The sequence below is a fragment of the Listeria marthii genome (genome assembly GCF_014227425.1).
Taxonomy (GTDB): Bacteria; Bacillota; Bacilli; order Lactobacillales; family Listeriaceae; genus Listeria; species Listeria marthii.
Window position 1 is genome coordinate 461,371 of the sequence record NZ_JAASWB010000001.1, and the last position, 57,671, is coordinate 519,041.

Genomic DNA, 57,671 nt, shown 5'->3' on the forward strand with positions numbered 1-57,671 from the left:
ATGGTTTTAGTTTTTATGAAGACTTCGTACCAATGGCCAAATTCGCGCCAGACCATACGATTACGTTCGGTAGCATGTCTAAAAATTTCGCGATGACCGGCTGGCGTCTAGGTTATATGGTTGCCCCTGCTTATTTAAATGAAGCCGCAAAAATTATAAACGAAGGAATTACTTATTCAGCACCATCACCGTCCCAGCGAGCTGCTATATACGCGTTGAATCATTCTGAGACACTCATTCCTTTAGTAACAGAAACCTTCCAAAAACGCCTAGAATACATCGCAAAACGGGTGGAAGAAATCCCATATCTTTCTTTACATCCACTTAAAGGCTCGATTTACGCCTTTATTAATATTTCTAAAACTGGTATGGACTCCGTTTCCTTCACAGAGTATGTTTTAAAAGAAACTCAAGTCCTTGTTATTCCCGGGCTAGCTTTCGGTGAGTCTGGTGATAGTTATGTTCGCCTAGCCGCTACGCAAGACATCAGCGTACTCGAAGAAGCATTTAACCGCCTAGCCAAATTAACCTTTTAATCAAAAGAGCAAACTCGCTTCATTAGCAAGTTTGCTCTTTTTTATTTTAATTTAATTTCTGCAAACGAAGAAACAACCGTCGCTTCTTTTGGAAAAGTGATATTTTTTGTTGCTTCATTTGGTACGATATACACTTTTAATCCAGCCTGCATTGCTGACAGCGCACCATTTTTCGAGTCTTCTATCGCAATTGCTTCTTCCGGCTTCACACCAAGAGCTTCCACCGCTTGCAAATAAAGTGCCGGATGTGGCTTGATTTCATCCACATGATCCGCAGTTTGAATCGTCTCAAAGTCCGCTAGAATCCCAAGTCGTTCCAGCGTATGTTTAATCCAAGCATAACCCGAACTTGTAGCAAGGCCAATTTTATAATCATTCGCTTTTACTTGTTCAAAAAAATCTTTAAAGCCATCACGAAAGCCAAGTGATTGTTGGCCAAGATGACAAGCATCCGCCACGGTAGTTAAAAAAGCTTCTTTATCAAAAGCCCCGTTCGTTGCTTCCATCATATAGCTAATAATTGGTTCTTCACTTGTACCGATAATTTGCTGATAAATTTCATCTGGTAAATCAATATCGTACGTGTCTTTCAAGTAGTTCATTGTCTCCGTATACCATAAATTCTCCGTATCAAGCATGGTGCCATCAAAATCAAAAACAACCGCCTTCACATGCATCCTCCTAGTATAAATGATACTTTCATTGTAACATAGATAAACTATTTAAGAAATCTTCGAAAAAGGGTTGCTTTTTTAGTAAAAAACGAATAATATTGAAGTTGTGGTTTTTAATGTTCGTTATTTACCATTAAGCATGATTTTAAAAAAGGAGTGAAACACACGCATGTTTCAATTAAAAGCAAACGGTACAGATGTTAAAACGGAAGTCATCTCTGGTTTTACTACATTCCTAACGATGGTATATATCGTAGTAGTTAACCCAGCTATTCTCTCCGCAGCAGGTGTTCCATTCAATACTGTCTTTATGGCAACAATCATTTCAGCAGTAATCGGTACATTATGGATGGCGATTTTCGCTAACTATCCAATCGCGATTGCGCCAGGACTTGGTATGAACGCTTACTTCGTCACAGTAGTTACAACACAAAAACTAGATTATTCGGTCGCATTCGCTGCGGTCTTTGTAGCAGGTATTATTTTCTTATTACTATCTTTAACACCGCTTCGTGAAAAAATCATTGAAGCCATTCCACATAATTTAAAAGCCGGGATTACAGCTGGTATTGGTTTATTTATCGCTTTCCTAGGTTTTCGTATGACAGGCATTATCGTTTCAAACGACTCAAACTTAGTCGGTTTAGGTGATTTACATTCTAAAGAAGCTATTTTAGCTATTGTTGGTCTTTTAATCACTTTAATCTTACTTGCTTTGAACGTTAAAGGTGCTTTATTTATTGGGATGATTGCAACTGGTATTATCGCATTTATCACTGGTGAGCTTAAATTTACAGATGGTATTGTTAAACTTCCGCCAATGCCAGAATTCGTTTTCACTAATCCACTTAACGCTTTTGGTGACGTGATGAGTTACGGGCTTTACGCCGTCGTCTTGTCCTTCTTGCTCATAACGATTTTTGATACAACTGGAACAATGATCGGTGTTGCTAAAAAAGCCGGCCTAATGAAAGGCGAATCATTACCAAACGCTAAACAAGCACTTATGGCTGATGCCGTTGCAACAAGTGTTGGTTCGATGTTCGGTACAACACCAACAAGTGCTTATATCGAATCATCTGCTGGTGTTGCAACTGGTGGCCGTACTGGTCTAACAACACTGACAGTAGCAATTTTATTCATGATTTCCGCATTCTTTGCTCCACTTGTTGGTGCTGTATCCGGAATTTCCGCTATCACTGCACCAGCTCTTATCATTGTTGGTAGCATGATGATTGGCGCTGTTAAAGAAATCGACTGGGATACACTAGACGAAGCATTCCCTGCTTTCTTAGTTATTCTAGCTATGCCACTTACTTCAAGTATCGCAATCGGTCTAGCATTCGGTTTCATTTCTTATCCAGTACTAAAAGTATTCACTGGTAAATGGCGTGAACTTAACTGGTTCCTAATCGTCATCGCCGTATTATTCTTCATTCTCGTGGCATTTTTACCACATTAATAACGAACTAGCGCCCGCCGAACTCGGTAGGCGCTTTTTTATTGGACAAAAACCCAGTCTTTTGCTATAAAGAAGAGAGAAACTAATTAGAAATGAGTTGAACTTGTTGTGTTTTTAAAATCACTGCTCGCCGGTGTCGCACTTGCTGTTGCTGTTTTTCTAGCAAGCTTTTTGATACCTGACTACACTGTATCCACTTTATATTCCATCGTTACGACTATTATTGTTTTTGCATCCATTATTCTATCCGCATTCGTTTCCTTTGGCGGCCGTAGTGGAAACCCTAGCCGAAAAAGCCAATTACGCTGGAGTATCCTGCTTTTAGTTGCAGCAATTCCTAGTTTCATCGGCTTTATCGTTACTTTTTACTTTTAAACTAAAAAGAAGCATCCTCAATTTGAGGAATGCTTCTTTTTTTAATCTTCTAAAGCGGAAATGAACGCTGGTAAATATTCTGGTAGGTCTGGTGGGCGACGACTCGAGATAATGTGTCCGTCTGTTACAACCGGCTCATTATGCCAAATAGCTCCCGCATTCGTCATATCATCTTTAATTCCTGGCGTACTCGTCACATTCACGCCTTCTAAAATCCCGGCAGAAACAAGTACCCATCCAGCGTGGCAAATTTGGCCGATTGGCTTTTTCGCTTTATCGAAAGCACGAACCAAATTCAGTACGCTATCAAAACGGCGTAACTTATCTGGGGACCAGCCACCTGGAACTAAAATTCCATCATAATCTTCCGCGCGAACAGAATCAAAATCATAGTCAGAAGTAACAGGGACTCCGTACTTACCGTGATAAACTTTTTTCGCTTCCTCTGCCACTAAATGCACCGAAGCACCAGCCTCGCGCAATCTAAGCACTGGATACCAAAGCTCTAAATCCTCAAAGTCTTCACTGACAAGCGCAATAACTTTTTTACCTTTTAAAGTCATATAAATCTCCTCCTATCCTCTCCTACAGTATAACAATAACTAGTTTGTTATTAAATTATTCCGCCTATAAAAGAAGACAAAAAAAGACGCTCGAAATAAACATTTCCAGCGTTGCCATCATGTTCGGGCGCCTATGCATAACGGGATGAGGCATAGACATGAACTACACGGCCAATGAGATGAATGAAAACAAATAATGATTTTGGTGTCTAAACAGATGTCTGACTAGTTGCCATTCTATTGGAAGATGGATACACCAAAAGTCATTATAACCATGATAGGGTCTTATCCCCATGAAAATCACATTAGTAAAAATGAAACTTTCATCGAGGTAAAACTCTATCCTATAACTTATTTTACTATTGTTCTTGAAAAAAGCAAGTAAATAAATATAGAATTTTTGTGACGAAGCTAAAAAAGGTAAGAAAAACCTTACTATTATCTCCTGTTTCTGTATAGAAATGGTAATATTAGGAGTAAAAAAGAAACCATTGCAGGTCCCTTTTAACTAAAAATTTCTACAATCATCCAAGAAACAATCGCGACTAATGGAATTAAGACCCATACATTATGGCCAAGTAAACTAGAACGAGTAGCTGGTTTATCTTCAAGCAGTTGAATTCTAGCACGTAAATCATGCACTTCAAGCTCTAGGTCTTGTACTTTGTCTTCTAGTTCATATAAACGTTCTTCCATTTAAATCCCTCCACACCTTTTCTATTGTCTATTATACGCCACACGAAATGAAACGCATCATTCCATAGGCTGATTTATTGCTAATTTATTGTCATATCGTTCAGGCATTTGCTACAATAAAAGAAAACAATCAACTGTTGGGGTGGAAAAATGGAAATTCAAGTAGAAGAAGCTGTTGTAAAACTTATTTTGCATGGCGGAAACACACGAAAAGAAGCATATAAAGCAATTGATTATGCAGAAAAGTATCAGTTCGACAAAGCGGATGAACATCTCCAAATCGCACAAGATCAATTTCAAGAAGGCCATATTTGGCAAACAAAATTAGTATCTATTCGCGACTCAGAAACAATAGCCCACCCGTCATTTTTATTAATTCACGGGCAAGACCACTTAATGACCGCACAAGCAGAATTACAACTCGCTAAAAGAATTATTGAACAATACAAGCATCAACAGCGCTTGGAAGAGCGTCTGACAAAACTTGAAAATCAAGCGTGAGATGTAGCTGGAAATAAGAAATAAGGCTCACTTGTAAGTATATTCGGCCGTACAAACAACATATCTTCTGTTTCAATGATATGTGCCGCATCAATGTATTTACTTTTTTCTGGTGTAAACAGCAGATGAATCGTTTCAATTTTTTTAGCAGGCAGATAACTTAGAACTTCCACCACATCTAGTTTTTTCGTACTAAGGATATCAAGTACATATAAATCAGCATCTTCCTGCTCCATCAGAACGATAGTATCTATTTCTTCAATATAATAAAGTTCATTTTTTAATGCGATTAATACATAAAACATCAGTAAATCTTCACTTTCTTTGACATCTAATATGTTAGAAAGTGGAGTTTTTTCGGATACAATACGACTTATTAGCTGAAAATCGGTATTATTATCGGGATTCAGTTTTTTTAACTGAGCAGTCTTTCGTTTCAAACTGCTTGCATCGACAGTAAAACTACTTTCCTCGACACGCTCAAAGCCAAATTTTGGATAGAAATCTAATACAGAGTCATTGGCAAATAGATACAAAAAATCATATTGTGCTTCATATTTGGCTATTACATGCCCTAATAATTTCTTAGCAAGTCCCTGACCACGGTAATCCGGATGAGTCATCACTGTCCCAATCTGTAACGCAGTATAATCCTCACCTTGATAAATTAAGCTCATTTTATTAATGGAAACATTCGCGATAATCTCCTTATCATCAATATAAGAATAACAGACGTATTTATCATTCCAAAAACCTTTATTGAACCATTCTTCAAAATTAATATCAAAGGTACTTTCAGCAAGTCTATTAAAACTGTCGCGATATAATTTATTATCTTTGTAGTCACTTATCATTTCATAATTCATTATTCTTTCCCTCTACTCATTTCTATAAAAATAACAGGTACAACGCAAAATACGTTCTACCTGCTCATTTTTATTTAATTAGCGTATCCCCAGCGCTATTTTTGCATAGCGTGACATACGATCTTTAGTCCACGGTGGATTCCAAACAAGGTTTACATTTGTATCCTTCACTTCCGGAATATCACTTAATGCCATTTGTACTTGCTCAGTCAAAATACCAGCAAGCGGACATCCCATTGTTGTAAGCGTCATTGATACTGTGCAAAGCCCGTCATCATCTAACTCAACATCATATACAAGCCCAATGTTCACAATATCAATTCCAAGTTCTGGATCGATAACTTGTTCTAGTGCGCCCATTAGGTTTTCTTTCAGTTGCTCATCCATGAAGCATATGCCTCCTTTTTGCAATTTTGTACATTTATTGTATCATATATGAGAATGATTTTCATTATAAGAATTTCTCGAAAAAACTAACCCCTTGCAGCATTCCTTCGACAGAAACTTTATGTTTCGCATTATCGTCAATGATAAATTGCACATTGTCCGCCAAGCTTTCTTCCACAAGTGTTTGGTAAAGTTTTTCACTATAAGCAAAAGGCACAACATCGTCTTTTTTCCCGTGCCAAAGCAGCAATGGACGGTTGTTTATTTTAGTAATATTTTGAGTCAGATCATATTTTTGTAAGGATAAGATTCGCTCATCAACATCATATGGAAATGTTAGTCCTTGTGCCAAAGCATATTTAGATAATTCCTTAGCAAAATCAACATAGTAGGCGCTACCCATTAAGCTAACTGCCACTTTAATATCTTCATGTTGCCCAAGAAGCCCAAGCGAAGTGATAGCTCCCATCGAAACTCCCCCAACACCAATGCGATTCGGATCCGTTTTCCCAGCTTTCATTAGTTCAGCTGTAATTAACGGAAATTCCTTGATATTCGTTTCTATCACATCCCAAAAGAACGTAGCTTGATCTTCCGGATTAGCCCCTTGAAGACGTTCCCCGTGTAACTTCGCATCTGGTAAAATCACTCGAAAGCCGCGCTGTGCAAGTAAATAACCGTAATGTAAATACAGTTCTTTCTGAGAAGTAAAACCATGATAAAAAATGATCGTTGGTAACATTTTATCAGCATTTTCGCTGTTGCTAATATGTAAAACTGGTATTCCCGCAATTTGTTCATTTTCTACTTGAATCATTGTGAAGCCTCATTTCTATAAGGTTTATTAAGCTATTGTAAAGGTCGGAATCATTTACAAATTTGTGATAAACGTCTATCATTAATGTGTGCCCTTATTTTAGCATGAAGGGGCAGTTTTGAACCAACCATATGAATTAAAGGAGCAAACTATGTCTAAAAAATTAATCGTACTAGACCTTGACGGCACAACCCTTAGAGATGATCTAACTATCTCCTCGCATACAAAAAACACTTTAGAAAAAGCACGCATGGCAGGTCATGAAGTAATGATCGCAACTGGCCGTCCATACCGAATTAGCGGTTCTTACTATCACGAACTTGGATTAACCACACCGATTGTTAATTTCAACGGCGCTGTTTATCATCATCCTAGGCTTACTACATTTGCTGAAGGATACCATCATGCCATTGATTTACACGTTGTTCACGAGTTACTTGATTTCTCCAACGGTTTTGCATTAGATAATATCGCAGCCGAAGTACAGGACAATGTCTTTTTGAAAGAACACAACAATAGTGTCCCTGAAACCTTCCATTTAGGTACAGAAAATATCGTATTCGGAAACATCCGTGATGCTATTCAATCCGATGCTACTTCCTTATTATTTTTCGGAAAAATGGATCAACTAGATTTAATCAGCAAACATTTAGATGAATCACTTTCTGGCGTTATTTCCCACCATACATGGGGAGCATCCGCTTGGCCTGCAGTGGAAATTATTAAATTTGGTATCCACAAAGCAATCGGTGTTCAAGCTGCTGCCAAAACACTAGGCTTTGATCGTAAAGATATCATTGCATTCGGTGATGAGACGAACGACTTACAAATGCTCGATTATGCAGGTGTTGGCGTTGCAATGGGCAATGCGGCTGAATCTGTTAAAAACGTAGCAAACATAGTAACTGCCTCTAACCAAGATGATGGCATCGCTCTATATTTAGAAGAAAATTTAAACTTATAATAAAAAGCTGCAAGTATGGTCTTACAAAAGTTAGGAGTTCTAATTTTTGGTTCAAGAGCCATTACCTTGCAGCTTTTTTTACATCATTTTATTTTTATACATTGCCATTGCTAATTTTTGGTCCGCTTCTGAACGAAAATCACCGAACACGCTAGACGTCTCCATAACATTAATAAAGGCTTTAGGGTCAAATTCTCCAACAATATGCGTAATATCATATAATTCATAACGCGTGATCACCATAATTAACATCGCCACATCTTCTTTTGAGTAACCGCCCATCGCATCTACAACTGTAATACCTCGCACCATGTTCTCATGAATTGCTTTAATAACAGTTTCGGAGTGTTGCGTCATAATCATCACTGTTAATTTCTGATGTCTCGTATGAATAATATCAATTACTCTACTTTGAACATACAAAGAAATGAGCGTATAGAGCGCGAATGTCCAATCATACGCAAATCCTGCCACAATTATAATAACCCCATTTAGGAGCAAGAAATACTTTCCGAAAGAACGCCCTGTCTTAATTGTTATGTACATTGCTACGATATCTAGTCCGCCAGTAGAAATACCGAATTTCAAAGCCAAACCAATACCTACAGAAGCAATTAACGCCCCAAAAATCGCATTAAGCAAAATATCGTTGGACACTTGCACTTCTGGAATAACAATCAAGAAAAAAGACATAAAAGCAACTGTCAAAAAGCTGAAAACAGTAAAGGATTTCCCTACTTTTAACCAGCCTAAAATTGCCACTGGAATATTTAATAACAGAACAAGCAGCCCTGTCGAAATTGAAATATTCATTGAATCACGTAACATGTCTGAACCTAGTTGTGCAACCCCATTTAATCCAGCAGCATAAACTTGTGCTGGTATTAAAAAGAAGTTCATGCCAATTGCATTTAAAAGTGCTGCTATAATCGCAATGGCGGTTTTTTTAGCATATTCTCTATATACTATTTTTGAACTCATTTTCTTCTCTCCTTTTTTGGCCCTAACATAACATACCAACTTTCCAGAGAAAAGAGAAGTCTTTTTCATTATTTTTTTGATTTTTAGTCAAATAATGGATATCCCCCTGATAAATAGAAGCCCAGCGATACCGTAATCACTACAACAATAACAAAAATCATTAAAAACATGCCAGTTGGTTTTTGTTGTTTTCGATAACTAAGCAGCATCTCTACAACGCCAATCACAATAATGCCCATTAGAATTTTAAATATCGCTAGAATCCAACTTTGTTCCACGCTGTACTGCACCATCATAATTCCACTTAGTATAACGAGAATATAAAAAACTCGATTAATCATTTGTAACATCGTAAAGCTTTTTGCTGATTTAGAATAAATGAGTAAAGCTGTAACCGTCAATACAACAATGGCTACCCAAGAAATTAAATGAATATAACCCCACATACTATTTCCTTCTTCCTTTTTAAGATTTTCTCACTTGATTAGTTAACGTACCAATTTTATCGATAGTAATTTCAACAATATCCCCATCCTGTAGAAAAGTTGGCGGGTTCATCCCCTTACCTACACCACTTGGAGTTCCCGTAGCTATTATATCACCTGGAATTAGCATATGTCCTTTTGATAGATCCGAAATAATTCGAGCCAAGTTAAATATAAACTTATCTGTAGAGTCCGATTGCCTCACGTCACCATTTACTCTCGTCTCAATATGGAAAGTAAGTTCTTCGCCTAGATTATTTTCGAGTACATACGGACCAATCGGACAACTTGCATCAAGGCTTTTTCCAATATAAAATTGTTTATGTTTTTTCTGAAGGTCTCGAGCTGTAACATCATTTAAAATAGTAAAGCCAAAAATAGCAGATAACGCTTCTTTTTCGGATATATCTCTGACTTCTTTCCCTATAATAACTGCGAGTTCCCCTTCATAATCGAGTTGTTCGGTTATATTTTGATGAAGCTCAATCTGACCGTTGTGAGGTAATAAGCTGTTAGCACTCTTTGTAAATACAAGAACGTGCTCCGGAACATCTTCTTTACTTCCCATTTCCAATACATGATTATAATAATTTTTCCCGATAGCGATAATATTATTTGGCGGTGTAAAAGGAATTTGAATCTCCACATCAGCCAAATCAATATTTCCTTCGATCCCTTGTAATTCAGGAAGTGCTGGTTTTTCTTTGATAAAATCCAATAGAGTTGCTGGCGGATTTGAAAAAATTGTTTTTGCAGGGATAATTTTATTTTCAGATGTTAGCACGCCGTAATCAAAATGCTCCTGATACAGATAACTCAACCATTTCATTTAAAGACCTTCCTTTGTGTTTATTTGGCATATATGTTGTCCATCGAAGAAATATAGATATGCTTTAGTGACTTTTTTCCCGCTAATAGCTTGGATAGCTTCCGCGTAGAGTTTAATCTGAATTTGATATCGTTCTTTCATTACCTTTTCAGCAGCTTCCCAATCCGCGTATCGTCCTTCTATTTTGTCTGTTTTATAGTCAATTAAAATAATGGATTCTTCCTCTTCAATCATACTATCAACAACACCTTGAATGAGCACACGTTCGTCTATATCGGCTTGTTTATATAGTTCGGATACAGGAAGCAAATAACTGAACGGCACTTCTCGCTTCACTAAATCTTTTTTCTGTAGCACCGTTTTCCCTAAAGGCGATTCAAAGAAACCAATTATTTGTTGTACATTGATCGCTTTAAGTTGCGCCTCTGTTAAGATATCTTTTTCATACATTGTTTGTAAAAGTTGCGCTAAATCTTCCTCGGTTGGTTGACGCTCTAGCGAAACTGCTTGCATAAGAGTATGCATCGCTGTACCAATTTCTGTGGCAGATAGCTTATTTTGTTGCAAAAACTTAGGTCTATCTAGTGATACTTTTTGGAATTCTTTTAGTAAAGTGGTATCACTCCAGCTATCCTGCAATGAGAATTGTCGTTTAAGCTCTGTTACAGACTGCTTAGCACGAATTTCCGTGGCCGCCTCATTTGCATACTCATAGTTCATATATCGCTGAATTTCGTCCTTATAGGGGCTTTGAACAGGTACTGGTTGATGTTCTTTTATATTTTCCAACCAATTATCCGCTTCTGTTCGTTCTAAGTCATTTGCTAAAAACATTTCTTTCGTTTTGATTTCAATTTGAAGTTTCATATTTGTCGGAAGCGTATGAATCATTTCTTCACACAACAAATCTTTAAAACTTTCATGTCTAATAGTCGCGTTTCCTACCCAGTCCAAATAACACTTTGCTTTCGCTCTTGTTGCTGCTGGTAGAATAGTTTCTTTCTCTTTGGCTACTTGCAACCAGTTCTTACTTGTCTTTTCAAAATCTGGTACAGTAGCTGTCAGAATCAATTTTTCTTCCGCACGAGTAAGAGCAACGTATAAAACACGCATTTCTTCGGCAATCATTTCACGAGATTTTTTTTGTTTAATTGCCTGTTGCATGATAGTCGGATAAACAATCATTTTCTCGATATCTCGATAATTAGATGCAAAGCCGTAATCTTTGTCTAGCAGCGTTTTACTGTAAATATCGCGCATATTAAATTTCCTGCTTAATCCAGACACAATTACTACAGGAAACTCTAATCCTTTACTTGCATGGATAGTCATCATCCGAACGACATCTTCTTTTTCACCAAGTGTTTTTGCTGTACCCAGGTCGTCACCACGAACTTCCAAACGCTCGACAAAGCGGACGAAACGGAACAATCCACGGAAAGAAGTTTTTTCATATTGATTAGCGCGATCATATAGAGCTCGTAAATTAGCTTGACGTTGTTTACCACCAGGTAATCCACCAACAAATTCATAAAAATTCGTTTCTTGGTAGATTTGCCAAATTAATGATGTTAGATTTTCTCGGATAGATAATTCGCGCCAAGTGTTTAATTGCTGAATAAAGTCACTTATCTTATCGGCTGTTTCTGAAACGGTTATATCCTTATACGCTAATAATGCATCAAAGAAATAACCATTTTTCTTCGCCATGCGTACTTGTCCTAATTCTTCTTCATTTAAACCAATTATTGGCGATCGTAGCACAGCCGCTAACGGAATATCTTGATACGGATTGTCGATTACTTTCATAAGCGCAATCATCGTGGCTACTTCTGTCGTTTCAAAATAACCAGAATTATTATTAGCATAAAATGGAATATCTTGAACTTTCATCGCTTCTTCCATATCCGGAGCACTCGTCATCCCTCGCGCTAAAATAACTATATCTCGGTATTGAATAGGTCTGTTCTGCTTTAGTTTTTTATCATAAATGGGAAACTTATTATCTATCATTTCTCTAATTTTCGCGGCAATTGCGCGTGATTCTACTTGGTTTTTCTGCAATTCTTGTGGTGATAATTCATCTTCTGTTTCTTTTTCTTCTGATTTCATATCAATCAATAAAAGTTCCGTTGCCATTTCATTTGTTTCTGGAAAACTTGCGCCTAAAGTCAACTCTGCCGCTGTATCATAGTCAATTTCCGCAATATGCCTATCCATCAATTGATGGAAGATAAAATTAGTTGCATCTAACACTTCTTTTCTACTTCTGAAATTTTGCGACAAATCAATACGTATCCCAGAACCATTACCATCTTGCTGATATGCTTGATACTTCGTCATAAATAAAGTTGGCTCGGCTAAACGGAACCGGTAAATAGACTGCTTTACATCTCCAACCATAAATAAATTCCCTTGTTCTTCATCGGAATTAGTTACTAGGCGTAATATAGTTTCTTGAACCATATTAGTATCTTGGTATTCATCGATTAATACTTCTTTAAATTGCTTTTGATAACTATGGGCCACTTCCGACGCTTCATTGTCTTTTAATAAAATCTTTAACGCTAAGTGCTCTAAATCATTAAAATCCAGTACACCTCGTTGTTGTTTTTCTTCAAAGAAATTCTTGGCGAAGCTTTTTACTAGTTCACTCAAAGTTTGAATGTCTGGTTTCATTTTTTCTAAATCCGCTAAATAGTTGGCTTCCTCTCTCGAAAACCAGTCTATCGCGATATTTTTAATTTCTTTTTTGGCAGCCTCACGAAATTTTTTCGTTTCTTCAACATATGCTTCATCGTAATCACTTTTATTTTTGAGTGTTGGGATCCGTTTGAAATCGACGCTTCCAGTGGCTAACTTTAGATTCTCCCAGCTAGCCCAACTGACTTCTGATAGTGCATTGATTTGAGCTAAATCATTTTCTAAAGTAGGTAAATAAGGTGCTGGACCGCCATTTTCATTTGCATAGTCTATCGCATTCAACAAATAATTCTTAGCCTGATTAACTCTTAATTCAATATCTTCCTTAATGATTGGAAAATAGGATAATTCTGTAATTGAAGTTATTTCTTCGGTACTATAGAAGTCTACCATTGTTTCTAACCATGCATTTGGGTCTGGATTCGCTCTAGAGAAATCATAGAGTTTAGATATTAGCATGTGCACTTCTGCATCGGATCGATCTCCTGTGAAAGATTCTACCAAGTGAAAAAAAGCCTTATTATTTTCAACACTATATTCTTTTTCCAGCAATTCCTCCAAAACTTCATCTCGAATCATGCTACTTTCAATCGGTTCAATTAAGCGAAAACTTGGATCAATATCCGCTTCAAAATAATACTTTCGAATAATTTCTAAACAAAAGGAATGGAGCGTGGAAATAGAGGCATAGTTAAGTAAAGCCACTTGTCTTTTCAAATGGGCAGAATCTGGATTTTGCGCTAATGCTTCCTCTAGTCCTTTGCCTATCCTAAACTTCATTTCTGCAGCAGATGCATTTGTAAAGGTCACAATGAGTAACTCGTCTACATTTAAGTTCTCTGACTCATCTATTAACCTTTCAATGATTCTAGTAACTAAAACAGCTGTTTTCCCTGATCCCGCAGCAGCAGCTACAAGCACATTATTTCCTTTCGCTTGAATGGCTTTCCACTGATCATCCGTCCATAAAGAATCGTTTGGTTTCGTTGGTATATCTAAGCTCATGCTACTGCGTCCCTCCTTCAAGATCCATTTTTGTTAAAATTGTTTCTGACTTCTCATTTGTTAAATGTCTATATTGATTGCTTGTTAATGATGGGTCAAATCCACAAAAAGAACGGAAACTACAAAATTGGCAAGGTGTTCTTTCTTTTAGCTTGTAAGGATTAATCGCGACTGCACCATCAAGTATTTTATTGCCAGCTTCTTGGTATTTATGCCGCACAAATTGGCGCATTTTATCAAATTCTGCTTTTGTTGCCGTCCTTGACCTCGCACTTAAATCGCCATTTTGCTTTATTTCTGCTGGAATAATATTGGATGATTTTCCTTTTTCAAGCGTTGTATCCATTAATGACACAGCGACTGGATCTGATAAAATCAATCCCTTCATTTTGGAACCTTTTTGTAATTCTTTTGCGATAGCTTCATCACTTAGTTCCTTCTCCGCTTGCACATATTGATTGTGCATGTGGAAGTACAATACACCAGCTGGTTCCGCAGTTTTCCCAATCATTTTTTGAGCATTCGTTACTACAATGTCTAAATACGTAAGCATTTGTAGTGCTAAGCCATAATAGACCTCGGTAAGTGCCAAATCATGCGAACTAGATTTATAATCAATGATTCGTAGGAATGTTCGATCATCTTGTTCTGCCATATCAATTCTATCAATTCGGCCTTGTAAAAGAAGTTCACTGTCTGATTGTAACGGGATTTTTAGTGGTGGAATATCCCCTTTCAGACCAAAATCCACCTCTAATCCCACTGGACGAAATGCGCTACTTTTGGCTTGTTCATTTAAAACAGTAGTCGCTCTCGTTATAATTTGGAGTAACTTATATTGAATGTATTCCATTCGTTTAGAGCTTAGCAAAATCTCATGCTGAATCTTCGGCGCTAAAAATGTCATTGCTTGTTTCGCCATTTGTCGACATTCTTCCTCTGTTAAATTGCCCCAGTCTAAATTATTTCGTTTTAATTCAGCCGAGATCCACTCCATAGCCCCATGGAAAATCTCTCCCATGTCTACAGCTTGCAACTGAAAATGGCCTCGTTCTTCTAGTTTTAACCCGTATTGGGCAAAATGTTGGAATTCACAGCTGAAAAATTTCTCCATTCGAGAAACACTTGCATGGATAGTTTCTCCAAATAAATTCTTGGCTGTTATTTCTTGTAAAGGCTTTGTTTTATTTTCATAATATAAACTAGACAATACTTGTTTCGCCATTCTTGATTCTTTCGCATCTTCAAAATAGCTATTATAGGCATCCCACCATACATTAGATAGCGGATAACCTCGTTTATACATTTGTAATTGACTCGTCAATAATCCTAAAGTTGCTTGCTTGGAGCGAATGTAATTACTTTGTTCTTCATCGCTTAATAAACTCGGGTCTGTTAAATAAACCGATTCGTTTAATTCTTTAAACTGTCCTTTTATTTTTCTTAGATAATTTGACTCACTAAGAACTTTGCCTTCTTCATCAGCGGCTGGATAACTAAGAAATAACTTATCGCTTGGTAAACTAATGATCTTATAAGCTAATAAATCTTCTTCGCCAATATTATTTTTAGCAGATGGCTTTAAGTTACTATCTTCTGCACGTAAAGCATCTCGATCTTGATCCGACAGAATCCCCTTATCTTTTTGGCGAAGTGGCATAACACCATCATTCATTCCAATTGCAAAAATAACTTTCATATCTAGCAACTTTGCATTTTCCATATCAGCTAAAACTACTTGATCTAAGGAAGGTGGTAAAAGGGCAAATTCAAGTGCGTCTAAGCCAGTTGCAATAATTTCCGTAAAGCTAATTAAATCTAACGTTTCCTCCCCTAGAACTTCTACAAATTCATCCAAAAGGGCAGAAATAGAACTCCACGCTTGTTCATGTTCCCTAGCAAGTTCTAAATAACCTTGCTCTTCTGCTCGTTGTCTCCATGATTCCAATCGTTCTACAGCTTTTACTTGTTCTAAATAATGATAGAGAGCTAGCGCGAATTCCATCCCAGTATTTGCTTTTCGTAAATTATTTTCCAATGTTGAAAGAGGCGCTAGTATCATGTTTCTCATCTCGTTAATAATCGATTGCGTATGGATTTCCTCATCCGTTTGCGGCAATACATTGGTAGAGAGTCCCCGAATTTTCCGGTACACCCAATCGCCTTCTTTTTCCCATTTCCATTTATTTTGAATACCATTTTCTAATACATAGTTTTCCAAAATATCCGATTTACGTCGTAGAGCACTTGAATTTTCAGTGATATCAAAGAAAAATTCTGTTTTAACTGCTTGAAAAATAGGTTCATACTTCCAATTAAATAAAATTGCATCTAAGCTGGAACGAATAAACTCAATGAACGGGTGTTTAGCCATGGCTCTTTTTTTATCAATAAAGATTGGAATATCATATGATTCCATCACTGTTTCACATAAAATATCATAATCTCCAAGATTTCTTGTCAAAATGGCCATATCTCGGTATCTATATCCACTCAATGTAAGTTGTCTGATTTCGCGCGCTATCCCTTCGATTTCTGCACGTCTGTTATTTGCTTGATGAATTTTTAAATTGCTCGGCTCTCCTTTGAAAGCCATAAATTTATTATGCCCCCAAGCATTTGCTAGAAACTCTAATGAGTCTGTTTTTGCTCGTTTGTTTGCTAAGAAAAATTTATCTTGCTCTACTTGAATTCCGCTTAATTTAGCCAAATCTAATAAAGCATAGTAAGCGTCTGTACTTGCTTTAAACATACTGTATTCATCTAAACCATGTTGGATTTCAGGAACATTTAAAGTTAGCGAAACTGTCACTTTATCACATTTTCGCATTAATTCACCAATGACTGTGAGTTCTTGTTTTGAAAAAGAAGTAAAGCCATCAATTACTATTTCAGTCTGATTTAGATAATCGCTTTCTACAATTTTCTCTGCAAGCAATCTCAAATAGTCTTCATTTTCGAGAAATTTATCCGCTAAAAGTTGTTCATACTTTTGATAAATCAACGAAATATCATGGACTTTACTGTTCACACTTGTGGATAGATTGGTAGCACTGTTAACCATATCTTCTATAGAAACTTCTTCTTGTTTCATTTCTTTAAATAAATTTGCTAACTCCGAATAAAAACCCTTTCTAGAAGTAGCTTTAGAAAAAATCTTTAACTCGTCTTTTTGATCGAGGGCAGCTTTTCGGACCACCATTTCGATTCCTGTTTGACTTAGAAAAGTCTTAGATAATCCTCCTGTTTCCTGAAGGATTTTCCATGCCAAACGGCTAAAGCTAAATATTTGTGTCCCAAGCATACCAGCTAAATTTTCTTTATTTAAAAAGCTCGTCTCCATCTGAAAGGTCATTTGATCTGGAACGATAAAGATGTATGTCTTGGAATTTTGTTTGATTTTCGTTCCAACTTCATCCATTAAATGAGTTGTTTTACCAGTTCCTGCTCTACCAGCAACTATTTGAAGTGTCATACCCTCACCACCGAACATATGTTTTTATTTAGTTTACCATATTTGAGCAATCTGTCCAGAACTTTTTTCGAGACTTTTTTTGCTTGAAAATCTATAAAACAGCTCAAAAAAACTAAGATAGCTCTCACTATCTTAGTTTTTCATATATTCTACTCAAAAGCCAGCATTTCCTGTTGAATTTTATTCATTTTTTCTGTTAGATGCATAAACTCAGCTTTGTTCCTATTATCGAGAGCTTTATCAATTTCAGCTCTAAGTTGTTCTAATTTTCTCTCTTCTAGGAGCATCGTCAGGAAGCATTCAATAAAAACGTTTGTTAATTCTTTTTCTCCTTTAAGGACACCCACCTGATTCATCAATGAATTAGAAAAATCACGCATTTCCACGACTACCACTCCTTCACCCATATTTATTACAATCTTGAAAAATTGTAATATGCCAAGAAAAAACAGAAAACAGCTTGAAAATACAACTTTACGGAAATCTAATGACTTGTAAATTCCCATGTGCTATAATGACACAAAATAACTCATATCTTACTTTGGCGCTTAGTCGTTATTTGGAATTCTTGCGCATTAGGCAATAATTCTAGGTTTCTTCTTAGACATAAATACAAACATAGAGGAGTTGAATGAAATGAAAAAAGAACAAATCAGTACTCAGTTTTATGAAGTAAACCCGCACACAATGATTATTTTTCCGAAAAAATCTGGAAGTATAGTCTATTCAGAAATTTATGAAGTTGATTCTCATTATACTTCTAAATTTACCCCGTTTGAGCTAATTAAAACCAGCTGTAACTTTTTCGGATCAAGCTATGAGGGTCGTAAGGAGGGCACCAAACATTTAATAGGTGTAACTCACAAGCCACCTATTATTATTGATCCTGTTACTTCCACGTATGTATTTCCAACTGTAGCACCAAGTTCAGTAGACTGTATTTGGATTTTCCCGCAACATATTAAAGACTATCATGCAATTGGATTTAACCACACTTTAATCACATTTTCTAATATGGAAACTTTTGAAATTGATATGTCTTTAGCATCTTTTAATAATCAGATTGCTAGAACCTCCATGTTACATATGAAATTTTCTCAAAAAATGCGTATGATGGAGAGTAACTTTCCTTCAATGAATATGTTTTTCCCACCTACTACACTAGCCGCTGAATCAAGACGTTTTTACAATACCATGCTTCCCGATAAAGAAGATCCTAAAGACCCTGAGCAGTAAATTTAAACTAAATAAAGCCAGCTACACATTGCGTAGCTGGCTTTACCTTAAATTATTTTTTATTCTCAATCGCATCAGCAATTCGTTTTAACATTAATAATTCATCTTCTGAATATGTATATGGTAGTTCTAAATACCATTTCTCAAGCTCGGGATTTCCAATCAACGGAAAGGCGTTTACTGAATTTTTTTCTCGTAAACCAGCTACATCATCTAATAGAAAATCTGTTGTTGTTCCAAGAATTTCTGCTAATTTTGCCAAAATAAAGATTGGCGGTCGGTGGTTATCATTTTCATATTTGCTTATTGTGGATGCAGTCGTCCCAATTTTTACCGCTAATTGTTTTTGCGTTAATCTATTTTTCTTTCGTAAATGAATTAATTTTTCTCCAAATTCCAATACGCCCACCTCGCTTCATTTCCAGTATAGCAATTTTTCAGAAAGAATTCGAGAATTTACTAAAAAGAAATCGCCTTTTTAGTTACAAAAGACGATTTCGCTATTTTTATACAGTTGGTTTCTTACGTAGAACACCAATTAATGCTGCACTGATTAATGTTCCAATAATAATTGCAATGATATAGAACCATGGTTGAGAAACTAGGAAGATAACGAAAACTCCTCCGTGTGGTGCTAATACTTTAATATTTAAGAACATAACGATTGCTCCGGTGATAGCACTTCCGGCAATGAAACTCGGAATCATTCGAAGTGGATCTGCCGCCGCGAATGGTATAGCTCCTTCTGTAATGAACGAAGCTCCTAAAATAGAGTTAGTTAAGCCTGCATCACGTTCTTGAGCAGTAAATTTATTTCTGAAAATAAGTGTTGCTACAAATGTTGCAAGTGGTGGAACCATTCCAGCAGCCATTGTTGCTGCCATGATTGCACTACCGCCCGTTGCTACACTTGCTGCGAGCGTTCCAGTTGCGAAAATATAAGCTGCTTTGTTAATTGGCCCACCTAAATCGGCTGCCATCATTGCTCCAAGCAGCAATCCTAAAATAACTGCATTTGTACCACTTAAACTATTTAAGAAATCATTTAACCAAGTATTCAACGCGCTCATTGGCACGTTTAGTAGCAACATTAATAGTCCTACAATTAAAACTGATAAAACTGGATAGAATAAAACTACTTTGATACCGTCTAATGTTTTTGGTAATTTTTTAAGGGCAAGTTTTACTAATTCTACTGCATAACCTGCAAGGAAACCACCAACTAATGCGCCAAGAAATCCTGCGCCGCCAACAGATGCTACTCCACCAGCTACAAAACCTGCTACAAGTCCTGGTCTATCGGATATACTGTAAGCGATGTAACCAGCAAATACTGGTAGCATAAAGCCGAATGCAACATCACCAATTTGTTTTAATAATGCTGGAATCTCGTTATATGAACCTAGTTTTGCAAGTTGGTCTTGAGGAACACCTAGCATTTGATCAAGCATAAATGCAATTGCAATTGCGATACCGCCACCAATAACAAACGGTAGCATGTGGGAAACACCACTCATTAGATGTTTGTATATTTGTTGACCGATTGAAAGACCATCTGCACTTTCTACCGCTTGGCTTCCTTCTTCTGCTTTATACACTGGGGCATTGCCAGAAATTGCTTCATTAATTAACTCTTCTGGCTTATGAATTCCTGCCGCAACTGGCTTAGCAATTAAATGCTTTCCGTCAAAGCGAGGCATATCTACTTGTACGTCAGCTGCAATAATAACGCCATCAGCTTCTGCAATTTCTTTATCTGTCAGGCGATTTTCAACGCCTCTAGAACCATTTGTTTCTACTTTGATTCGCACCCCTAATTTATTTGCTGTTTCTTGTAATTTTTCTGCTGCCATATAAGTATGCGCAATACCTGTCGGACAAGCTGTAACTGCTACAACCGACTTGCCAGTATCATTATTCGATTCTGGAGCGACAACTGTTTCTTCTGAATCTTCTTGTTCATGATTAAAAAGATTGATTACTTCATCTGGAGTTTTAGCATCTTTTAATGATTGAACAAAAGCAGGGTGAACTAATAATCTAGAAAGTGCTGCCAAAGTTTCTAAATGAGTTGCATTAGCGCCATCTGGAGCAGCAATCATAAAGAATAAGTGCGCTGGCTGACCATCTAAAGCATCGTAGTCTAATCCTTTTTCACTCTTAGCAAAAACAACGGTCGGTTCATTTACAGCTTTTGTTTTCGCGTGTGGCATTGCAATCCCTTCACCTACACCAGTGGAACTTTGTGCTTCACGGTTCATTATCGCTTCTTTAAAAAGGACCTCATCATTAATTTTCCCATTGCTTTTTAATGAAGCAATCATTTCGTCGATAGCAGCTTCTTTAGTCGTTGCTTGTAATGACATAATCATAACATCTTTGCTTAATAAATCAGTGATTCTCATTTTAGTTCCTCCCTGTTATTTTAGTTATCTTCACTTGTGGTAGTAATTCATCTATTAATTCTTTTTGAGCTAAATCTGTTGAGAATGCAGTTGCTCCACCTGTTGCAACGCCTGCAGCAAAAGCTTTAATTGGATCTCTTGTTTTATCAAAAGTTCCGACAAAGCCTGCAATCATTGAGTCTCCAGCACCTACGGAATTTTTCAGTTCCCCTTTTAAGGCATTAGCGAAGTAAACATCTTCTCCTGTAAATAGAAGGGCACCGTCACCAGCCATGGATACGATTACGTGTTGCGCACCTAGTTCCAAACACTTTTGTCCGTATGGCAGGAGATCTTCTACGCTATCTAACTTAGCACCAAATAGTTCTGCTAATTCATGGTGGTTTGGTTTAATCAGAATGGGACGATTAGGCAATGCATCAAGTAGTTCTTGTCCTGTTGTATCAATCATAAATTCGGCTTGTTTGTCTTTACAAATCCGAATTATTCTATCGTAAAAATCATTGCCAAGTGAAGGTGGTACGCTGCCAGACAAGATAACAATATCACCAGCAGTTACTTTGTCCATCACTTTTAAAAATTCATTGATTTCTTTGTCTGAAATCGCTGGTCCTAAGCCATTAATTTCTGTTTCTTCGCCGTGTTTTAGCTTTATATTAATTCGGGTATCATCTTTTACTGTTACAAAACCAGTTTTAATACCTTCGTTTTGTAACCAGTCTTTGATAAAATTGCCAGTAAATCCACCTAAAAACCCTGTAGCAAGACTTGGTACATTCAATTGATTTAGTACTCTGCTGACGTTGATTCCTTTGCCACCAGGTAATTTATAATCTTGTTTCATACGATTAAGTTCGCCAAGGTTTAATTGGTCGATTTGCACAATATAATCAATTGATGGGTTTAAAGTAATTGTATAAATCATTTTTCTACCTCGATTATTTTAGTTTTTTGGATAAAGGATTCTTTTACTGCTGAAGGAATATAGTCTGTCACAATAGTAGCTTCTTCTATTGAAAACATTTTTGAAAAATTCACTTCATTAAATTTTGTATGGTCTGCTACAACAAAGACGCGATCTGCACGTTCTTTTGCAGCACGTTTTACAAAGGCTTCTTCCATATCAGGTGTTGTGTAGCCATGCTCCGGATGCATCGCGTTAGTACCAATGAAAGCTTTATCAAAATGATAGTTTTGAATATTATCTAAGGCAACGGCACCAATAATGGCTTTTGTATGCACTTTCATTTTGCCACCTAAAAGATAAGCATCAATATTTTGATGAACTAGTTCTTCGATATGAGTTAATCCATTTGTAACAACCGTGATATTTCGATTAGCTAAATGAGTAATTAATTCTAGTGTGGTCGAACCAGCATCTAAATAGATACAATCATTTTCTTCCACTAAGCTTGCACAATATGCAGCAATAACTTTTTTACTTTGAATGTTTTTGAATGATTTCTCATTCATGCTTGGTTCTTGATTATGAAGCTTTACAAGTTTTGCTCCGCCGTGTACACGCTGGATTAATCCTTGTTCTTCTAGTTCGATTAAATCGCGGCGAATGGTCGACTCTGAGGTAGCAAGTCCTTCAACTAATTCTTGTAATTTAATCACACCAAGTTTCTCAATACTCTCCATAATAAGTTGTTTACGCTCTGCATTTAACATTATTACTCCTCCATCCAAAGTTAGTTTATCATCTTTTTCTTTCAAAATCAACCGTTTTCATTCAAAAACAATCACCGTAATTCAAATTCATTCATATTATAACATGTATACGCTCAAAATCATTCATAATTATTCATCCAGCGCTTTTCTTATACAGTTCTAAATTTTAGCAGTATACTTGTTTAGAAGATAATTTTTGGTTTTAGGAGGAGTTATTCATGCATACGGAATTAACATTTGATCAATTAGAAAGTTTTTCAAAAAAATGGCGTGAAAATCCGGATAAGTTGGTTTTTCAAGCTAGTATTATGAAAAATGGTATTAAAGCCGCTACTGAGAATCCAGCTTCAAAAGTGAACGTTCAGCCCGTTTTTTCTCATGAAGTTACTACAGATAAAGTTTCCAATCAACAACAAAGTGGAAGATGTTGGATGTTTGCAGCATTAAATACGTTTCGTCATAAACTGAACGGAACACTTGGTTTGAAGGACTTTGAATTGTCGCAGAATTATACTAACTTTTGGGACAAACTTGAGAAAGCTAATTATTTTTTAGAGAATATTATTGAAACAGCTAATGAGGATGAAGATAGTCGCTTAGTTTCGTGGTTGCTTGATACACCGCAGCAAGATGGTGGTCAGTGGGATATGCTAGTTTCGATTATTGAAAAATACGGGGTTGTTCCAAAGTCCGCTATGCCTGAAACGTTCCAAAGCAGCAAGTCAGCTGATTTAAATCATTTATTAAATGAAAGACTTCGCACGGATGCGGTTATTTTGAGAAAAGCTGTCACTGAAAAGAAAGATACTGCCAGTTTGAAAGAAGAAATGCTTGCGGAAGTTTATCAGCTTTTGGTAATGACTCTTGGTGAACCGCCTAAAGTATTCGATTTTGAGTATCGAAATAAGGACAATGAATTTAAGCAGGATTTACAGATTACGCCTAAAGACTTTTATGCGCGTTATGTAGATATGGATTTGAAAGACTATATTCCACTTATTAATGCACCGACAAAGGATAAACCTTTTAACCAAGCTTTCACAGTCGATTATTTAGGAAACATTGTAAATGGGACACCAATTAAATATTTGAATGTAGAAATGGCTGTATTAAAAAAAGCCGCCGCTGATCAAATCAAAGACGGTGAAACTGTTTGGTTTGGCTGTGATGTTGGTCAACTTTCAGAAAAAACTACTGGTATTATGGATACAGATATTTTCTTGCTAAATCAGACTTTTGGATTTAAAACTGCGATGACAAAAGCAGAGCGCCTTGATTATAAACACAGTATGCTTACACATGCGATGGTTCTTACTGGTGTGAATGTTGCCGGTGGTGAGGTAAATCGCTGGAAAGTGGAAAATAGCTGGGGAGAATCGATTGGTAATAAAGGATATTTTGTTGCTAGTGATGCTTGGATGGATGAGTTCACATTCCAAGTAGTGGTCCATAAAAAATATTTATCCGAAAAATTGATTGAGGCTTTTAATCAAGAGCCGATAGCGTTAAAACCTTGGGATCCAATGGGTTCGCTTGCACTTTAAATCGTAAACTCTGAAATAATTTTTATTCCGTTCATTTGAAAAAGAGCTGCTGCTACGCCGGTACCGTCTTTTATTTTTCCAGAGAAGGTGCCGTCGTAAATAGCACAGCTACCGCAAGATGGGCTTTTTTCCTTCATAATTATTTGTGTTATTCCAAGTTCATTCATTTTAGCTAATGTGATGCTCGCTCCGTATTTGTATTCTTCTGTCACATCTGTTCCTTGATTATCCATGACTTTGGCACGGCCTAACCAGACATCTTCACCGTCTCCACCTACTATTTCTGCTGGAAACCTCGGTGTTGGCAGGCCACCTATAACTTCTGGACAAAAAGGAATTGCTTCGCCGTTTTCAACCATTTGCTTTATTTTGGTAATTTCTTTATCTTTTCCATCGTATCTACAGGCGATTCCGGCTAGACAAGCGCTTACTGCTATCATTTAGATTTCCTCCTTTATTTTTACATTCATTTTAACATAAAAAGCTGCCACCATATGTAGGCGACAGCTCTGTAATTATTAGATGTTTTGGTATGCTACGGCGATTTGTGTGCCGATTAATGCATTGTGTTTTACAAGTTCGATGTTTGCTTCAAGGCTCTTACCATCTGTTAGCTCTTTTACTTTACCAAGTAGGAATGGTGTAACATCTTTTCCGTGGATGTGGTTTTCTTCTGCTTCTTTAAGAGCAGTTTGGATAACATCGTTAATTACTTTTTCATCCATCGCGAATTCTTCTGGAATAGGATTTGTAATTACTGCGCCACCTTCGATTTGAAGATCCCATTTTGCTTTAAGGGATTCTGCGATAACTTCTGGAGCATCTGCACGTAACGTTAATTCTACATCACTTGAACGTGTGTAAAATGCAGGAAGTACGTCTGTTTGGTAACCAATTACTGGAACGCCTTTCGTTTCTAGGTACTCCATTGTTAAGTTTAAGTCTAGGATTGATTTAGCTCCGGCACAAACTACGGCAACATTTGTTTTTGCTAATTCTTCTAAGTCAGCTGAAACGTCCATTGTTGTTTCGGCACCACGGTGAACGCCGCCGATTCCGCCAGTTACGAAGATGCCAATTTCTGCTAATTCAGCACAAATCATTGTTGCTGCTACAGTTGTTGCACCTAATTGTTTCGTTGCAATAAGATAGCCGATATCACGACGAGAAACTTTTGCTACATTGCTACTTTTAGCGAATAGTTCTAATTCTTCGTTGGAAAGTCCGATTTTAATTTTCCCGTCGATTAATGCGATTGTTGCTGGTACTGCGCCGTTATCGCGAATAATTTGTTCCACGTCGCGCGCCATTTCCACGTTTTGTGGGTAAGGCATACCGTGAGAGATAATAGTTGATTCTAAGGCTACGATAGCTTTTCCTTCTGCTTTTGCTTGTTTTACTTCTTCGGATAATGATAGATAATTTTTCATTTGAATTCCTCCAGATCTTTTTGTAGTTGGGATGTGGATAAATTTTGACGAACAGTGTACTCAGATTCGAGTGTTCGTGCAGCATTTACACTCCCCGCTTTTAAAATTTCTTGTAACGCTTTTCCTTCTAACCATGCGTAGATAACCGCGGAGCAAAATGCGTCTCCCGCTCCAGTAACATCTACAATATTTTCAATCACAATTGCTGGTTCAAAAATGATACCTTCTGCTTTGTTTGCTGCAACTGCACCTTTACTGCCATTTGTGACGATGACATTTTTCACGCCTAGATCTAACCATTTTTGTGCAGCTAAGCGCCAGTCTTCGTCGTTTTCGATAGTCATTCCTAGGTGCGTTTCTGATTCATCTCGGTTGCAGATTAGCCAAGTCACGTGATCAAGACTTTCTGGTAAATGAGACATTTTTGGTGAAGACACGGGAACTAGGACCAAAGGGCTGGAATTAATCTCGGCGAAACTGCCAAGATATTCTAATGTTTCTTTTGGACAATTTAAATCAGCAATGATGGCACTCGCTTGACTCAGCAAGCCTTCATTTTTTGCAAGTACATCTGGGGTTAAGTGGTCGTATGCATCCATGTCCGCTAATGCAACGAGCAGATCTCCGTTGTTTTCGAGTACTGCTGTATAAGAACCTGTTGCGATGCTTGGGAATGCCGTGACATAATCTAAGTTCATATATGTATTACTGGCATTTTTGACAGCTTCCCAGTCGGAGTCTGTTCCACAAGCAGTGAGTAATATAACTTCTTTGCCAAGGCGGCCGAGGTTTTCACCGACATTTCTAGCAACTCCGCCAGCACTTTGCGTTGAGCGCACTGGATTAGATGTAGCCAGTTGGGCCTTGTCTTTAATGTAAAACTTCCGATCGACATTCGCTCCGCCTATGCAAACGATTTGTTTTGCCTCATTTAAAATATAGGCTTTTCCTAAAATACGACCTTTTTTAATCAGGCCAGAAATCAGGTTCGCTACTGTCGGTCTTGATAAATCAAGTATATCAGCAAGTTCTTGTTGAGAAATGTAAGGATTTTTACGGATGGAATTGAAAATTATCTCTTCCTTTTCGTTCATTTTCGCTTTATTATTCTCCACGATATAATGCACCTCCATTCCAAACTTTTGTTTTAATTTCAAACACATGTTTATTATATATGTAAATGCTTTCTTTTGCAAACTAAAAAACGAAAATCCACTTCTTTTTAGGAAGAAAATTTTCGTTTAGGTTTATTTGTTTTGAAGAATAGCTAATTCGGTTTCAGTTAATGGGCGGTATTCGCCAAGTTCAAGCGACTCGTCTAATTGTAAATTACCCATCGAAATTCGTTTTAAATAACTGACTGTTTTGCCACGGGCGGCGAACATTCTTTTTACTTGATGGAATTTGCCTTCTTGGATAGTTACTTTTATTTCGTTTGGCGTGATAATTTCTAGGCGTGCGGGTTTGCAAGTGTAGCCGTCGTCGAGTTCGATTCCTGCTGCGAAAGCTTCTACATCAGTGGCAGTAACATCGCCATCAATTTTAGCATAGTAGGTTTTATCGATATGCTTTTTTGGTGAGAGTAAATTGTGTGCGAGTGTGCCGTCATTCGTAATAATCAGTAAGCCTTCTGTATCTTTGTCTAGCCGGCCGACTGGAAACGGATCAGTGAGCGTGTCTTCTTGGGCAAGCAAATCGATGACGGTTTCTGACACATTATCCTCGGTTGCACTCACGACATTTTGTGGTTTGTGGAGCATGAAATAGACGAATTCTTGGTAAACGACTGGGGTTCCGTGGACGGTTACTTGATCTTTGTCCGGATTCACTTGTGTTTTGCTATCTTTCTGGATTGTGCCATTAACGACAACTGCCCCGGATTTAAGTAGTGGTTTCACTTCTCTACGACTCCCGAAACCTGTATGGGACAATAATTTATCTAAGCGCATGGTTTAGCTCCTTTTTTCTTTTATTGTAACAAAAAAACGAAGCTTCCTCAAAGGCGCTCCGTTTTCTTTCTATTATTTAGTTTCAACAGCTCGTTTATTTTGAGGTATTGTTAAGCCGAGATTGCCTCTTAATGTCGTGGCTGGATACTCGTTTCGGTACAAACCTCGACTTTGTAAAAGAGGAATAACTTGTTCAACAAAAGTTTCAAATGTTCCAGGAATGTCAGATGCGATAATAAAGCCATCTGCGGCCTCATTTTGGAACCAAACTTCGATTAAATCGGCGACTTGTTCCTTCGTTCCGATGAAAGGTGTTTTTGGTGTCGCTGCTTCGGTCGCTACTTGGCGAAGGGTTAGCTGACGTTCTTTGGCTTCTTTTTTGATTCGATCTGTCGTACTTTGAAAAGCATTTTTGCCAATATCGCCAAGGTCTGGGAATGGCTCATCCAAATCGAATTGGCTTAAATCATAGTCATCGAAATAGCGTGCCAGATAAGTGACGGCGTTTTCGATTGGAATAAGATTGGCAAATTCGGTATATTTAGCTTCTGCTTCTTCCAAAGTATCGGCAACTATCGGGCTAATTCCCGGGAAAATCCGGATTTCCGCTGCATTTCTGCCAGCTTTTTCAGCACGTGCTTTTACATCTCGATAAAATTCGACAGCTTCTTCCAACGAATCTGAATGAGTAAAAATGGCTTCTGCATTTTGAGCAGCGAAATCCCGTCCTGTACTAGATGCGCCGGCTTGGAAAACGACTGGCTCGCCTTGTTTGGAGCGCCCGATATTTAACGGACCTTCGACTTGGAAATAATCGCCTTGATGATTTAAGCGATGTAATTTCTCGGGATTAAAAAATTCGCCGGTTTCTTTATTATAAGTGAACGCATCTTCTTCCCAAGAATTCCAAAGTCCGCGAACCACTTTTAAATGTTCTGCTGCAATGGTGTAACGATCGCTGTGGGTTGGGAGATTTTTCTTGCTATGGTTTCGCGCGGCACCTTCTTGCGGAGAAGTAACTAAATTCCACCCCGCACGGCCACCACTAATGTGATCGAGCGAAGAGAGTTGTCTTGCAAGTGTAAATGGTTCTGTGAATGATGTTGAAAAGGTCCCAACAAGGCCGATATTTTCCGTAGACTCAGCTAATGCGGATAAAATCGTAATCGGTTCAAAACGGTTAAGAAAATGCGGAATCGATTTTTCGGAAATAAAAAGACCATCTGCAATAAAGACAAAACTAAATAGCCCTTGTTCGGCAATTTTGGCGCGTGTCTTATAGAAATCTAAGTCGGTGCTTGCTGCAGGGTTGATGTCTGGGTGGCGCCAACCGTCTGTTGTTCCGCCAACACCATGGATAATTGCGCCAAACTGGATCGTTTCTTTTCTAGTCATTTTACTTCCTCCTTTTCAAATAAGGCTTTTTCTAAATAATCGATGCCGATTTCGGTAACTGCGTGATACGTACCTTTTTCAATGTCGCCGATTTCTACGACTGGAACATGGCGAATGCCGTATTTGGCTTGTAATACTTCACGTAAATAGTCATGTTCGGTGACGTCGATATCTTGGAAGACAATTTTTTGCTCGGTTAAATAATCTTTCACATCTTTACAATAGTGACACCCTACTTTACTCCAAACGACGACATTAGCCATGGACAACTTCCTCCTTTATCGATTCACTTAATAATTGGTACGAATAGCGTTTTATTTCAGTTGATTTGACCGGTGTTAAAATGACAAAATCTTGGATATTATATTTTTTTGAAAGTCGCTTAATTTCCGCCCCGACTTCTTGTTTTGTTCCTATTATTGCGCCAATTCGTTGGGTAATAAAGCGATATTCTTGGTTGATATCTTTCACGAAGGCTTCGGCTTGTTCGAGCGAGCCTACATTGACTCTACGTCCGTCCGCAAGCTCGACTTTGATTGACTCTCGCTCTGGTATGTGCCGATCAGCTGCGACTTTAGTTTCCGCAACCACAACAATTGGTGCTAATTGAAAACTGGCTTCCGGATTAATTTGGTACTGTTCAAATGTTTCGCGCGCTTCTTTTAAGACGCTCTCATCTCCGTTAATAAAATAAGCGAAAACGAAAGAAATTCCTAGCTCCGCGGCTTGTTTCGCGCTTGCTGCACTTCCTCCGAGTAAAAAGATTTCTAGATTATTTGCAGGAAGTGGTTTTGCTTCGATAGCCGCATCTGATTTGTGTGTCACAAAACTAACTAATTCTGCCAATTTAGCATCAAATGTTTGGACTGGTTTAGCAAAGTCTTTTTGGAGGGCGTCAGTTGCTGGCTGGAAACCACCAGGTGCTTTCCCAACACCAAGCGAAATCCGTTCTGGAGCTAAATTTCCAAGCACATGAAATTGCTCGGCGACTTTATACGGACTATAATGTTGCAGCATCACACCGCCAGACGCAAGCTTGATTGTGTTCGTTTTGGCAGCGATGTATCCTAGCAATACTTCTGGTGCTGACCCAGCTATTTCATCTGAATTATGATGCTCAGCAACCCAAAAACGATGATAGCCAAGTTGTTCCGCGAGTTGCGCAAGTTCTACGGTATTTTGCAAAGTTTCACTTGGATTCTCGCCAGGATTAATAATACTTTGGTCCAAAATGCTAAATCGAATGGTCATATGACACGCTCCTTCTTCACTTCTTTAATTTCATATAAATAATCCGCTGAAACTCGGTGTAAAAAGCGTTTAGTTCGCTCTTCTTTTGTATGATTAAACACTTCGTCAGGCGTGCCCTGTTCGACAATTAATCCGCCATCCATAAAAACAACTTGATCCGCGACTCGTTTTGCGAATTCCATTTCATGAGTAACGACAATCATCGTTGCACCGGCCCGCGCAATCTCTAACATTACTTCTAAAACTTCACCGACAAGCTCCGGATCAAGTGCAGCAGTTGGTTCATCAAACAAAATGACATCTGGATTAATCGCGAGTGCCCGGGCAATCCCGACGCGTTGTTTTTGTCCGCCAGAAAGCTGGGAAGGATATGCGCTAAATTTATCCGCCAAACCAACTTTAGTGAGCTCCCGTTCGGCAATTTCACGCGCTGCTTTTTTCGGGATTTTTCTCGCAACAATCAGTCCTTCCATCACATTTTGAATGACCGTTTTATGCGAAAAGAGATTATATTGTTGAAAAACCATCGCGGTATTTTTTCGTAGTTGCAACACTTCTTTTTTAGATGGTTTTTTGCAGTTAATTATTTGGTCGTGCATCGAAATTTCGCCATTTTCGGGTCGTTCCAGTAAGTTTAAGCAACGTAAAAAGGTCGTTTTCCCAGAACCACTTGGACCGAGAATTGTTACTACTTCGCCCTTTTTCACGGTTAAATCAATTCCTTTTAAAACCTGGTTTTCGCCAAAGCTCTTTTGAATATTCTTAATGGTAATCATACTGCCCCTCCTTGGTATTTAGCGATATTCTTTTCCAAAATGTAATTAATTGCTTCAATCAACATAGTTAGAAACCAGTAAATGAGTGCGGCGCCGATAAATGCTTCGAGAAAGGCGTAGTTATCGGAGGCTACAATTGTTGCCATTCCAGTGATTTCGGGAACTGCGACGATAGCTGCGATGGATGTGGTATGTAAAAATCCGATGCACAAATTGGTAAAATTCGGCAGGGCAATCATAAAGGCTTGCGGCAACAGAACCTTCCGAATCGCTTGGCCATGCGTGTAACCCATTGAGTACGCAGCTTCCATTTGACCGATATCAACGGCGATAATTCCAGAGCGCAAAATCTCTGTTAAGTAGGCCCCCGCTGTGAAAGATAGTGCGATAATCACAAAAACCACGACCGGAATTTTATTTGCAGATATGCCTAAATCAAATGACTTACTCAAAAAATCAACAATCAGCGGAATTCCTAAGTAAATCAGCATAATATGCAAAATTGCTGGCGTACTTCGAAAAAAAGAAACGTAAAACTTAGCAATTGGTTCTAAAAAACGAACATGGTACATCCGAATGAGCGTCAAGCCAATCGCGATAATAAAACCGAACAAGATCGGAAAGAAGGTCATCGCAAGTGTTAACGGTATCGTTTTTAGCATTGCCATTACGGCTGTTCCAATAAAAGGTACATCAAGCGGCATCATCATCTCTCCTTTACAGTTCTATATCGAAAATGCTTGTAAATCTGGTATTTTCCTTTTTGACCCGTTTTTCAATCCATTTGAAGGAATACTCAAGTAAAACGGCTGTGATATAGTAAATAATCGATAGTGAAATATAGACTTCCAGCGCGTGATTGCTCAGTGTTATTAAGGTTTGGCCTCTTCCTGACATATCCATCACCCCTATCGAAAACGCGAGCGATGTATCTTTCAAATAACCAATGACTAAATTCCCGAAATTCGGTAACGCTTGATACAAAGCTTGTGGCAAAATAATTCTCAAAAATGTCTGGCGCCCATTCAGCCCAACACTATAAGCAGCTTCCGCCTGCCCAGCATCCACACTATTTACTCCAGCGCGAATCACTTCTGCAATCGTCGCCGCACTACTCAGCGCATAGGTGGCAATCGCGGCATATAATGGATCCATTTGTGATAAATCAATACCAAAAACGCTGGAAAGTGCTGGAATTCCGTAGAAAACAATGAATAATTGCACCATAATCGGTGTCCCGCGGAAAAACGAAATATACACCCGCGCAAATTGGTTCAAAACTGGAATCTTGTAAATCCGTGGTAACGATAAAATTACGCCTAATATAAAACCGAAAATAAGCGAGAGTGCCAAAATATACAACGTAATCGGCAAATAGCCAGCTAACGTTGGAATAAAATCAGCAATCATTTTCACATCGAACGCTTTATCCATTATGATGGCACCCTCTCTCTTTTAATATTGTTCTTTTGAATAATCCGCGCCAAGCCATTTTTCGCTTAGTTTTTTTAATGTCCCGTCGTCAATAATCGACTGTAGCGCCTTGTCGACATCTTTACTTAGTTTCGTTTCATTTTTTCCAAGCATGAAATATACTTTCGCATTGGATAAAACATCGCCAACTACTTTTTCTTTGATGGCGCTCGTTTTATTTTGAAAATCGACTGCAAAAGGCGTGGAAATCGTTGCATCGGCGCGGCCTGTTTTTAATTGATTCGCTGCATCGTTTGATCCTTGTCCTTCATAGGCAATCTCAAAATTATTACCTTGCTCTTCATTAATTTTCTTTAAAATAAGTGCGCCGTTCGAAGTGGCACTTGTAATGACGCGTTTTCCAGCTAAATCTTTTGTACTATTTATGCTGTTATTACTATCTAATACCGTCAACTGCAACGGGAAATTATTATACGCTACATCATTAAATAAAAACTTCTTCTCACGTTCCTTACTTTTTTCCATTTGATGCGCAACGATATCTACTTTTCCAGCTCCAAGGCTAACTAATAAATTGGAAAAATCCATCGTTTTAAATTTGAATTTATAGCCTGGTAAACGTTTATCGATTTCTTTAACTAGTTCAACGTCATAGCCTGTTAATTTGCCGTTTTCATCTAAAAAGCAGACATTCGGAAATTGCGTCCCTGTTCCAACCGTAATTGTTTGTACTTTTTCATTGGCTGCTTCTGGTTCATTTTCCGCTCCACATGCGCTTAAAGCCAGTGCTGCCGTGAGTGCCAGTGCCAAAATCCCATATTTCTTTTTCATTCTTTTTCCCCCTTTTTATGTCCAGCTAGGTATTCCAAGTAGTGTGGCGTCGAATTTTTCTGGAATTAAGATTTTCCGCATCATCACACCAACATCACCGTCTTCTTCATGTTCAAAATAAACTTCATAACCGCGACGCAAGTACATATCAAGCAACCACGGATGTTTCCTGGCAGACGTTCCAAGCGTAAGTGCCGGAGCTTTCAAAGTATCGCGAAGTACTCGCTCTTCTACATATGTTAATAATTTATCGCCAATCCCTTGTCCTGCAAGTTCTGGAGCTGTTGCAAACCACCAAACAAATGGATATTTGGAAGGCGGTGAACTACTCTCCCACGGAAAACGAACAGTAATTGTCGAAATTAATTTACCACTGCGCTCTAAAACAAACGCAGAAGAATTCACAATGTTTTCTGTTACCATTGCCAAATCAGCATTAGTTGAAGGCCAATCAATCCCCAGTTCTTTCACAGATTGAAAAGCACTTGATAACAATTCTAAAAACTCCGGCGCATCATCCACAGTCGCCACTCTAAAAATATCTTCTGTCATTTCCCGTTCTCCTCCTTACACTTCCACTGAATTTTGATTTAATAATGAAATAAATTGACTTAATGCGAGGTCTAGTCGTTCTTTCGCAGAAGCATCAATTTCATAGAGCCCATCCCCGAGCCGTTCAATTTGCTTATCCACCGTAAACTGACCTTTTAAAATCGTTTCGGCTCCAAGTTCTTTTAAAACTGGATCCAGTGCGTATTGCAGTGCAAGTAAATGACCATTTGACCCGCCAAGCCCTAGTGGCAAAACGACTTTTCCTTTTAAAGCTTTGAGTGGCAACAAATCCAAATAGGCTTTTAGCACCCCCGAGTAGGACGCTTTAAAAATAGGTGTCGCGATAATAACGCCAGAACTCTTCTCTACTTCGCTATTCGCAAGTTGAATATCTGGATGTGTAAAATCCGCAGTTACTAACGCTTCTGGCTGAATTTTATGCACTTCGATAATTCTTACTTCAGTACCATTATTTACTAATTCATTTGCAGCTAGTTGGATTAAACCTGTAAGCCGAGATTCCGTTTTGATTCCCCCAGCAATAATCGTCACTTTTCCCATCAAATCGCCCCTTTTAATTCGCATCAACTTACTTGGTTTTCAGATATTAGCTATACTATAAAGTAAAAGATTCTGTTTGGCTAATCAAAAAAACTAATGGCTAACCACAGTAATACTAATACTTCTCCCTCAATCCGCATTATTCCTATGAATTTTATCAGATTAATAAATTGCTTCTGCTAATTTTACGGTGTATACTGTTAGAAATATCAAAAAACTCCAATATGAAGGGGGAATTATATTGGAATTTCGAACCATTAAAACTTTTTATACAGTGGTTAATACGGGAAGTTTTCAGCGCGCAGCAGAAGTATTAAATTATTCGCAGCCGACTATTTCGATGCGCATTAAACAATTGGAACAAGATTTAGATGTCCAATTATTCGAACGCGGCAAAATATTAAAACTAACACACGCAGGCAGACTGTTCTATGAAAGAGCCGGCCAGCTTATCGCCCAATATGAAGTGCTCGACCACACCATTTTTGACTTAAAAAATGGCAATGCTGGGCTAATTAAAGTAGGCATATCTGAACCTAGCGCCAGCCTTGTTTTACCGCAGATTTTAAAGCAGTTTTTAACTGATTTTCCAAAACTCATGGTGAATGTGGCGGTGGATGACGCCAATACATGTAGTCAAAAATTAATTGACGGGGAAATTGATTTCGCGATTTGTGGGGAGCCAGAGCTGATTTTGGAGAATTTTTACTTTCCATTTTTCCATGATACGTTAGATTTAATTGTGTCAGAAAACCATCCGTTAGCTTCGCGGGCTTCGGTAGAGTTGCTCGATTTACGCGACGAATGCTTTATTTTCACTCCAGCAAACTGCCCGATTCGCATTCAAATTGAACAACATCTAAAACGCGCCATCGGTAGTGATTATAAAAAAATGGAACTCACGAGCAGCATGTCGCATAAATATTTCGTGCGTGAAAACGTTGGTGTATCTATCTTTACTAGCACCGCGCATTCAGAACTACTGGCAGGAACGGTTCGCATTCCAATTAATAATCTACCAATTTCACCACCGATTGGTCTGCTAACGAATCAAAAAGAAAAAGATTTTGATAGCACAACGAAAGAATTTATCGACCGCATTATTTATTATTTTGATGATAAAAAAAGACAGCTAGACTAAATGGTTAGTCTAACTGTCTTTTTCTTAAAATTCTAATTGCAAATTCGCCTCTATCGCGAGCAAGTTATCACGATACACTTTCATTTCTTTACGAGTAATGGTCCCATTTTCAAAATAATGTTGAATCGTCTCGCGTTCAATTTGAGAAGCTAAGTCAATAGTTGTTTGTAGCGCTTCATCATCGCTCTCTTTTTTATTCGACAGATGACCTAACGCCCGCTCAAAATTCATTAAATAAAGCGAAATGATTTCTGGGTTAAACTCATTTGGATCTAGTTCTTGTAATTTTTGAATGACGAATTGATTGTTTTCATTTTGCAATTTGGCGCGTTCTTTTCGGCGCTCGTCAAACGTAAGTGGCACAATTCGGAAATCGCGAATGCTGTGACTTAAAAGTTGGCGATACCTTTTTCTTGCACGGTACTTCTCTGCTCGTGTTTGGACATAAAGTCGTTTTCCGAGCCGCATCATCAGCGAAAGCCCCACCCCAGTATCAATTTTTCGCTCAAAAACTAACCTTCTTGTGTTTTCAAGCTGCCATTCTTGCGTTAACCTTCGCAACTCTCGCTCCGTCGCACTTACTTCTTTATGCTCCATCAACGAGAAAATCCGATTATTATACATATTTAACACTTTATTCATTTCTACTGTATTTTCATCTGTTTTATAAGCTTGCAATTGCTGCACGATATCACGAAGCAACATAATATCTGTCGTATGATCCGCCGTAACAACATCCTTTTTCGCTGCAAAAAGTGGTAAAGTGAAATTGGCCAGAAGTAGCGTCGTAATAATAACTCCTGCCGCAATAAAAATCAGCAAATCCCTCTCAGGAAAAGCATCGCCATTTCCAAGCACAAATGGTAATGACAGCGCACTGACTAATGTTATCGTTCCACGAACCCCAGCCACCGTATATAGAAAAGTATTTTTCAACCGGCTAACTAAATCGACTTTCGGGTTTTCCTCGTAATTGCGGAAGAATAAAATCCATAAAAACCGTAACCCGAGTAGCAAGAAAGTAATTCCTAAAATATACACGAATAGCATACCTTTTTGGATATTCGCGTCTTGCCAAATGGTCGTCAAAATTTGCGGCAACTGCGTCCCAAGTAAAATAAATACCAAGCCATTTAAACTAAAAATAATCACTGACCAAGTGTTTTTTGAAAGCAAGTTCAATTGCGCCATTTCAGGATTTATTTTTTTATAACTAAATGAATGCACCATTCCACCGCTGACTACGGCCAAAATTCCGTTCACACCAATTTTTTCTGCCACCATAAAAATCAAAAAGGGCAACAAAATTTCCATTAGCATAAAAGAAGTCATATTTTCAATTCCTAGCTGGCGTAAACCACGCATAAGGCCGATTTTCAGTATACTAAGTACTGCTCCAAGTGCAATCCCACCAAGCGATAGCAGCAAGAAACTAGTTCCAGCTGACATAAACGAAAACGTTCCCGTTACAAGCGCCAAGACAGCGAATTGAAATGAAACAAGCCCAGAAGCGTCATTAATAAGCGATTCGCCTTCTAAAATATGCATAATTTTATGTGGCACCCTTACCTTTTCAGCTAACGCACCGACCGCGACCGCATCCGTTGGCGCCAGTGCCGCAGCCAGTGCAAATGCAGCCGCAAACGGTATCGCTGGAATTAAGTAATGAATAAATGCACCCAAAATCCCTACCGTGACAAACACTAATCCAATCGATAGCGATAAAATAGCCTTACGATTTTTCCATAAAGATTTCTTATCCGTACTAGCCCCATCATTAAAAAGAATTGGCGCCATAAAGAGTAATAAAAACAACTCCGGATTCAAATCCATCGTATGATCACCAAGCGGAATCGCTAAAACAATCCCAAGCAACACCTGAATTAAAGGCACCGCAATACTCGGCAAAAATCGACTTAACACATTCGATAAAAACACTGCACTTAACATTAATAATATCAGTTCAAAAATCTCCATTAATACATCCCTCATCCCCGTATTCCTGCCACACAACTAATCCCCGAGTGTGGAATTTCTACCGTTCCCATATTAGCAAAAAAACATTCTGGAAACATCCGTCTCTGTATGGAGTTTTCCGCTTATCTTCCCTCTTTTTGATAAACGATTTGCTCATTCACAACTGTCATCATAACGCTCATATCACGCAATTGCGCTTGTTGCACTTGAAATGGATTTTCTGCCAAAATCGTAAAATCGGCTACAAAACCTGGTGCAATTTGTCCGCGCGTTTCCTTTTTATAACTCGCAAAGGCAGCACCTTTTGTATAAAGTTGAATGGCTTCAAACACCGTGAGTGCTTGTTCCAGTGAGTACACCGCACCATCCAAGTCCGCATTCGCAGTCCTAGTAACAGCAGCATGAATTCCCCAAAATGGATTAGGTACTTCAATCGGTGCATCACTTCCCCCAGCTAAAGGAAAACCAGCTTGTAGCAATGATTTCCAAGCAAAAGCGAGCGGTGGATGATTTTCACCAAGCACATCTAGCGCCCACGGAAGGTCACTTGCCATAAATTGCGGCTGTATATCAAACAACACAGGTAGCCCCGCCGCTTCCGCTATCAGCGCTTCCGTAAGCCAAGGAGTGTGAATCAGTCTATCATATTGCCCTGCTTTAGGCGGATATGTTCGTAGCGTGCGAATTACATTGGCAAAAGCTTGATCTCCTAAAATATGAATCGCAACAGGCAATCCCGCTTTCCTTGCTGCTTTAACCAAATCTTCAAATGCTTCATCCGTGTGAATTTGCAACCCTTTTTCAGCTGGATTATCCGCGTACCCAGCACTCATTAGCGCGGTACGTGAGCCGACCGTTCCATCATAAAAAATCTTCATAGCTCCTAATTCTAAAAATGCATCACCACTAACAAAACTTTCTTGTGAAGCCGAAAAAGCTGCTAATTCCGCATGATGAATTAACAAATGCGCACGAAACGGTAATTGATCCGCACCAACTGTTTGTCGAAAAGCAGCAAAAGTAGATTCAAATCCTGTGAAATAATGTAAATCTTCCGAGTGCGCACCAGTTATCCCTTTCGACCATAAATCAGTTATCGCAATTTCTAGCCATGCTCTCAATTCAGAAGGCGTCGCTGCCGGAAACGCATCTATCGCTAAAGTCGTTGCATTATCTCTTAAAACACCAGTAAAATTCCCCGCATTATCACAAACAATTTCACCACCACCATCGAAACCATTTTCCGAAAAGTCTACGATATGAGCTTTTAAAGCAGAATTAATCGATACGCTATGATAATCAATCCGGCGCACTAAAATCGGATTCGTTTGACTCACTGCGTCTAAATCCGCCAAAGAAATCAGACTTTGTTCATCTGACCATTTATTCTCATCATATCCTTCCACAAATAGCCACTCATCAGGCGCTAGTTGCTTTGTTCGTTCCGCAATCAGTGTTAGAGCCTCTTTTTTCGTTGTCGTTTGGTTCAAATTAAGCCGTTCTAAAGCTTGTCCATACCAAAGCAAATGAATATGCGCATCAACAAATCCAGGAAAAACCACTTTTCCTCCCAAATCAATCGTTTCCGCAATTTCAGTCGCAAATTGCTGTTCCAAGTCCCTAGCTTCACCAACCGCATGGATTAGACCATTTTCTGTTAAAACTGACGAGACTTGCGCTCCTTCAGCAGTCATTTGATAAAATATACCGTTTTTCCATAATTTCATCGTTTATTCCCCCTGATTGATAGAAATTTTCAAGGCAGCTTTTTCTTGTTGATCCTTTTTCTGTAAAATTTGTTGTAGTGTGATGCTGATTAGTGCGCATCCTAGTAAAATAAATGCGCCAATGAATAGTGCTTTCATGCCGCCAAGATTTTGAACAACGATTGCGCCCAAAAATGGTGCGAGCATTCTAGCTGCTGTCGCCATCCCATTCACTAATCCTTGATACAAACCAGCTGCTCCTTTTGGTGCAAGTTGGTAAGCAATCGTTGGAATCGCCGGCCAAGCAAACATTTCGCCGATTGTTAAGAACGTCATCCCTAACACAAAACCGCTATACACGCTTGCATTCATTGCGACAACGAACGATAAAATAAATAATGCAATACCAATATAAATTTGCGCTAATAAGTATTTTTTAAATCTGTTAACCACTGGGATTAGAACTAGTTGTCCCAGTACAATAAGTGCGCCATTTAAGCTCCATAAATTACCGTATTCGCTAGATGTCACACCTTTTATTTCCGTCATATAAGTAGATAAATTCGACTGCCACTGCACATGCGGCAATTGGCATAGCAAATATGTCAGCAACAATAGTATGAAAGAGCATAACGCAAGCTTGGTCGGAAATTCTCGTTTCGCTCCTTTTTTACGATGTTTTGTCTCAGCGCTTACCTTCTCTGATTTCCAGTCGATCTTATGGAAATAGAAGAAAAAATAGGCCGCAAAAGCAATCGCAAACACAAATGAACCAATATAAACATGACTCATTCCTTGTTTAGCTAAAAGTCCTGCAAGTAAAGGGCCAATCGCAACTCCGATATTTTGCGCGACATAAATCGCATTAAAGCCTGTTCTCCCGCCAGTCGGATGTGTTAAACCCGCAGCTGCATAAAGTCCCGAAAACACCATTCCCATCGCGATACCAACCGCCCATAAATTCCAAATAAAGAACGGAAATCCGTGAAAGAAGCATAACGAAGCGGTTGAAAGCACTAATATAATCGTGCCAATCGTAAGCGAAATAAAACCAGAAAAACGGTCGAAAATTAGCCCACCGATAATGCTAGAAATAATTCCTACACCTGAATTAATCAACAATACTAATGAAGCATCCGTTGTCGACATGCCTAACTCTTGTGTCATGTAAATCATATTGAAAGGCCAAATAAACGAGAGCCCTGTATATAGTAACACCATTCCAATAATAACAATCCATAAATCCTTTGGTAACCATTTTGTCATTTCCTACACTTTCCCTTCATTAAAACTCACCTTTTTTAGGGTATCACACCCAACCACTTTCGCAAAGAAAAATTTCACTAAAAAACCACCTAGCAAAATTTGCTGGTGGCTAATAAGGGACTGGCGATAAATCCCTATCATGGTTACTTCTAAGTGTACTATGAATTCGAATATTTGTCTGTGCTAATATAGGAAATATTTCATTTATTTTTTTTTACTATCTCATCGTATGCTATATCTCTCAAATAGCTATGAAATTCTACTACATCTATTTCGAGGTAATAACCTAATTCAAAAAGAATAGCACGCTTTTTCAGTTCCTTCACTTGGACAGCACATAATTCTTTTGAAACAACTTGTATGATTTCTTGACGGAAAAAGTCTTGCGCAATTTTCCACGAAGTAGTATGCAATCTCAATGGCATTTCATTAATGAACCACTGAATACAGTCATTTTCATCTCTATCTAAAAAGTTCATTTCTACAGCAATTAAATCTGCTATATCCATATCCCCCATAGTTTTCAATATTTCAGCTACGTATGTTAATGGAATTTTCCATGCCACCGTTTTACAAAGTGGTCTAATGGTTGTTTGTTCTCGCGTAAAACCAAGAATACTTCCTTTGCCCCAAGAGCTATTTCTTTCGGCATATTGTGTTATATTACCTTCATCAATTGCGTAAACATACTCACTATTTTCTGGGCAGTTAATGATTTCTTCCTCGTCCCAATACACTAGTTCTGCTACTTCTTGAAATCTTGGATTGTTTGTCAAAGTGAGCATCAATTCCATAGTAAACTTTTCTTGCATTTGTTTTGCCTCCTAAAAATCATTACGCCATTGCAGCTTCCTTTATCATAATAAAAAAGAAGCGAGTGAATAGTTCTCAAAGAACCGTCTGCTCGCTTCTTTTGTCCATTTTGTGACAAAATTACTGATGCACTTTTTACAATGTTAATTTTTTAACGTTTTATCGGAAATTAATATAAAAATACATCATTTGTTTCTAGATTCACCTTTTCGAATAACCCACCAAAGGGAAAGACAAGTAATTCCTTGGAAGACGAAAAATAATCCAAGAATAATACCAATCGCGATTGCTACTAACGTATTCGTGAACAAGGAAATGACCGCAATAATTAGCCCGATGATTCCCATAATAAGTAGCAATGTCCATCCCGGGAAACCTTTAACAGCAAAAGCCGTTAAGATTCGTAAAATCGCGGATGCTAAAATCCAAATTGCGAAAATGATAATGAAAATACGTTCAGCCATATTCGACTCGAAAATCGCAAAGCCACCAACAAGGATAGATAAAATCCCATCAAGCATAATCCATTTGGAAATGCTCCAATATTTTCGTTCGCCAAAATAAGAAATCACTTCATTAATCCCATTTAAAACTAAAATAATCCCAATAAAAATAGTTAGTGCTTGCAGTGATGTGCTTGGGTTAAACATTAAATAAATACCAAGACCAATCATCGCCACACCGAGAATTAAAACAAAATATGTGTATAACTTTCTCATATTTCCACCCCTTTTTTAATGATTAGTAAGTAATGATCCTGCCGCTTCATCGATAATAAAGACTACATTTGGATGGTTTCGTAAAATCGATGCTGGACAACTTTCATCAATTGGTCTTTCAAGTAACCCTTTGACCGCTTCTGCTTTACGTTCGCCGGAAGCAGTTACTAAGATTTGTTTCGCGTCCATCATATCTGCTAAGCCAAGTGTCAACATTTGGGACGGCGCTTCATCTTCTTTTAAGTTGTTGTACATGATTGTGCTTTTGATAGTAGATTCATCGCTATCTGCTAAAAATAAACGTGCATCAAATGGCGTGCCTGGTTCGTTCGCGCCAAGATGTCCATTTACCCCTAAGCCTAAAATTTGCAAATCGCGTTCATTTTCAGCCAAAATTTTCTTATAACGAGCAATTTCGTCTGTAAAATCAGCTAAACTACCATCTAGTAATTCTACTCTTTTTGGCATTTTGGTAATTAAGTCATAGAATTTTTGGTGCATGTAAGTGTACACGGTGAAAGAATCATCGCGCTTCGCTACATACTCATCTAAATTCATTAAAAATACTTTTTCGATTGGAATTTCGCCTGCATTGATTCCTTTGACAAGTCCCTCGAACATACCATCAAAACTTGCTCCTGTTGTTGTGTTGATGACTGGATTGTCATTTGCGCTAATCACTTGTTTGACAACTTCCAGTGCTTCTTGTGACATTTCTTCGTATGTTTTTGTTCTAATTAATTTCATTAAAAAATCCTCCTCTATATGCTTTCATTACCCGAACTATTATTTCTAAATCAAGCCATGCTTTTGGAAACTAGCAAATAGGCCATCTTCGTCAACTGATTTAGTTACGTCATCCGCCAGTTGTTTTAATTCTTCTTTTGCGTTTCCCATAGCAATACCAGTTTCACAGTATACAAGCATTTCGGCGTCATTCATGCCATCGCCAATACCAATCGTAGCTTTTTTATCGCCACCAATATGTTGAAGCAAGAACTCAATTGCCGTCGCTTTATGAATATCCGGAACCATTAATTCCCCGCTGTCATCCCCAAAAATAGGCACAGTACAATGCATTACTTCAAACTTGCCGCTAAATTCTTTCTTAATTTCTTCAAATGGCACAGCTTTATTTTCTAGGAAACAAGCTTTATTCACATCTGTACGATACAGGTTTGTTTCCCCGTAAGTTAAACCTTGGACAAATGGATGCGGGTTGTTCACTTTTTTCTCGCGTGCGATTGGGTCGTTTTCCACATCACCATACACTAATTTATCTAAACGGGCTTCAAGTTTTGGACTAGCAAATAAGCCCCCGTTCGATTCTAAATAAAAGTCTAATTCTTTTTCCATAAAGAAATCTACCATATGAACAACATCTTCGTTCGCTACTTTTTTATGGTAAATGATTTCGTTGTCTACTTCGATGTAGCCGCCACCAGCGCCGATAATGCCATCAAAGCCAATCGATAAAATGCTTTCATACAGTTCTGGTTTTGATCGTCCTGTGCATAAATATACTCGATGTCCGTTGTTACGGGCTTGGATTATCGCTGTTCTTGCAGATTCTGGAACAAGTCCATCATCACTTACAAGCGTACCATCTACATCTACAAATACTATTTTTTTCATCATGCAATACCTCTTTTCGCTCGTTAATAGTTTAATTATAGCATTTCTTTGCTGGGAAGGCGCCCCATTACACAACAAAAAACATCGTACCATGAATTTCCATCACGATACGATGTTTTTAATTACTATTTTAAAACTGGCCAAAAGGCTTCATTTTCAATAATCATTTCATCTAGTACTTTTTTAGCAACGGTTGCGTTTGGTACAGATTGGTTAAGCGTGAATGCTTGCAAGGCTTTTTGATAGGAATTTTCAAAGAATGCGTCTACTAAAAGTTTTTCAGCCGCAACTTGTGCTTCCATCATCCCTTTGTGGAAATCGCCAATCGCAGGTAACGAAATTGCTTCCACACCAGTCGCACCCACATACGCTGGTACTTCCACTACTGCGTCACTACGTAAATTAGGAATAGCTCCTTTGTTTTCTACAATCAACATAAAGCGACTTTTCTCGTCGTTCAGCAAGGATGTTGCGATATCTACAATATATAAGCCGTGTACGCCGAAGTAGAAATCAAGAACATCTCCTTTTGCTTTATTACGAATTTTTTCTGCCATTTCATGTGTTTTTTGTTCACGTCCATCCATGACTGTGTTGGCACGTGTATAGTTTGGATCTGCGTAATCAACATACATATCTGGGTACAAGTAATATTCTAGATAGTTATTTGGTAAGTTATCTGGGAAGTTTTGTACCATGAAGCGAATCATATTGAATGCACGGTTCCAACTTGGATCTTCTTCTTTGATTTCCTGTACTTTTAGTTTTTCTAATAGTTCTGGCATAATATCACGTTTTAAGGATTTATCATAGATTTTTGTATACCAGCCAAAATGATTTAAACCGTAGTACGTAGCAATCCAGTTATCACGATCATAACCATAATTTTTTGCTAGAGTATCTTCAATACCAATCGTCATATCACAAACATTAATCATCTGAATACCAGGGAATTGTCTGCGTACTGCTTCAGAAATAATTGTTTCTGGGTTCGTATAATTTAAAATCCACGCTTCCGGTGCATACTTTTGAATATATCCAACTAATTCTAAAAGTGGTCCAATGCTTCGTAGTCCGTATGAAAAACCACCAAGGCCACATGTTTCTTGTCCAACTAAACCATGTTTCAACGGGATTTTTTCATCTTTTTCACGCATTTTAAGTCCGCCAACACGAATTTGTGAGAAGATAAAATCCGCACCCGTAAATGCTTCTTCCGGGCTTAATGTCTGAACTAATTTAATAGAGGAAAATCCTTGTTGGTCTAACATGTATTGAATGATTAAATACATGTTGTCATTTCTTGTTGCATCAATATCATATAAACGAATTTCCGCAACTGGCAATCTTTCTTGACCATTTAGTACGGCTTGAATAATCCCAGGTGTGTAAGTACTGCCACCACCGGCGATAGTAATAATTTGTTTTTTCATGTCTAGTCACTCCTTATACTTAATCATTGTTGTTATAAATAGTCTGTAGTAACTCTATGCATTGATTGTATGTCCCGCACTCACTTATTTTTTCTACATATGATTTATTAGATGCTATCAATGACAAAAAATCATTAATAAGTGGTGCTTCCGTTCCATCTAATTCTTCAATCATCGGAATAGTAATTAGGCTAACTTTGTGCGCATCCCACGTACACGGCTTTTTCAAAATGCAAAACAGGATACCACTTTTATTGGCAACATTTTTAATCGGATGGGGTAACGCAATACCCGTCGGAATCGCCGTTGAAAATAGTTGCTCGCGATTGTATAATTTTTCTGTAAAACTAGCCGGTACATAATTTTTATCAATACAATATTGGCTGAGCACTTCGATTGCTTGATATTTCTGTTCATAGTCATAGCTAGTTAAGAACAATTCTTCGTGCAAATATTTCTCTTTAATATAGGCAAATTTTTTCTGTTTATTCGCTTCCATCGTTGCCGAAAGTTGTTTTTTGATTGTCACTTCTTCAATTAAACCAATATTACCAGATAAAACGATACACGGGACTTCTGCCGGCAAGTCTATTTTTTTAGTAGAAATGCACAAATCCACATCGATATTTTCCGATAATAACAATTGAAACTGTTTGTTATCCGTAACGTCAATCACTTCTACATTGACGCTTCTTAAAACTTCTGCCAATTGTTCACGTAAGTAATACAGTGCAGCCTTGCCTTCCAAAACAATTAATGCAATCCGTACTACTTGGCTCAATTGGTGCCTAGCTTCTATTTTCCGGTAATATTGATACAAATACATGACTAATAAAATAATTTCTTCTTGATTCAAAATCACCCCAAGACGTTCGAGTAATTTTTCACCAATAAAGATAGCAATATCGAGTAAATAACTGTACTGTTGCGTAATAATATGGGTAACTTGATTTTTAATAACAATACCTCGTTTAGCACGTTCAATCGCAATAAAAATATGTTTCGTCATATCACTTGTTATTTCTAAATCAGTCGTAAAATCGATCAAATACACCTGTTTTATCTCTTCTAAAACTAGTAAAATTTCTTGATATAAACCATCCTCGAGCACCATTTTGGTCGTAACTTTTGCTTCAAAATCATTCATCGTAACTATTTTTTCGTGAGCAGCTACTATAAATTGTTTCATTTCAGCAGAAACATCATAACCCTCCTGATGTAATGTCTCAAAAAGTTGTTGTAAAAATGGGTTATGAATGTCAAATATTGTCTGTAAATCTGGATGTTTTCGGTAAAACGCACTACCATAAATAAGTTGCGCGAGTAGAATAGTTTCATCAAAATATTTTAATACTAGCTTGTGTTCATCCATCACCGCTAAAACGATTTGGCGGATTTTATCATGGTTAATCTCCGGAAAGCATTTTGTTAATAACACTATTTTTATCGCATCATCAAAACTCGCAATCCGGTTTAATAACTCCATTTTCATTAGTGGCGTGGCGCTAATTGCATAGACCCCATCACTCGAATGGATAACGACATCCAAGCCGAGTAATTGCTCAAAGTAACCACGTAGCCACTGAATGTCACGTTGTATAGTAGATTCAGAAGTGAACGTTTCTGTTGCAAATTCATAAAGGTCCACGCCATCATCTACAAGTAATTTTTGAATTAACAGAGCAATTCGCTTTTGTTCAACTCCGGTTTGCTCCTCAACGTCAAACGGGAATGGTTTTTCCATATTATAGGCATATCCCAACTTTTTAGACGTAAAGATAAAATCCTCACCTAAATTTTCTTTAATAACACGTATATCATTTCTAATTGTCCGATCACTTATTCGGAATAAGTCCGCTAATTTTTTCCCAAGCAGCCAATTATTTTCATTATACAATGTACTTAAAATGTTTTTTTGACGTTGATTAAGCATTTTTTAATCACCTATTTCATTTTTTTGGAATATCATGATAGGAAATTAATTCTACAATATTGTCATTAATAAACTGGCGCATTCTTGTGGAAATCAAACTTTCTAATTCATTCGCGCGTGGCATTGAAAATGTCGAATTTTCCAGAATAAAACTATCAAGATAACCAGGATGAGTCATGATTTCTACATAATCATAACATAAAATGGAAGACGCATAATCATAAATATAATCTAAGTTTTCATATGCTCCATACGGAATTTCAAGCGGCTTTTCCCACATAAATTCTACATGTTCAAACCCATTTGTATCATGATTTCGAAGCGGAATACCCACTTCTTCCGCAAGTCGTTTCGCTGCATTAATCGCCGATTGATAAATATCTGTTGAGAATAAGTGACTATCTAGATGACTTGGTTTTTTCTTCATAAATTGAACGAATCTTTGGTATTGCGCTTTAAACTCTTGGTAGACTTCTTCTTCGACATACGGATAATCCGGCGTAATAAATTTTGGCTTAATCATTTCACCAGTTTCATCAACTAAAGATGCTCCATTTGTCATTGGTTTCCCAAGTGTTAAATTGAGATGTAAACCAATTCCAAGCGTTGGCGTTTGTTTAGACAGCTCCACAGCATGTTCAAATGCTGGCATTGTTACCATTAAGGTCGTTGAAGTAAGTACACCTAAATTATGCGCATCAATAATCCCGTAGTTAATCGCACGTGTGAATCCAAAATCATCTGCATTTATAATTAGCTTCATTGCTGCTCTCTCCTTACTTTTCATCCAAGCGCTTATACAAGTTAAGCACTGATTTTACTAGGTCGCAGTAAACGAAAGCATTCATTAAATGATCTTGCGCATGAATAAGTAGTAGAGAAACTTCTTTAGCATCGCCACCTGATTCTTCTTGAATAAGCGCTGTTTGTACATGATGAGCATCTTTCAAAGACTGATTCGCTTGCTCGATGCATTCTTCCGCTTTATCAAATTCACTTTTTTCGGCGTGTTGGATTGCTTTTAGGAATAATGAAGAGGCATCTCCAGCACTTGAAATGATTTTAAATGATTGTAATTCTGTGCCTTCCATTATTTCCCCTCCGTCGTAAATGTATTCGTGCCAGCTTCTTTGATCTTTTTGAAAGCAGCGATAAGGATTGGAACTGCATTCATATTTCCATAGTCTTCTTTATCAATAACCTCAACAGGTACATTTAAACCGCGTTCTTTTGTTGTTTCGATAACTTGCTCGTAAGCCATCGACAATTGTGGTCCAAGTAAAACAATCGATACGTTGTCTAGGTGGTCCGAATACTCATCTTTACCCCAAGCCTCAATTGTAATACCTTTATCTTTAAATTTTTCTGACGCGGCAATAGCTTCTTCCATTTTTTTCACTAAAATAGAAGTGGATAATCCGCCAAAACATACTAACATAATTTTCATAACAATCGTCCTTTCCTACTTAAAAATCGAAATCATCTAGACTAGCTTCCAAATCACCGCTATTTTCTTGCGTAAGCGCCTCTTTTTCCGCTATTTTAAAGAATGGATAGTAAATAAGTGCTGAGCAAATCAAGATTAAGCCAAGTACGATTACGTATCTCCAGTCAAATGAAGCGATAATAGCCCCGATTGGAACTGGAACATACGGAGAAACCATCGTGAATGGATTCATTAGCCCTAATTTGATAGAGAACCAACCAATCAGTGCAGCAATTTGAGGTGCAGCCATCATTGGAATGAAAAATCTCGGGTTTAATACAATTGGAACCCCAAACATTACTGGCTCATTAATGCTGAAGAATGTTGGCAGTAACGCTAATCTGCCAAGTGTTTTATAGCGTTTCGATTTAGAGAACATCATGATAACTACCAGCGCTCCAGTCACTCCAGCTCCTGTTACACCAACGATGCTCCACATGAAGTCAGGTGTGAAAATAAGCATGGAAGAAAGCGGCTCTCCTTTTGCAAGTGCAGCTGCGTTCGCGTCCACATTTTGGAAAGCAACACTAAGCCAAACTGGCGCCATTACAGAATAACCATGAATACCAAACCACCATAATAGTTGTTGAATAAAAATGATTAACATAATACCAGGTAGCGTATTTACAAGTGAAGTTAATGGCGAGAATAACGTTTGAATCAACGCAACAACACGAATTCCACTAAGTGACTCCACCCCGAAACTTAAAATGGCAATAATTAATACGGAGAATAAAATCGGCCATAAGTTTTCAAAAGAGCGTAAAATTGGCGTTGGAACACCTTGCCCTAAATTAATAGTAAATTTCAGTTTGTTTTTGAAAATATGAAGAATTTCTACAGATAGTAAACTAATAACTAAAGCAACAAAAATCCCTTCACCAGCAAGATAAGTGACATCACTTCCGCCAGTTTCAAGTGGTCGTACAGCAACAACTACAAAACTCATTAAAGCTGTAACAATAGCACCGATGTCCCATAAGTTACGTTCCTTGGCATAGTAATAGGCAACAAAAACAGCAACATACACAGACATCAAACCGAATGTAGCAAAATAAATCGGTGAGGTAATGTTGTTAATATACGCGGCAACAGATGCGATCCAACTAGGTAATTTTGGAATTCCGCCTAGTTGTTGGAATAATACAGGTACAGCACCTACTAAAGTAATTGGTACTAATGCCATCATTCCTTGACGTATTGCCTTCATCTGGGTGTTACTTTCTAAAACTTTTGCAAACGGTAATAGCCATTTTGACAGAAATCGTTCTAATGCTTTCATTAATTTCATTTCCTTTCCCTAAGCTGTTATAACCTTATGATAGCGCATACAAAAAAACCTCACAATTATTCTTATTTCCTAAGCATAGGAAATCATTATCCACTTTCTTATAAACACAAAAAAATCCTTATAAAGTAGTAGCTACTTTATAAGGATTTCACTATTTTAGTTTTCTAAAGCCATTAATTTTTGATTATCGTCTAGTGCTGATTCGTGCGCATCGTGACGTTTTTTCAAGTGACTCATGGATAGATAAAGTAAGCCAACACATGCAATCATGATGATTGTAAGAACGAGCATCGACATACTGTATACATTTGGTCCCATACCGGCTGCCAGTGACTCTCTAAAGGCATAAATCGAGTAAGTCATTGGTAGGAACGGATGGATTAAGTTGAAGAACCATCCTGTAAGTGGCATTGGGAATGTTCCGCCTGATCCCGCTAATTGAACAATGAGTAATACCATCGCGATGAATCGTCCTGGATTATCAAATGTCATAGCAAGGAGCATGATAAGGAACATGTATGCAAGTGCTGTAATTATCGCTGTTCCGAAGAATTCAACAATGCTATCTGGTCTTAGTCCTAGTGCTATCATGATACCACCTTCAAGAAGTGCCATCGCAACCGCTGCGACAAAACCAAGTGATAGTTTACTTAACCACCATTTATAAGCTGGTTGACCTTCCATCGAAACACGTCTAATTGGCATAATGAAGTTGAATACCAGTGCGCCAACATATAGAGCAAGTGATAATACATATGGTGCTAATGCATGACCATAGTTGCTTACGTGTGTGTATTCGTTATGAGCCAGTTTTGTTGGAGAGGCAATCATATTGAATGTTTTATCTGTTGCTTTTGTATCTTTTACTTGTTGTGCTCCGTCTGCTAGTTTATCAGTTAACTCTGTGCTTCCGTCTGTCAATTTAGTTAGTCCATCGCCTAATTGGAAGGAACCGTTCGCTAGTTTGGAAGAACCATCGGCAATTTTAGAAGAACCGTCTGCGAGTTGTCCTACGCCTGAAACTAGTTTTGGTGAATTAGCTGATAATTGGTTTAAACCGCCTGCTAATTGACTAGAACCAGCTTGAAGTTGGTTAACTCCGCCAGCAAGTGTTGGAACTTTGGCAGCTAGTTGATTTGTTCCGCCTTGTAACTCTGTTGCTCCAGAACGTAATGCCGCTGAATTGCTTGCAAGTTTGTTACCGCCAGCATTTAACTGACTTAATCCGTTTTCCATATTCGCACTACCAGCAGCAAGTTGGCCTACGCCAGAAGTTAGAGTTGGGATTTGGCTGTTAAGTTGATTTGTTCCAGCAACTAATTTCGCGTTACCAGCTTGTGCTGATTTTAATCCCGCAGTTAGTTGGTTCGCGCCGCCAAGTAATGTTTGACTGCTAGAACCATTGATTGCTTGGTGGATGCTGTTGAATGCTTCGTTTGTTCCACCGTGAACTACTTTGTATCCAGCCGAAATTTTCGCTACACCAGTTTGTAATTCTTTAACTTGTGTTTGAAGTGCTGCTAAATCAAGACCTGATAAGCCGCTTTGTAGTTGTTCGACTGTCGCTACTTGAGTGGCAGATTTTTGTGTTTCTTTATCTAAATCGGCTTGAATTGCATCAATGATTTTTTGTTTATCTTCTGCACTCACGCCAGCTGTTGCATTAATTTTTGTTTTAATTGCTTCGGCATCAAAGTTCGCGTTCGATTTAATAAATGTTAAGCCACTTTGTAAATCGGTTAAACTTTTTTGTAATGCTTCTAATTGTTTGGCAAGTGCTGCATCTTCGCCATTTACGCTTTTGTTTAATTGGTCAATACCTTGTTGTAGGTCGTTCATACCTTGTTTTAATTGCGCAATTTTCCCTTGTGGATCGGTTAAATTACCATCTAACTCTTTTAATCCTGCTGAAAGTTTATTGCTGCCATCAACGAGTGAATCTAAACCTGTTGCAAGGCTGTTTTGACCGTTATTTAGTTGTGTTACGCCAGATGCTAGAGCTGGTACGCTGCCATTCATTTTGTTCAATCCAGCTGATAAGGCAGTGGACCCAGTGTAAGCTTGATTAATTCCACCTGCTAAAGTGTCTACGCCTGATGTATAAGTGGAAACCCCGCTTGATAATTTCGTTGCCCCGCCGTCAAGTGCTGCGACACCATCTTTTAGTGGTCCTACACCAGCTGCAAGTGTCGAAACACCCGCATTTAGTTTATCTCCACCAGCGGCCGCCGTATTCACGCCATCTGTGTAGGTTTTCAAGCCAACTTCTAATGTATTAGCGCCATCTTTGAAAGTTAACGAGCTATCTGCGAGCGTTTTTAAGTTCGTTGAAATGGTTTTATTACCTTCTTGTGATTTTTCAAGGCCATCTTTAATTTTTCCAGAGCCATCTGCAGCTTGGGCGAACCCTTCACCAGACTCTTTAATTTTATCGAAAATTGCTTCCGCGTAGGATTTTGTTACTTCAGCGGAAACCTCATTTTTCAATTGTTTGGCACCTTGTTCACTTACAACTTGACCTAAATAGTTAAGCGAGCCGTTTGTTTGATAGCTTAATTCCATTTTTTTCGGATCTTTATCTAAAACGGATGCTGCATTTTTAGAGAAATCTTTTGGAATTGTGACAACCATATAATATTTGCCATCTTTTAAGCCTTGTTCCGCATCTTCTTTGGAAAGAAAATTCCAATCGAGTTCTTTGTTGCTTTTCAGTTTTGTAACTAACTGATCGCCAACATCCATCGTTTGACCATTATAATCAACCGGTTTGTCATTGTTAACTACCGCTACTGGTAAATCCCCTGTTTTGCCGTACGGATCCCAGACGGATTTTAAGAAAAAGCTTGCATATAAAAGTGGAATAAACAGAATAACTACAAATGATAAAAGCAATATTTTGTTTTTAAATAATTTTTTCCACTCATTTTTTACCATATCCATTTTACTACCGCACTTCTTTCTTTTAAAGATTTATTACGCTTCGTTCCAATCTATGATAGTGGTTCGTTCTTTCCCAATCACTTGCTCTACTAAAACAGATAATTTTTGTGAGTATAAATAATTCGCGTATTCTTTATCAGCGTTTCTAAAAGCACTTGTAATCGTGTGAATACCGGATTCTGCAAATTCATGATAGTCCGAGAAAACAGTGTGGATTAAGTCTGAGTCTGGGTATGTATCGATTTTCCCTTCCACTGCTTCTACGATATCCAGCAAATTAATTTCTTCCGGGTCTTTAGCAAGTGTGAAGCCGCCGTTATTACCGGAAACTGAATTAATCAGCCCACTAACGACTAACTTTCTCAAAATTTTACTAATATAAGACGGTGACGAATCACGCAAACGGTGATGAATAGTTACGGAAGAAATGGGAACATCTACCTTCTGGGTGTACAACATCGTCATAATACAAAATACCTGGTCCATACTTTTGCTCAACTTCATCATTAAATCCTCCCTCTTCCCATTATTACCTTTCAATATCCTTAATGGACATTTAACATCTATATACAATACACCCATTTTTTTTAAAGTGCAAGTGTTTTTTACTAAAAATGGAAAAAATTTAATGAATGCGTTTGCTGCAAATAGAACAACTACAAGCATTGTCTCAAAAATTTTTCCTGGCTAAGAAAAAAACTGGAATAATTTTTGAAAACAAACGTGCTAATCTTATAACTGTTCCAACAAACAATGACTTAGGAGGTGCTTTTCTCGTGTTAACTGATGATGTTCCAAAAAAATCACATTTACCATTAATTAAGCATCATTCTAATTATCTATAGCTTCGTTTAAACGTATTTCCGCAAACAAAAATATTTTGGAGGTAATACACAATGACTAAACAAGCAAAGTCTTTAACCTTATTCGGATTTTTCGCCATCACGGCTTCCATGGTTATGACTGTTTATGAATATCCAACATTTGCCACTTCCGGCTTTCATCTAGTATTTTTCCTGCTTCTTGGTGGATTTTTATGGTTTTTGCCTGTCGCTTTATGTGCAGCAGAAATGGCAACGGTGGATGGTTGGCAAGAAGGCGGTATTTTTTCTTGGGTAGGAAACACGCTCGGGGAACGCTTTGGTTTTGCCGCAATCTTCTTTCAGTGGTTTCAAATAACAGTTGGATTCGTTACAATGATTTACTTCATTCTCGGCGCGTTGTCCTATGTATTTGATTTTCCCGCGCTCGAATCTAATCCTTTTATTAAATTTATCGGTGTGTTAGTTATCTTTTGGGGGCTTACTTTCTCCCAATTAGGCGGTACAAAAAAAACGGCTAAAATCGCTAAATTTGGTTTTATTATCGGTATTCTCATCCCAGCAATCATTTTATTTATTTTAGGTATTGCTTACGTTGCTGGTGGAAATCCCCTTCATGTCACTTTTTCCAAAGAGGCGTTTATCCCGGATTTCTCAAAAGCTTCAACATTAGTCATCTTCGTGTCATTTATACTCGCTTACATGGGTGTTGAAGCTTCCGCGAGCCACGTCAATGAAATGACCAATCCAAAACGCGATTATCCACTAGCAATGATTATGCTCGTTGTTTTAGCCATCGTGCTTAATACAATCGGCGGCTTAACTATCTCCGCTGTGTTACCTTTAAAAGATTTATCCCTTAGCTCCGGCGTTGTGCAAACATTCCAAGCATTAATTTTACACTTTGGTTCCGGCTTAGGTTGGGCAGTAAAACTAATCGCGATAATGATTGCACTAGGTGTCATGGGTGAAGTCAGTGCCTGGGTAGTCGGCCCATCACGCGGCATGTACACTGCAGCCGAACAAGGCTTACTTCCCGAAAAAATGAAAAAAGTAAATAAACACGGTGTCCCTGTGCCACTTATTATGGTTCAAGGCGTCGTAGTTACCATTTGGGCAGCTATTCTCACATTTGGTGGCGGCGGTAATAATTTATCCTTCCTAACCGCAATTTCCTTAACCGTTGTCATTTATTTAGTCGGCTATTTACTATTTTTCATCGGCTATTTAGTACTTATTTTCAAAAAATCAAGCTTAAAACGCACTTACCAAATCCCTGGTGGCAAAATTGTCAAAGTGATTGTGGCGCTAATCGGCTTAATAACATCTGTATTCGCTTTATGTATCTCATTTGTTCCACCAGCATCCATCGCCGCAAAAAGCGATATGACCTACATTGTTATCTTATCAATCAGTTTTATCGTCACTGTGTTAATTCCATTTATCATCTACGCTGTGCACGATAAAAAAGACACCACACCAAAAGATATTACCCATTTAGGTGCAAGCGACATCAATAAATTCACTCATCCAAGAGCTCGCGGCGAACATATCATTAATCCCGACGAAAAACATATTATGAATCAAGACAAATTATAGGAGGAAAAAATCATGTTATATAGTAAAGAAAATCAAGAAAGCTATTTAGAACCCGTTTTTGGATCAAGTGCAGAGGATCGTGATATTCCTAAATACACCTTAGGAAAAGAACCACTCGAACCTCGAATTGCGTATCGTTTAGTGAAAGACGAACTTTTAGATGAAGGTTCCGCCCGCCAAAACCTAGCTACTTTCTGCCAAACATATATGGAAGACGAAGCAACCAAATTAATGTCCGAAACCTTAGAAAAAAATGCAATTGATAAATCCGAATACCCAAGAACAGCCGAACTAGAAAATCGTTGCGTCAACATTATCGCTGACTTATGGCATGCTCCAAAAGATCAAAAATTCATGGGGACTTCGACAATTGGCTCTAGTGAAGCGTGTATGCTCGGTGGAATGGCGATGAAATTTGCTTGGCGAAAACGCGCTGAAAAACTTGGTCTTGATATCTATGCGCAAAAACCAAACCTCGTTATCTCATCCGGCTACCAAGTCTGCTGGGAAAAATTCTGTGTTTACTGGGATATCGATATGCGTGTCGTTCCAATGGATAAAGACCATATGCAACTCAATACCGACCAAGTACTCGATTACGTTGATGAGTATACAATCGGCGTTGTCGGCATCCTTGGTATCACCTACACAGGCCGCTACGACGACATCTACGCACTTAACGAAAAACTAGAAGAATACAATAGCAAAACCGATTATAAAGTCTACATTCACGTTGACGCTGCAAGTGGCGGTTTCTTCACCCCATTTGTCGAACCAGACATTATCTGGGACTTCCGTTTGAAAAACGTTATCTCGATTAACACTTCCGGTCACAAATATGGCCTCGTTTACCCAGGCATCGGTTGGGTGTTATGGAAAGATAAAAGCTACCTACCAGAAGAACTCATCTTTAAAGTCAGCTACCTTGGTGGAGAAATGCCCACTATGCAAATCAATTTCTCCCGCAGCGCCAGTCACATCATCGGCCAATACTACAATTTCTTACGCTACGGCTTCGAAGGCTACCGCACCATTCACCAAAAAACTAGCGACGTCGCACGATACCTGGCACACGCAGTCGAACAAACCGGCTACTTCGACATTTACAACCACGGCTCCCATTTACCAATCGTCTGCTATAAATTAAAAGAAGACGCCAATGTAAAATGGACATTATACGATTTAGCGGACCGTCTCCAAATGCGCGGCTGGCAAGTTCCCGCGTACCCACTACCAAAAAATCTAGAAAATATCATCATACAACGTTACGTCTGCCGCGCTGATTTTGGTTTCAATATGGCAGAAGAGTTCATCCAAGACTTCCAAGCTTCCATCGAAGAACTTAACAACGCCCACATCCTCTTCCACGATACCCAACAATCTGGCGTCCACGGCTTTACACACTAAGAAAAAGGCTAGCCCCTCAAATAGGCTAGCCTTTTTTCATGTTCTTTTATTCTAAGCGCCTGAATCGCATTTTCCAAGTCTTCTAAATCCCGATCAAAAAACGCCAAGGAAATTGGAATAATCGTCCCTTGCACCGCTTCCTTCAATTCCATCTCACTGTTCGGATGACAAAGCACAATCGTCGGCTCACTTGACTCCGCTAAAACCTCATTCAGCTCCTCCACCGAATTAAACATCGTCTCATTCACCGTCACCTTCCGCCCAAGTTCCTCTTCCACCTGAAACTTACACGACTCAAAATTAATCAAATTAAACGAAAAAATACAAATTTGCACCGGATTATTCCATTTATAAATAAGCGGATATAAATGAATCGTCAAATAATTTATATGCGAATCAATTAACAACGTACGCCGCCCACTTGCCTTATTCCAGCGCTCCAAAACACTTTTCACAACCAAATAAAGCGGCTGATACTTCTTATCCAACAACCGTTCATTGCTCGGAATAAGCCCCTGCAAATTAAACAACGTCTTCTTCAAAAAATAACAAAGCGCCGCCCGAAAAAGCGAATGATTAACAACTTCCACACCAAAATATTCTTCAAATAAATCGATTAAAGCTTGCAAATCCTCATTTTTCAAAATCAATTCATTAAACTGCTCCAACTCCACTTTCTTCATCGAAGCATCAATAATACTAAAATTAGTCGAATAATAAATCAACATCAAATACAAATAATCATTATACGAAAATTCCTGATTAAGCCCTTTTTCTAGCGTTTCCTTGCTACTTTTCCGAACCATATCAAGAAACCTAGACGACTCAATATATTTCTGACACTGTTCATCCAAAATAATCGCACTTGTCGGAATATCCCTCTTGAATACCATCGAAATCAGCGACCGGAAATACGCATGTCCTTCCGCATTATGCGCCAATGCATCAATATTAATCCGCAAATTCAAAGTCGCCATAAAATCATCAATCAATTTCTTTTCACTATCTAAAAGCGGATAAATACGTACGCCATATTCCGCCTGAAGAAGCGCAATCAAATATCGAACCCGGTACTCCTTCCCAGTAATCCGATTATTATCAAGCGTCAAATCAATTTCCCGAAGAAACTCCTCCACCTTATGCTTCA

The 57,671-nt window shown here is 38.2% G+C and carries 56 protein-coding genes (2 of these 56 only partly in view); 10 read left to right on the forward strand and 46 right to left on the reverse strand.

All coding sequences use genetic code 11. The features are described 5' to 3' along the window. Positions 1-536, forward strand: the end of a protein-coding gene (locus HCJ55_RS02350; RefSeq protein ID WP_185516928.1) for a pyridoxal phosphate-dependent aminotransferase. It extends 613 nt beyond the left edge of the window; only the last 536 of its 1,149 coding nucleotides appear in the window; the start codon falls outside the window, past its left edge; it ends in the stop codon at positions 534-536. Between the two features lie 41 nt (positions 537-577). Here HCJ55_RS02350 and HCJ55_RS02355 read toward each other — a convergent pair whose 3' ends face one another. After that, positions 578-1,207, reverse strand: a complete 630-nt coding sequence (locus HCJ55_RS02355) for an HAD family hydrolase (RefSeq protein WP_185516864.1) — start codon at positions 1,205-1,207, stop codon at positions 578-580. Between the two features lie 172 nt (positions 1,208-1,379). On the opposite strand from HCJ55_RS02355, the gene HCJ55_RS02360 reads away from it, so the two are divergent. Both HCJ55_RS02360 and HCJ55_RS02365 read left to right on the forward strand, forming a co-directional pair. Beyond that, the gene (locus HCJ55_RS02360) at positions 1,380-2,672 is read left to right on the forward strand and encodes an NCS2 family permease (protein ID WP_185516866.1); all 1,293 of its coding nucleotides are present in this window, start codon (positions 1,380-1,382) and stop codon (positions 2,670-2,672) included. A gap of 108 nt (positions 2,673-2,780) precedes the next feature. Beyond that, entirely contained in the window at positions 2,781-3,047 is a 267-nt protein-coding gene (locus HCJ55_RS02365) for a hypothetical protein (protein ID WP_008948567.1), read from the forward strand. 41 nt (positions 3,048-3,088) lie between these two features. Here the strand turns inward: HCJ55_RS02365 and HCJ55_RS02370 are convergent, their stop codons facing one another. From HCJ55_RS02370 to HCJ55_RS02380, 3 genes are all read right to left on the reverse strand, one after another. Further along, complete coding sequence (locus HCJ55_RS02370) at positions 3,089-3,610, reverse strand: type 1 glutamine amidotransferase domain-containing protein (protein ID WP_003723656.1); 522 nt, start codon at positions 3,608-3,610, stop codon at positions 3,089-3,091. 163 nt (positions 3,611-3,773) lie between these two features. Then, a complete protein-coding gene (locus HCJ55_RS02375; protein WP_185516930.1) occupies positions 3,774-4,079 on the reverse strand; it encodes a hypothetical protein in 306 nt (101 codons plus the stop codon). 35 nt (positions 4,080-4,114) lie between these two features. Continuing rightward, positions 4,115-4,306, reverse strand: a complete 192-nt coding sequence (locus HCJ55_RS02380) for a conserved domain protein (protein WP_008948568.1) — start codon at positions 4,304-4,306, stop codon at positions 4,115-4,117. Positions 4,307-4,456: 150 nt separating this feature from the next. Between HCJ55_RS02380 and HCJ55_RS02385 the strand changes: the two genes are divergently transcribed. Then, positions 4,457-4,807, forward strand: coding sequence for a PTS sugar transporter subunit IIA (locus HCJ55_RS02385; protein WP_185504109.1), 351 nt, complete (start codon positions 4,457-4,459; stop codon positions 4,805-4,807). On the opposite strand, the gene HCJ55_RS02390 is transcribed toward HCJ55_RS02385, so the two are convergent. From HCJ55_RS02390 to yjfP, 3 genes are all read right to left on the reverse strand, one after another. After that, a complete protein-coding gene (locus HCJ55_RS02390; protein ID WP_185516868.1) occupies positions 4,798-5,673 on the reverse strand; it encodes a GNAT family N-acetyltransferase in 876 nt (291 codons plus the stop codon). The genes HCJ55_RS02385 and HCJ55_RS02390 overlap by 10 nt on opposite strands. A gap of 78 nt (positions 5,674-5,751) precedes the next feature. Then, the gene (locus tag HCJ55_RS02395; RefSeq protein ID WP_003720638.1) at positions 5,752-6,060 is read right to left on the reverse strand and encodes a metal-sulfur cluster assembly factor; all 309 of its coding nucleotides are present in this window, start codon (positions 6,058-6,060) and stop codon (positions 5,752-5,754) included. Positions 6,061-6,124: 64 nt separating this feature from the next. Further along, positions 6,125-6,877, reverse strand: coding sequence for an esterase (yjfP, locus tag HCJ55_RS02400; protein WP_185501846.1), 753 nt, complete (start codon positions 6,875-6,877; stop codon positions 6,125-6,127). A gap of 118 nt (positions 6,878-6,995) precedes the next feature. On the opposite strand from yjfP, the gene HCJ55_RS02405 reads away from it, so the two are divergent. Then, positions 6,996-7,841: a Cof-type HAD-IIB family hydrolase gene (locus HCJ55_RS02405; protein WP_185504111.1), complete on the forward strand. Its 846-nt coding sequence runs from the start codon at positions 6,996-6,998 to the stop codon at positions 7,839-7,841. A gap of 78 nt (positions 7,842-7,919) precedes the next feature. On the opposite strand, the gene HCJ55_RS02410 is transcribed toward HCJ55_RS02405, so the two are convergent. The 6 genes from HCJ55_RS02410 to HCJ55_RS02435 all read right to left on the reverse strand — a co-directional run bounded on the left by HCJ55_RS02410 (position 7,920) and on the right by HCJ55_RS02435 (position 17,825). Continuing rightward, on the reverse strand, positions 7,920-8,822 hold the full coding sequence (locus HCJ55_RS02410; protein WP_185392461.1) for a YitT family protein: 903 nt from the start codon (positions 8,820-8,822) through the stop codon (positions 7,920-7,922). An 83-nt stretch (positions 8,823-8,905) separates the two neighbouring features. After that, entirely contained in the window at positions 8,906-9,268 is a 363-nt protein-coding gene (locus tag HCJ55_RS02415) for a YisL family protein (RefSeq protein ID WP_008948574.1), read from the reverse strand. Positions 9,269-9,287: 19 nt separating this feature from the next. Beyond that, positions 9,288-10,136 carry a fumarylacetoacetate hydrolase family protein gene (locus tag HCJ55_RS02420; protein ID WP_185516870.1) on the reverse strand — a complete coding sequence of 283 codons (849 nt, stop codon included), beginning with the start codon at positions 10,134-10,136 and terminating at the stop codon, positions 9,288-9,290. Then, a complete protein-coding gene (addA, locus tag HCJ55_RS02425) occupies positions 10,137-13,844 on the reverse strand; it encodes a helicase-exonuclease AddAB subunit AddA (protein WP_185516872.1) in 3,708 nt (1,235 codons plus the stop codon). It lies immediately after the preceding gene. Position 13,845: 1 nt separating this feature from the next. Further along, positions 13,846-17,319, reverse strand: coding sequence for a helicase-exonuclease AddAB subunit AddB (gene addB, locus HCJ55_RS02430; protein ID WP_185516874.1), 3,474 nt, complete (start codon positions 17,317-17,319; stop codon positions 13,846-13,848). A 149-nt stretch (positions 17,320-17,468) separates the two neighbouring features. Further along, positions 17,469-17,825: an IDEAL domain-containing protein gene (locus HCJ55_RS02435; protein ID WP_185501842.1), complete on the reverse strand. Its 357-nt coding sequence runs from the start codon at positions 17,823-17,825 to the stop codon at positions 17,469-17,471. 130 nt (positions 17,826-17,955) lie between these two features. On the opposite strand from HCJ55_RS02435, the gene HCJ55_RS02440 reads away from it, so the two are divergent. Continuing rightward, positions 17,956-18,555, forward strand: coding sequence for a competence protein ComK (locus HCJ55_RS02440; protein ID WP_008948579.1), 600 nt, complete (start codon positions 17,956-17,958; stop codon positions 18,553-18,555). A 52-nt stretch (positions 18,556-18,607) separates the two neighbouring features. Here HCJ55_RS02440 and HCJ55_RS02445 read toward each other — a convergent pair whose 3' ends face one another. From HCJ55_RS02445 to HCJ55_RS02460, 4 genes are all read right to left on the reverse strand, one after another. Then, entirely contained in the window at positions 18,608-18,955 is a 348-nt protein-coding gene (locus HCJ55_RS02445) for a helix-turn-helix domain-containing protein (RefSeq protein WP_185501841.1), read from the reverse strand. Between the two features lie 106 nt (positions 18,956-19,061). Beyond that, positions 19,062-20,960 carry a PTS fructose transporter subunit IIABC gene (locus tag HCJ55_RS02450; RefSeq protein ID WP_185501840.1) on the reverse strand — a complete coding sequence of 633 codons (1,899 nt, stop codon included), beginning with the start codon at positions 20,958-20,960 and terminating at the stop codon, positions 19,062-19,064. Position 20,961: 1 nt separating this feature from the next. Beyond that, a complete protein-coding gene (gene pfkB, locus HCJ55_RS02455; protein WP_185516876.1) occupies positions 20,962-21,885 on the reverse strand; it encodes a 1-phosphofructokinase in 924 nt (307 codons plus the stop codon). Further along, the gene (locus tag HCJ55_RS02460; RefSeq protein WP_008948583.1) at positions 21,882-22,634 is read right to left on the reverse strand and encodes a DeoR/GlpR family DNA-binding transcription regulator; all 753 of its coding nucleotides are present in this window, start codon (positions 22,632-22,634) and stop codon (positions 21,882-21,884) included. The genes pfkB and HCJ55_RS02460 overlap by 4 nt, the downstream gene beginning before the upstream one ends. A 218-nt stretch (positions 22,635-22,852) precedes the next feature. Here HCJ55_RS02460 and pepC point away from each other — a divergent pair, with 218 nt between their 5' ends. Continuing rightward, entirely contained in the window at positions 22,853-24,178 is a 1,326-nt protein-coding gene (gene pepC / locus HCJ55_RS02465) for an aminopeptidase C (protein WP_185516878.1), read from the forward strand. Here the strand turns inward: pepC and HCJ55_RS02470 are convergent. From HCJ55_RS02470 to ssuE, 13 genes are all read right to left on the reverse strand, one after another. After that, positions 24,175-24,618 carry a 2-thiouracil desulfurase family protein gene (locus HCJ55_RS02470; RefSeq protein WP_008948585.1) on the reverse strand — a complete coding sequence of 148 codons (444 nt, stop codon included), beginning with the start codon at positions 24,616-24,618 and terminating at the stop codon, positions 24,175-24,177. The genes pepC and HCJ55_RS02470 overlap by 4 nt on opposite strands. Before the next feature lie 78 nt (positions 24,619-24,696). Next, positions 24,697-25,608 carry a pseudouridine-5'-phosphate glycosidase gene (locus HCJ55_RS02475; RefSeq protein WP_185516880.1) on the reverse strand — a complete coding sequence of 304 codons (912 nt, stop codon included), beginning with the start codon at positions 25,606-25,608 and terminating at the stop codon, positions 24,697-24,699. Next, entirely contained in the window at positions 25,605-26,723 is a 1,119-nt protein-coding gene (locus tag HCJ55_RS02480) for a carbohydrate kinase (protein WP_185516882.1), read from the reverse strand. The genes HCJ55_RS02475 and HCJ55_RS02480 overlap by 4 nt, the downstream gene beginning before the upstream one ends. A gap of 132 nt (positions 26,724-26,855) precedes the next feature. After that, entirely contained in the window at positions 26,856-27,557 is a 702-nt protein-coding gene (locus tag HCJ55_RS02485) for a pseudouridine synthase (protein WP_008948588.1), read from the reverse strand. A 72-nt stretch (positions 27,558-27,629) separates the two neighbouring features. After that, positions 27,630-28,952 (reverse strand): LLM class flavin-dependent oxidoreductase, encoded by a 1,323-nt coding sequence (locus tag HCJ55_RS02490; RefSeq protein ID WP_185506146.1) that lies wholly within the window; start codon positions 28,950-28,952, stop codon positions 27,630-27,632. Then, positions 28,949-29,215: a glutaredoxin family protein gene (locus HCJ55_RS02495; RefSeq protein ID WP_008948590.1), complete on the reverse strand. Its 267-nt coding sequence runs from the start codon at positions 29,213-29,215 to the stop codon at positions 28,949-28,951. Before HCJ55_RS02495 ends, HCJ55_RS02490 begins: the two co-directional genes overlap by 4 nt. Next, positions 29,208-30,203: an LLM class flavin-dependent oxidoreductase gene (locus HCJ55_RS02500; RefSeq protein WP_185516884.1), complete on the reverse strand. Its 996-nt coding sequence runs from the start codon at positions 30,201-30,203 to the stop codon at positions 29,208-29,210. Before HCJ55_RS02500 ends, HCJ55_RS02495 begins: the two co-directional genes overlap by 8 nt. Further along, on the reverse strand, positions 30,200-30,979 hold the full coding sequence (locus tag HCJ55_RS02505; RefSeq protein ID WP_185516886.1) for an amino acid ABC transporter ATP-binding protein: 780 nt from the start codon (positions 30,977-30,979) through the stop codon (positions 30,200-30,202). The genes HCJ55_RS02500 and HCJ55_RS02505 overlap by 4 nt, the downstream gene beginning before the upstream one ends. Continuing rightward, complete coding sequence (locus tag HCJ55_RS02510; protein WP_185504144.1) at positions 30,976-31,683, reverse strand: amino acid ABC transporter permease; 708 nt, start codon at positions 31,681-31,683, stop codon at positions 30,976-30,978. Before HCJ55_RS02510 ends, HCJ55_RS02505 begins: the two co-directional genes overlap by 4 nt. 13 nt (positions 31,684-31,696) lie before the next feature. Next, positions 31,697-32,413, reverse strand: coding sequence for an amino acid ABC transporter permease (locus HCJ55_RS02515; RefSeq protein ID WP_008948594.1), 717 nt, complete (start codon positions 32,411-32,413; stop codon positions 31,697-31,699). 21 nt (positions 32,414-32,434) lie between these two features. After that, positions 32,435-33,244, reverse strand: a complete 810-nt coding sequence (locus HCJ55_RS02520; RefSeq protein WP_185501832.1) for an amino acid ABC transporter substrate-binding protein — start codon at positions 33,242-33,244, stop codon at positions 32,435-32,437. A gap of 15 nt (positions 33,245-33,259) precedes the next feature. Further along, positions 33,260-33,796, reverse strand: coding sequence for a GNAT family N-acetyltransferase (locus HCJ55_RS02525; protein ID WP_185501831.1), 537 nt, complete (start codon positions 33,794-33,796; stop codon positions 33,260-33,262). 15 nt (positions 33,797-33,811) lie between these two features. Then, entirely contained in the window at positions 33,812-34,357 is a 546-nt protein-coding gene (ssuE, locus tag HCJ55_RS02530) for an NADPH-dependent FMN reductase (RefSeq protein ID WP_008948597.1), read from the reverse strand. 241 nt (positions 34,358-34,598) lie between these two features. On the opposite strand from ssuE, the gene HCJ55_RS02535 reads away from it, so the two are divergent. Further along, positions 34,599-35,498: a LysR family transcriptional regulator gene (locus tag HCJ55_RS02535; protein ID WP_008948598.1), complete on the forward strand. Its 900-nt coding sequence runs from the start codon at positions 34,599-34,601 to the stop codon at positions 35,496-35,498. 24 nt (positions 35,499-35,522) lie between these two features. Here HCJ55_RS02535 and HCJ55_RS02540 read toward each other — a convergent pair whose 3' ends face one another. The 15 genes from HCJ55_RS02540 to HCJ55_RS02610 form a co-directional block, all read right to left on the reverse strand. Beyond that, positions 35,523-37,475, reverse strand: coding sequence for a cation:proton antiporter (locus HCJ55_RS02540; protein WP_185516888.1), 1,953 nt, complete (start codon positions 37,473-37,475; stop codon positions 35,523-35,525). A 122-nt stretch (positions 37,476-37,597) separates the two neighbouring features. Beyond that, positions 37,598-39,202, reverse strand: a complete 1,605-nt coding sequence (locus HCJ55_RS02545) for an amidohydrolase (protein ID WP_185516890.1) — start codon at positions 39,200-39,202, stop codon at positions 37,598-37,600. A gap of 3 nt (positions 39,203-39,205) precedes the next feature. Then, positions 39,206-40,447: an MDR family MFS transporter gene (locus tag HCJ55_RS02550; RefSeq protein WP_185501828.1), complete on the reverse strand. Its 1,242-nt coding sequence runs from the start codon at positions 40,445-40,447 to the stop codon at positions 39,206-39,208. 200 nt (positions 40,448-40,647) lie between these two features. Next, positions 40,648-41,259, reverse strand: a complete 612-nt coding sequence (locus HCJ55_RS02555) for a hypothetical protein (RefSeq protein ID WP_185516893.1) — start codon at positions 41,257-41,259, stop codon at positions 40,648-40,650. A 186-nt stretch (positions 41,260-41,445) separates the two neighbouring features. Further along, on the reverse strand, positions 41,446-41,979 hold the full coding sequence (locus HCJ55_RS02560) for an HdeD family acid-resistance protein (protein ID WP_185516894.1): 534 nt from the start codon (positions 41,977-41,979) through the stop codon (positions 41,446-41,448). A 15-nt stretch (positions 41,980-41,994) separates the two neighbouring features. After that, the gene (locus HCJ55_RS02565) at positions 41,995-42,726 is read right to left on the reverse strand and encodes a glucosamine-6-phosphate deaminase (RefSeq protein ID WP_185516896.1); all 732 of its coding nucleotides are present in this window, start codon (positions 42,724-42,726) and stop codon (positions 41,995-41,997) included. A 45-nt stretch (positions 42,727-42,771) separates the two neighbouring features. Next, a complete protein-coding gene (locus HCJ55_RS02570) occupies positions 42,772-43,617 on the reverse strand; it encodes a Cof-type HAD-IIB family hydrolase (protein ID WP_185516898.1) in 846 nt (281 codons plus the stop codon). Between the two features lie 122 nt (positions 43,618-43,739). Then, the gene (locus HCJ55_RS02575) at positions 43,740-45,047 is read right to left on the reverse strand and encodes a 6-phospho-alpha-glucosidase (RefSeq protein ID WP_185501823.1); all 1,308 of its coding nucleotides are present in this window, start codon (positions 45,045-45,047) and stop codon (positions 43,740-43,742) included. Between the two features lie 19 nt (positions 45,048-45,066). After that, the gene (locus tag HCJ55_RS02580; protein WP_185504128.1) at positions 45,067-46,980 is read right to left on the reverse strand and encodes a BglG family transcription antiterminator; all 1,914 of its coding nucleotides are present in this window, start codon (positions 46,978-46,980) and stop codon (positions 45,067-45,069) included. Positions 46,981-46,996: 16 nt separating this feature from the next. After that, positions 46,997-47,743, reverse strand: a complete 747-nt coding sequence (locus HCJ55_RS02585) for a carbohydrate deacetylase (protein WP_185516900.1) — start codon at positions 47,741-47,743, stop codon at positions 46,997-46,999. Positions 47,744-47,756: 13 nt separating this feature from the next. Continuing rightward, on the reverse strand, positions 47,757-48,071 hold the full coding sequence (locus tag HCJ55_RS02590) for a PTS sugar transporter subunit IIA (protein WP_008948613.1): 315 nt from the start codon (positions 48,069-48,071) through the stop codon (positions 47,757-47,759). Beyond that, positions 48,071-48,427 (reverse strand): PTS sugar transporter subunit IIB, encoded by a 357-nt coding sequence (locus HCJ55_RS02595; protein WP_185501820.1) that lies wholly within the window; start codon positions 48,425-48,427, stop codon positions 48,071-48,073. Before HCJ55_RS02595 ends, HCJ55_RS02590 begins: the two co-directional genes overlap by 1 nt. A gap of 19 nt (positions 48,428-48,446) precedes the next feature. Further along, entirely contained in the window at positions 48,447-49,757 is a 1,311-nt protein-coding gene (locus HCJ55_RS02600) for a PTS sugar transporter subunit IIC (RefSeq protein WP_228463568.1), read from the reverse strand. Positions 49,758-49,913: 156 nt separating this feature from the next. Then, complete coding sequence (locus HCJ55_RS02605; RefSeq protein ID WP_185516902.1) at positions 49,914-52,697, reverse strand: YhgE/Pip domain-containing protein; 2,784 nt, start codon at positions 52,695-52,697, stop codon at positions 49,914-49,916. A gap of 33 nt (positions 52,698-52,730) precedes the next feature. Further along, the gene (locus HCJ55_RS02610) at positions 52,731-53,201 is read right to left on the reverse strand and encodes an Rrf2 family transcriptional regulator (protein WP_003723817.1); all 471 of its coding nucleotides are present in this window, start codon (positions 53,199-53,201) and stop codon (positions 52,731-52,733) included. Positions 53,202-53,593: 392 nt separating this feature from the next. Between HCJ55_RS02610 and gadC the strand changes: the two genes are divergently transcribed. Next, positions 53,594-55,117 (forward strand): glutamate/gamma-aminobutyrate antiporter, encoded by a 1,524-nt coding sequence (gene gadC / locus HCJ55_RS02615; protein ID WP_185516904.1) that lies wholly within the window; start codon positions 53,594-53,596, stop codon positions 55,115-55,117. Positions 55,118-55,129: 12 nt separating this feature from the next. After that, entirely contained in the window at positions 55,130-56,524 is a 1,395-nt protein-coding gene (gene gad, locus HCJ55_RS02620; RefSeq protein WP_185516906.1) for a glutamate decarboxylase, read from the forward strand. Between the two features lie 8 nt (positions 56,525-56,532). Here the strand turns inward: gad and HCJ55_RS02625 are convergent, their stop codons facing one another. Continuing rightward, a protein-coding gene (locus tag HCJ55_RS02625) for a helix-turn-helix domain-containing protein (protein ID WP_185516909.1) crosses the window boundary here: on the reverse strand, positions 56,533-57,671 show its 3' portion. It continues 376 nt past the right edge of the window; only the last 1,139 of its 1,515 coding nucleotides appear in the window; its start codon lies off the right edge, out of view — the gene reads right to left on this strand; it ends in the stop codon at positions 56,533-56,535.

What these genes read in the sequence shown, in the direction of transcription:
- HCJ55_RS02360 (WP_185516866.1), top strand. Translation starts at nt 1,380, where the DNA reads ATGTTTCAATTAAAAGCAAACGGTACAGATGTTAAAACGGAAGTCATC.
- HCJ55_RS02370 (WP_003723656.1), bottom strand. Translation starts at nt 3,610, where the DNA reads ATGACTTTAAAAGGTAAAAAAGTTATTGCGCTTGTCAGTGAAGACTTT.
- HCJ55_RS02380 (WP_008948568.1), bottom strand. Translation starts at nt 4,306, where the DNA reads ATGGAAGAACGTTTATATGAACTAGAAGACAAAGTACAAGACCTAGAG.
- HCJ55_RS02385 (WP_185504109.1), top strand. Translation starts at nt 4,457, where the DNA reads ATGGAAATTCAAGTAGAAGAAGCTGTTGTAAAACTTATTTTGCATGGC.
- HCJ55_RS02390 (WP_185516868.1), bottom strand. Translation starts at nt 5,673, where the DNA reads ATGAATTATGAAATGATAAGTGACTACAAAGATAATAAATTATATCGC.
- HCJ55_RS02395 (WP_003720638.1), bottom strand. Translation starts at nt 6,060, where the DNA reads ATGGATGAGCAACTGAAAGAAAACCTAATGGGCGCACTAGAACAAGTT.
- yjfP (WP_185501846.1), bottom strand. Translation starts at nt 6,877, where the DNA reads ATGATTCAAGTAGAAAATGAACAAATTGCGGGAATACCAGTTTTACAT.
- HCJ55_RS02410 (WP_185392461.1), bottom strand. Translation starts at nt 8,822, where the DNA reads ATGAGTTCAAAAATAGTATATAGAGAATATGCTAAAAAAACCGCCATT.
- HCJ55_RS02415 (WP_008948574.1), bottom strand. Translation starts at nt 9,268, where the DNA reads ATGTGGGGTTATATTCATTTAATTTCTTGGGTAGCCATTGTTGTATTG.
- HCJ55_RS02420 (WP_185516870.1), bottom strand. Translation starts at nt 10,136, where the DNA reads ATGAAATGGTTGAGTTATCTGTATCAGGAGCATTTTGATTACGGCGTG.
- addA (WP_185516872.1), bottom strand. Translation starts at nt 13,844, where the DNA reads ATGAGCTTAGATATACCAACGAAACCAAACGATTCTTTATGGACGGAT.
- addB (WP_185516874.1), bottom strand. Translation starts at nt 17,319, where the DNA reads ATGACACTTCAAATAGTTGCTGGTAGAGCAGGAACTGGTAAAACAACT.
- HCJ55_RS02435 (WP_185501842.1), bottom strand. Translation starts at nt 17,825, where the DNA reads ATGGGAATTTACAAGTCATTAGATTTCCGTAAAGTTGTATTTTCAAGC.
- HCJ55_RS02440 (WP_008948579.1), top strand. Translation starts at nt 17,956, where the DNA reads ATGAAAAAAGAACAAATCAGTACTCAGTTTTATGAAGTAAACCCGCAC.
- HCJ55_RS02450 (WP_185501840.1), bottom strand. Translation starts at nt 20,960, where the DNA reads ATGAGAATCACTGATTTATTAAGCAAAGATGTTATGATTATGTCATTA.
- pfkB (WP_185516876.1), bottom strand. Translation starts at nt 21,885, where the DNA reads ATGATTTATACAATTACTTTAAACCCATCAATTGATTATATTGTGCAA.
- HCJ55_RS02460 (WP_008948583.1), bottom strand. Translation starts at nt 22,634, where the DNA reads ATGTTAAATGCAGAGCGTAAACAACTTATTATGGAGAGTATTGAGAAA.
- pepC (WP_185516878.1), top strand. Translation starts at nt 22,853, where the DNA reads ATGCATACGGAATTAACATTTGATCAATTAGAAAGTTTTTCAAAAAAA.
- HCJ55_RS02470 (WP_008948585.1), bottom strand. Translation starts at nt 24,618, where the DNA reads ATGATAGCAGTAAGCGCTTGTCTAGCCGGAATCGCCTGTAGATACGAT.
- HCJ55_RS02475 (WP_185516880.1), bottom strand. Translation starts at nt 25,608, where the DNA reads ATGAAAAATTATCTATCATTATCCGAAGAAGTAAAACAAGCAAAAGCA.
- HCJ55_RS02485 (WP_008948588.1), bottom strand. Translation starts at nt 27,557, where the DNA reads ATGCGCTTAGATAAATTATTGTCCCATACAGGTTTCGGGAGTCGTAGA.
- HCJ55_RS02490 (WP_185506146.1), bottom strand. Translation starts at nt 28,952, where the DNA reads ATGACTAGAAAAGAAACGATCCAGTTTGGCGCAATTATCCATGGTGTT.
- HCJ55_RS02495 (WP_008948590.1), bottom strand. Translation starts at nt 29,215, where the DNA reads ATGGCTAATGTCGTCGTTTGGAGTAAAGTAGGGTGTCACTATTGTAAA.
- HCJ55_RS02500 (WP_185516884.1), bottom strand. Translation starts at nt 30,203, where the DNA reads ATGACCATTCGATTTAGCATTTTGGACCAAAGTATTATTAATCCTGGC.
- HCJ55_RS02505 (WP_185516886.1), bottom strand. Translation starts at nt 30,979, where the DNA reads ATGATTACCATTAAGAATATTCAAAAGAGCTTTGGCGAAAACCAGGTT.
- HCJ55_RS02510 (WP_185504144.1), bottom strand. Translation starts at nt 31,683, where the DNA reads ATGCCGCTTGATGTACCTTTTATTGGAACAGCCGTAATGGCAATGCTA.
- HCJ55_RS02515 (WP_008948594.1), bottom strand. Translation starts at nt 32,413, where the DNA reads ATGGATAAAGCGTTCGATGTGAAAATGATTGCTGATTTTATTCCAACG.
- HCJ55_RS02520 (WP_185501832.1), bottom strand. Translation starts at nt 33,244, where the DNA reads ATGAAAAAGAAATATGGGATTTTGGCACTGGCACTCACGGCAGCACTG.
- HCJ55_RS02525 (WP_185501831.1), bottom strand. Translation starts at nt 33,796, where the DNA reads ATGACAGAAGATATTTTTAGAGTGGCGACTGTGGATGATGCGCCGGAG.
- ssuE (WP_008948597.1), bottom strand. Translation starts at nt 34,357, where the DNA reads ATGGGAAAAGTGACGATTATTGCTGGGGGAATCAAAACGGAATCTCGG.
- HCJ55_RS02540 (WP_185516888.1), bottom strand. Translation starts at nt 37,475, where the DNA reads ATGGAGATTTTTGAACTGATATTATTAATGTTAAGTGCAGTGTTTTTA.
- HCJ55_RS02545 (WP_185516890.1), bottom strand. Translation starts at nt 39,202, where the DNA reads ATGAAATTATGGAAAAACGGTATATTTTATCAAATGACTGCTGAAGGA.
- HCJ55_RS02550 (WP_185501828.1), bottom strand. Translation starts at nt 40,447, where the DNA reads ATGACAAAATGGTTACCAAAGGATTTATGGATTGTTATTATTGGAATG.
- HCJ55_RS02555 (WP_185516893.1), bottom strand. Translation starts at nt 41,259, where the DNA reads ATGCAAGAAAAGTTTACTATGGAATTGATGCTCACTTTGACAAACAAT.
- HCJ55_RS02560 (WP_185516894.1), bottom strand. Translation starts at nt 41,979, where the DNA reads ATGAGAAAGTTATACACATATTTTGTTTTAATTCTCGGTGTGGCGATG.
- HCJ55_RS02565 (WP_185516896.1), bottom strand. Translation starts at nt 42,726, where the DNA reads ATGAAATTAATTAGAACAAAAACATACGAAGAAATGTCACAAGAAGCA.
- HCJ55_RS02570 (WP_185516898.1), bottom strand. Translation starts at nt 43,617, where the DNA reads ATGATGAAAAAAATAGTATTTGTAGATGTAGATGGTACGCTTGTAAGT.
- HCJ55_RS02575 (WP_185501823.1), bottom strand. Translation starts at nt 45,047, where the DNA reads ATGAAAAAACAAATTATTACTATCGCCGGTGGTGGCAGTACTTACACA.
- HCJ55_RS02580 (WP_185504128.1), bottom strand. Translation starts at nt 46,980, where the DNA reads ATGCTTAATCAACGTCAAAAAAACATTTTAAGTACATTGTATAATGAA.
- HCJ55_RS02585 (WP_185516900.1), bottom strand. Translation starts at nt 47,743, where the DNA reads ATGAAGCTAATTATAAATGCAGATGATTTTGGATTCACACGTGCGATT.
- HCJ55_RS02590 (WP_008948613.1), bottom strand. Translation starts at nt 48,071, where the DNA reads ATGGAAGGCACAGAATTACAATCATTTAAAATCATTTCAAGTGCTGGA.
- HCJ55_RS02595 (WP_185501820.1), bottom strand. Translation starts at nt 48,427, where the DNA reads ATGAAAATTATGTTAGTATGTTTTGGCGGATTATCCACTTCTATTTTA.
- HCJ55_RS02600 (WP_228463568.1), bottom strand. Translation starts at nt 49,757, where the DNA reads ATGAAATTAATGAAAGCATTAGAACGATTTCTGTCAAAATGGCTATTA.
- HCJ55_RS02605 (WP_185516902.1), bottom strand. Translation starts at nt 52,697, where the DNA reads ATGGATATGGTAAAAAATGAGTGGAAAAAATTATTTAAAAACAAAATA.
- HCJ55_RS02610 (WP_003723817.1), bottom strand. Translation starts at nt 53,201, where the DNA reads ATGAAGTTGAGCAAAAGTATGGACCAGGTATTTTGTATTATGACGATG.
- gadC (WP_185516904.1), top strand. Translation starts at nt 53,594, where the DNA reads ATGACTAAACAAGCAAAGTCTTTAACCTTATTCGGATTTTTCGCCATC.
- gad (WP_185516906.1), top strand. Translation starts at nt 55,130, where the DNA reads ATGTTATATAGTAAAGAAAATCAAGAAAGCTATTTAGAACCCGTTTTT.